The organism is Vibrio gazogenes, assembly GCF_023920225.1.
GTDB lineage: Bacteria > Pseudomonadota > Gammaproteobacteria > Enterobacterales > Vibrionaceae > Vibrio > Vibrio gazogenes.
In genome coordinates, this window is record NZ_CP092587.1 from 2249189 (window position 1) to 2306859 (window position 57671).

Sequence of the window (57671 nt, forward strand, 5' to 3'; positions counted from 1 at the left end):
AGAAGCGTATTGTTAGCTTTCATTTTCTAAACCAGATTTCGAGAAACCGCTTTTCACTTGCCTTAAACCAAAGATAAGCTGCTGACCACATAGAACCACAAAATATTGACCAAAATATAAACTGCACCCATGCTTCAAATGGCTTGACATCATTTGGATCATTAAAAATCTTTACTAACTTCTGAAAAGGTTCTGTGAGTCCAACAGCTAGGAAAAATATAATACCCGCTGAAAAAGACAGCGTGACAAAGTAAAGAAGCAAAGAAAGTGACTTTTTCGAGGGTTCGGATAGTAGAGAAGGGCACTCACCTGCAAACTCTTTATAGGAAATACGCCTTGCCTCATCCCCCCTAAAGAACCAAGGTTTGGCTTCTCTTTTTGCACGCTCCCAATCATGTTTTAACAACAACGACATTCGTTCAGTAAATTCCTTTATTTGCGCACCTTTATCATCGGAGGTTGCCAGTTTTTCAGCAGCTTCGATTAGTGAAATATCCTCTTTATCAAAAGGATTAACATTTAAAGCAAGCTGCGAGCAAAGCGCACTAATTTCGGTGGAATCACTTTTTTGAGTTGATTTAATTAAGGAGTCGGCTAAGCAGCGCATTGAATTGCGCCACTTCGCACGCTCTTGTGTAACATTTTCAATGTGGATTCTTCTTTCATTAGTACGTAAAGACACTAAGGCTGCTACGAGAGCAGCAATAACGCTAGATGATAGAAAAATAGATACAGGTTCCAAAATATCTCCTTGAAAGCTAACGCCCGCATTTGTGGCTGATTTTGAGTACAGCGGAAAATTAGTCCGACAACATGCGCTTGTTATGTGTTTTTGCCATATTTATTTGCATTCTCTGCGCAGTGTTTTTGCACTACCTTTAGCCAAGTATCATACCAATACCATGTTTTCGCGACTTGCACTCCAAAATTCTTACCTTTGTCTTTTGCCTTTTTATCTTGCCAAAGAATCGTATGGTGATGCACCTTGAAATCTACATAACCCATACTGTTAATAATTTTTACGATTTCGCCAGGCAGATATTTTTGCTTTTCTTTCTCTTTGATTAGAACATATTCCCTGTTTAACTTTTCTGCCTCCGGAGAATTCGCAGGGATAAACTCAATTACCTTATCAGCTTGCCCTTTATGATTCACCGATTTGGGAACATACAAAACCCGATATGAATATCTTAAGTCATTATATTCATTTTGCGGAAGGTCTGAATCGAAGTCATTAATAAAAGAAGAAATATTTCCTGGCAAATCAGTGAATTCTCTTAATTGATTAGCGTGCTCTTCTTTAATTGAAGAGAATTGAAGAGAAAACGAGAGATGTTTATCTATACCAAGCCCATCGTCAAAAAGAGTTTTAATGTACTCATTGTAATTTAAACAGCATGCCTGAAACCTAGCACTAAGATAGTCATCTATTCTTGTTGTCATTTGGTGCTCAACTTCGTGTCTAAGCCCTATAAGAAATTTTAAATTAGACTTAGCCACTTTATCAATGGGGCAGGATCGGTCATCTAAGCACCGCTCAAGTTCCCAATGCTTGTCAGCTCCTTTTTTTGTTTTGTGATAGCGTTTCCTATGCCCTTGTTGTTCATAGTAGCGATATTCAACATTCTTAGAACGGTAGTAAGCGTGAAGTAAATATGTCCATGCTATGTTGGACAATACAATAAAGCTTTCGGATTTAAACTGAATATTAGGGTTGTTAAAGATTTGGACTGCTGCAAGCATCGACTCTCTGGACTTTGTCAGAAGCTCCATTTTTACTGACCCAATTTTGCGATTTCGCTTAGCCATTAGGATTCCTTGCTAAATTTCCGACTACACATAACAGTTTATTATACAGAACCACTCTATAAGAATACTTCTGTATAACTTACCGCTATCTGATAAGGTGCTTTCCGTAATAACATGGAAACGCACACAAATAATTCACCTGTGCACATCTCGGATAAAAGCTATCTGTTCACAAATAAGCACCCAAACACACTAAATAACATTGAATATGTTGCAGAAAATCGCCAGAGAAAATTAACACAAACATGACATTTTTTGATATGGATAAGGTTTGTACAAAATTGCAGCGTTTTAATCATCAGGAAATTGTTTTTTTAGCACCTCGTTCCCACGCTCCGCGTGGGAATGCATACCTAACTTAGGAGTGGCACGCAAAGTTCAGCGCTTGTACCACCCCCGGTTATCATCCAGTGCATCATCCGCAATAAGCGATCAGTTTTGGCAGGAAGGCGTACACCCTGAATGAGTACAAAGTGATGAAATGATACATCAGAAGGTTGAATCGATTCACCAACACCCGGTTAAAATAGGCTAGGTCGATAAAATGACTCACTGGCGTTATTTCAGTGCTCGTCATTATGAAGGCGAAACAGGACGAATTGATATCTGCCAATCATGGTAATTTTTGGCTCGGTATGTATTCCCACGGAGGACCGTGGGAACAAGGGTAAAGAAATTGTGCGTCAAATCTGGGAGCCCAAAACTGGAAATTAAAAAAACCGAATCAGTCCTTAAAGCATGGTAACCCTTGTTCGGTATACCATCGTTTTAACTCCTGAATCACGGCTTCAGAGCTGTCATTTATCCCACACGTTGACGGATGGAAGATTAAAGCATTTCCCTTTGGATGATTTACAACTTCAGTAAAATGTTTTGCGAGCGTAGAAATATAATCATCAAACTCATCATCTGGCAGAGCATTGGTATCAGTATCCTCATAAAATTCCTGAAGAAAACGGAAAAACTCACTTTCCGTGTAATCAGTAAGTTTACTTTTCAAATTCAACATCTTTGTTATTCCTTATGAATACGGATATGGTTTTTAGGCGTATTAACTCTCATATTATCAACATCATATACAGCCCCGCCATGCTGTATTTCTTCAACATGGTGAATCTCAAAACGATCTCGCCCTCCGACAGTTTCTTCCGGTATCACAAACGGTGAACCCCCTCGTTTGATAATTCTCTGATTCGCTCTGCTGAATTGAGACATCAAATTTGTATCTTCACTTACAGCTTTCCAAAACGCTTTCCGGAACCCATCAAAACTACTGAACTCACGGCCTCTGAGCTGATCCGCAATTTGTGACGGCACTGGTACACCTAACTCTTTTCCGGCGGCTTCCAACCACAGACCGGTGACATCTTCACCGTTGCCGGTCACGACGCCCGACTCGTTGCGAGCGCTTTCTTTGTAAACCACATACAACGGTGGTAATCCGGTTTCTGCCGGAAAGGTTAGAATATAGTCTTGCAGATCCGCATCAGCAATTGGCGTGATGTAGGTGTTATCAAATTCTTAGCCTTGCTCCGCTTGCGGATGGATCCAGATATCGAACTTTTCCATCTCCGGGATGGGGTTAACCAGAATCGGTTTGCCGCCGAAATCGCCGCTAATCGGCACCCATTCAATGGTGACATCCGGCTCTAACGCAACAACAAACTTATCACCGACCTGTGTCACCTCACGCTTGGGAACCATCGTCCCATTGACGTGATAGCCGTAAATCCGCCCTGCCGTATTGAAACCCAAGCGGATATTGGTTTCAACCCTGTCTTTATTACTCATATCAGCAGCGCTGTAGAGCGTACTGTCCGCTAATTTGTTAGGCACAAATGCGGCCAACATTCCGGATCGCCCGATGATTTTCATCGCCAACCCCGGCAATTCTGCCAGCACTGCACCGCCAATGCGCGTTAAAAAGGCTTGTTCAGACGCGCTGCGTTTGGTGCGCAATCACTTTTCTCGATCTCATTAACATCTCCGACTGCGCCCCAGATACTTTTGGCGTTCCAAAAGTACCCAAAAGAACGGTTTAGTTCGTGGACGCTGGCCGGGTCGCTTTTATTCGCTCCTGCTCACGAAAAGCTTAAAATTCATCCCTGAATTTTACCCTGAGAACATCGACCAATTTGGCTTCAAAAGATTTCACCCAACGCAAATCAACCATTCAACAAAGAAAACCATTCATGGAAGAATGGTTAGGCTTTTCCGGGCAGGACGCCCGTAAAAGCTGGTTCTGGAAAACGTGTGACCAAGCTAAACAAAAAAGATCTTCTGGTTACTCTTGCATCTTGGCAAGAGTAACTGGCGCACAGAACACCGATGTCTCTGAAACCGAAAAACGAGATTGTGCGTCAAATTTCAGGGCCGAAGGCTGGGGAAGATGAACATTGTGGCGCTGTTGTTTGGTGCGCAATGAGTTTATTGATTTCTGCGGCATCTGATGCACGCGCCCCAGATACTTTTGGCGTTCCAAAAGTATCCAAAAGAACGTTTTAGTTCGTGGACACTGACCGGGCCGCTTTTATTCGCTCCTGCTCAGCTCTTTTGTTAGGGAATTGCTTAAAATTCATCCATGAATTTTACCCTGAGAACATCGATCAATTTGGCTTCGCCTTAAAGAGATCTCACCCAATTCAAATCAACCACCAAACAAAGAAAATCATTCATGGAAGAATGGTTAGGCTTTTCCGGGCAGGACGCCCGTAAAAGCGGCTTCTGGACAACATGCGACTCCGTAACAAAAAAAGATTTTCTGGTTCGTCTTTCATCTCTGAAAGATGAACTGACGCACAAGACACCAATGCCTCTGAAATCGAAAAACGAGATTGTGCGTCAAATTTACGAGCCAAAGACTATTCACATGATTTCAATTCATCGATCGACAAACTCAGAAGAAATATTCAACAACTGAACTCACAACCGACCCACAACCAAAATTCGTCATGCCATCATCCAGTCACCCTCATTCATGAGCACTGATGAAAATCGCTGAACAACCGCACAAACCATGCGATTTTCGGGTCATTATGGCGTGTTTTATGCCAGTAAAGCGTCAGCTGATAATCCGGTACATCTAACGGCATTGGTGATAAACGCAGCGACAAACTTTCAGCAATGGTGTGAGCATACCGGGACGGTGCTGCCAGCAAATAGGATGTCTGCTGCACAAAATAAGGCGCAGCCAGAACACTGGCAGTCCGAATCGCAATCTGACGCTTTTTTCTTTGCCGTGACAATGTCATATCAACAATGCCTCTGGGTTCATTCCACGGCGTTACCAAAACATGTGGATACTGAAGAAACTGAGCCAGTGAAAGATGCTCAGCCACCGGATGACTCTGACACCGCACACTGACATAGTGATCGCTCAACCAGACCAAACGATTTAGACTTTCTGATTCTTCCTGCTGATGTGCAAACCCGCACACCAAGTCGATGGCTGCGGATTTCAGTGCCGACTCCGGTAATCGTTCGGCCAACTGCATAAATTCAATCTGGATATGAGGAAACGACTCGCTCAGGTAGGTGATGAATTCTCGCAGACACCATGATGTATAATCCGTCACAGCGATCCGGAATACATGCGCATCCTCCGGTGTAAAAGGATGAGATGAGGCCAGCCCTTGCCCGAGTAATGCCAATCCTGGCAAAACCTGTTCAGCCAGCCGCTCGGAATAAGCGGTCGGCAACATGCGATTTTCAATCCGAATGAAAAGGTCATCGCCAAGCCGCTCTCGCAGACGCTGCAACGCATGACTACACGCCGACTGACTGATATTCAGTTCTTCGGCACTCAGTGTCACCGAGCCCGTATGATATAAACTGGCGAACACTTTGAGTAAGTTCAAATCGATATTAGGAAATTTACGCATGATGCCCATTCATATGAAGCCTGAATAAAGTGCATTTTATTCATAGTTCATTTGAGCATACACTGTCACTAATCTGAGTCAACGAAAGAAAGGAAATCATGACCATTCATATCAGACCTGCCACTATTTCAGATGCAGCAACTATTTTGGATTTTATCAATCAACTGGCGATTTACGAGAAAGAGCCCAATGCGGTCGCCAATACGGTCGAAGAGATTGAACGCAAATTATTCGGAGATGACGTTCATGCTCATGCCGTAATTTGTGAAGCCGATAATCAGCCCATCGGGTTTGCCGTATACTTCTTCAATTATTCGACTTGGTTGGGCCAATATGGTCTGTATCTGGAGGATTTATATGTGAGTGAAGCCCACCGCGGCCTCGGTGCAGGCAAAGCGTTGATGAAATATCTCGCTCAATTAGCCGTCAGTAAAGATTGTGGCCGCTTTGAATGGACAGTGCTCGACTGGAATCAACCATCGATCGACTTTTATCAAAGTATCGGTGCCGAGCCTCAGGATGAATGGATTATCTATCGCATGACGGGGCAGGCTCTGCTCGATTTTGCCGAACAGGCATAAAAGCCCCCGACCTTGGATTGGTGTTTGTCCTGTGTAAACGGCTGGCTAACACAGGTGTCGTTTCAAGCCCGCTTTCTCGAGAATCCGGGCTGAAATTTCCTCGACTGACAATGAGCTGGTATTGATATAAGGAATCGCTTCACGGCGAAATAACGCTTCCACATTTGCCAGCTCATGCTCACACTGATGGACGCTGGCATATTCGCTTCCTGCCAGACGGTTCTGACGAATTGCCGTCAAACGTTCTGCATTGATGGTCAGACCGAACAATTTATGCCGATGAATTTCAAACGCCGGAAGTAACTTAAGCGCGTGCATATCATCATGAATAAACGGGTAGTTGACCACCCGAAGGCCGAATTGCATCGCCATATACAAACTGGTTGGTGTTTTACCACTCCGAGAAACCCCGAGCAGTACGATATCGGCCTGTTCAATATCTTTCAGCGACATTCCATCATCATGCGCCAGCGTATATTCAATTGCGGCAATCCGATCAAAATACGTATCCGTATTTCTACTGATACTCCGTGAACGCTGCAGTTTCGGCTGCGGTTCCGTTTCGGTATCAGCTTGTACCCGTTGAACAATGCTTTCCAGCACATCGTAACAATAAGCGGGCACCTGAAGGAGCTTGGCACGAATTTCCGGCACGACTATCGAGAAAAAAACCAGCGGTAGCACACCATGCTGTTGATGAGAAAATTCAATCTGTTTGATCACATCAGTTAATTTTTCATCACTCTCGACAAATGGAAACGTTTTCTCATTCGCAGCGAAGGGAAACTGACCTAACACAGCATGTCCTATGGTCTCACATGTAATCGCTGTACCATCAGAAACGTAGAATACGTCACGACTTTGACTATCAATTTGCATATTTTATTTAAACTTTCAAATTATTTTGAGTAGCATCATTATCACACTATAAATAGAACGACCTTCGGTATTCAACGACATGAGCCACAGCTTTGAAAATATCTTCGGCTATTTTTTTAGCAGGCAAATGTAAACGATTACCACATCCAATAACACAATCATCCTTCTGGAGAAAAAAATGCCTAACAATACCCTCTGGTTCAATAGCTTATCGATGACAGATGTCGATAAGGTCGGTGGTAAAAATGCTTCACTCGGTGAAATGGTTTCAAACTTGGCCAATGCAGGGGTCTCTGTGCCGAACGGCTTTGCGACCACTTCGTATGCATTTAATCAATTCTTAGATTATGAGGGGTTAGATCATCGCATTCATCAACTGCTTGATGCGCTCAACGTTGACGATGTCGATGCATTACGTCAGACCGGTGCCACTATTCGTCAATGGATTTTACAGGCGCCCTTCCCTGCCGATTTAGAACAGGAAATTCGGGATAACTATGCTGAATTGACCGGAAACAACGCTGAAATTTCCGTTGCCGTCCGTTCATCAGCCACCGCTGAAGATTTACCTGACGCCTCTTTTGCCGGGCAGCAAGAAACCTTCCTCAATGTCAAAGGCATCGATGCCGTCCTTGAAGCGACCAAGCATGTCTACGCCTCTTTATTTAATGATCGTGCCATCTCATACCGGGTCCATCAGGGCTTTGACCACCGTGGCATTGCGTTATCAGCCGGGATTCAGCGCATGGTACGCTCAGATAAAGCCGCCTCCGGTGTCATGTTCACATTGGATACCGAATCAGGCTTTGACCAAGTGGTGTTTATTACTTCCGCTTGGGGCCTGGGTGAAATGGTTGTTCAGGGGGCGGTCAATCCTGATGAATTCTATGTGCATAAACCGTTGCTGGAAGCCGGTCAAAGCGCGATTGTGAAGAAAACCTTCGGCTCTAAAATGGTCAAGATGATCTACTCTGAGCGGCAAGAAATCGGTAAGCAGGTCGAGATTATTGACACCGATGAGCAAGAGCGTCAGCAGTTCTCTTTAGATGATGATGAAATCAGAGCGCTTGCCCAACAGGCGATGATCATCGAACAACATTATCAGCGTCCGATGGATATCGAATGGGCCAAAGATGGCATTGACGGCAAGCTTTATATTGTTCAGGCCCGTCCGGAAACGGTTTGCTCCCAGAATGAAACCAGTGTGATTGAACGCTTCCAACTCAATGCCAAGGCAGATGTTCTGCTTGAAGGCCGGGCTATCGGTCAGCGTATCGGGGCAGGCACGGTACGTCTGGTTGATTCTCTCGATCAAATGTCGCTGGTACAGCAAGGCGATATTTTAGTTACGGATATGACCGATCCCGATTGGGAACCCGTGATGAAAAAAGCGGCTGCGATTGTGACCAACCGTGGCGGTCGAACCTGCCATGCTGCAATTATCGCCCGTGAACTGGGTATTCCGGCGATTGTCGGCTGTGGCACCGCCACCAGCGATTTACAAAACGGAGCACAGGTTACCGTGTCATGTGCTGAAGGCGAAACGGGGTATGTTTACCGAGGTCAGCTCGATTTTGAAGTGCGTCGTTCTTCGGTCAATGAGCTACCCAACTTACCGACCAAGGTAATGATGAATGTCGGTAACCCTGACCGTGCTTTCGATTTTGCTCAGATTCCCAATGAAGGGGTTGGCTTGGCTCGCCTTGAATTTATCATCAATAAGATGATCGGGATTCACCCGAAAGCGCTGTTGGCGTTTGATGCGCAAGATGATGCCCTCAAAGCCGAAATTCGTCAGCGAATCAAAGGGTATCAGGATCCGATCGATTTCTACGTCAGCAAACTGACAGAAGGCATTGCAACGATTGCTGCGGCTTTCTGGCCGAAACGTGTGATTGTCCGGATGTCTGACTTCAAATCAAACGAGTACAGTAATTTGGTCGGTGGTCGAAATTATGAACCACATGAAGAGAATCCGATGCTCGGTTTCCGCGGTGCCTCTCGCTACATTTCACCGGCCTTTGAAGACTGTTTTGAACTCGAAACCCGAGCGATTAAACGGGTTCGTCAGGAGATGGGGCTGAAAAACGTCGAGATTATGATCCCATTTGTTCGCACGCCGGACGAAGCATCATCGGTCATTGACTTACTGGCGAAATTTGGGCTGAAACGCGGTGAGCAAGGCCTCAAAGTCATCATGATGTGTGAGTTGCCCTCCAATGCAGTACTGGCGAATGAGTTTTTGAAGCACTTCGACGGCTTCTCGATCGGCTCGAATGATATGACTCAGTTAACTCTGGGGCTGGATCGAGATTCCGGTGATGTTGCTCACCTGTTTGACGAGCGAAACCCTGCCGTGAAAGTGATGCTGAAAATGGCCATTGAAGCGGCAACCAATGCCGGCAAATATGTCGGCATCTGTGGTCAAGGTCCGTCTGATCACGACGATCTGGCGGCATGGCTCATGGAACAAGGAATCAGTTCTGTTTCACTCAACCCAGATACGGTGATTGATACTTGGCTAAAATTAGGGCAAGTCGCTCAGTCCAACTAATTCGACAACGTTGAGTCATTTGACTCGCTTCATCAACCACATCGGGCACCCATCTGGGTGCCCGATGTACATCCGCACGATCATTATTATTTCAAACGTCAGTATGATTCCAAACGTCAATCAAATGCTGTCGCCAACGTCACTCGCTTGCTTGATCGCCTCGATCAAACGATTTAACTCATTCTCCACATCCTGAGTGAGTTCAAAGCCGATATTGATTCGGAAACAATCATTGTAGAGCGACAGCGTACTGAAGAGCTCCCCCAACCGAATGTCAATCTGATAGGCTTCAATAAGTGCAGCAAACCGGGTGTGATTGAGATGAGGTACTTGTAGCCAGAGTACCATCCCCCCTTGAGGGTTGCTGATCTTCACTTCGTCAGGCAAGCGCGCCGATAAAAAGCTGAGATACGCTTGTTTTAAATTGAGTAACCGGTTGCGCCGGCGTTTCAGTTGTTTGGCATAGTGACCGGATTCAACAAAATCAGCCACAGCAAGCTGAATCGGCAGAGAAACACCAAAGAAAGCAGCCGTATACTGTTGCACATACGCTGCGGTGAACCGGCCGGGTAAACACCACCCCAAACGATAGCTGGGCGATAAGCTTTTCGATATCGAACCACACCACAGGATGTAACCACCTTGATCATAATACTTGGCGGGTAAAGGCGTGTGTTCAGCATAAGAGAGCTCAAGATAGACATCATCTTCGATGATCGGCACTTGGTAATGGTTTGCCAGCGCCGCCAACTGCCGCTTTTGCTGAGCAGACATCGTGATCCCTTGCGGATTCATGTGCGATGTGCAGAAAATACCGGCTTTCACACTGCCTTGCCGTAAGTGCTGTTCCAGTTGATCAAGATCGATCCCTTCGTCCAGCGATGGGATTTCAACGATCTGACGCCCCATTTGCCCAAGCAAATCTAAAATACCGCTAAAACAGGGGGAACTGATGGCAATCGCATCTCCCACTTGCGTACAAGCTTCGACTGCCAATTTGATTGCCGGCATACACCCGGATGTGATCACCAGTTCATCCGGATTGAGATGAAGTCCGAGCTTAGCAAAGTGAGCACTGAACGCATAACGGAGTGACGGCTCACCTTGCGGATGGGGATATTGATTGAGTCGCTGGCCGAGGACTCGCTTGTTGACACGACGAAAACTCTGTTCAAGCGCATTCTGCCCCATATCATCAAGAAAAGTGGTTGAAATCCCGAGTGGCCCGTTATGTTTGGCAGGGAAAGTGAACCTTGGCCTGACCTGAGAAACCCGACTCACAAACTGCGCCCACGCCGGCGTGTGATGTTGATGACGCAGAGGAGAGACATAATATCCTGCCTGAGGCCGCGCATGGATCCAACCTTGGGATTCCAGTTCTTGGTAACAACTGACCGCTGTAGACATACTGACGGCTTGTTGTTTCGCGAGCTGTCGTAGTGAAGGCAGACGACTTCCTTCAGTCAACTGCCCTGCTTCAATGTCGCGTATAAATTGACTCGCCATCATCTTATACAAACTCATAGACCACCACTGTACCGTTTTAAAGCTGAAAAATTGTATCTGTACCCTTAACTGTACCCGAGCCATACTGCTTTTCAAGCAAAAAGGAGCACAGTGATGGTAAGAAACGATTTATTGTTGGCAATTGTTGTCATGGCAATTTGGGGATTTAACTTTTCGATGATTAAGTTGGGTATTACGGATGTCCACCCATTATTGGCGACAGCTGCCCGATTTACTTTGGCGGTGATACCCGCCATATTCTTTATCCGCAGGCCGAATGTTGCCTGGCGTTATTTATTTGCTTACGGCTTCGTGTTTGGGGTCGGCATCTGGGGAATGGCGTCTTGGTCAATCACCGCGGGACTTTCTTCAGGTATGTCTTCGGTACTGCTTTCATCAAATGCGTTAATCAGTATGGCGGCCGGAGTATGGATCCAAAAAGAACGTATTTCAAAGCGCAAAATCATTGGTGCTGTGGCTGCACTCGTTGCACTTTTAGTCTTGGTTTCTGCGACGCACGGTAACATCACGCCACAAGGGTTGATGTTGATTATGATTGCTGCGACTTGTTGGACCATTATGGGCATGATTGTCAAAGCATCGAAAACCACCCAAGCCTTTGCATTTAACGTTTGGGGCATGCTCTTTGCGCCGCTTCCTCTAGTGCTGTTTGCGATGAGCATTTACGGTTCGGATATCATCTTCCATGCAATTGCAGCTTGGGATATGAAAACAACAATCGCAGTGGGCTTTCAGGCCTATCCGACCACATTATTTGGTTATTGGGTCTGGAACCGGCTACTGATCCGTTATCCACTCAGTATGACCGCTCCACTGACTTTATTCGTCCCTATCTTTGCCTTAATTTCCGGCTATTTTATGTTTGGTGAAATTTTAAGTCTCGCGCAGGTTGTCGCGTGTATTATGTTTTTAGTCGGCATTGGGTTAATCGTAAAACCGGCGACCCACAAAGATCCACAACAAATACAGCCATCTCTCAGCTAGTGCTTGAAAAAATAACCGCTTTATACTATTCGTTAAATTTGATATGTTTTTTATTAATAATAAGTAATTGATCATGTCTATGAGTCTGCAATCGGTCAGAAACAGTTGTCGTTGCAGATTTTCAGGTAAACGTTTGGCTAAGGAGAAGCGGGATGAACCTATTTTTTATGAGAACAATCAGGGCCAGATATACATTTAATTTTTCATTACTCAGTGTTGTATTTCTCATCGTGGTTGTCGCTGCTTATCAATTAGTCAATTATATTCAGCATAATACCGGACGCTATTCACAGGGTGCCAACTTAATTCAAAATGCGGACCGGGATCTCTATCAATCCCGGCTCGCACTCTCCACATTAATCTTTTCACCGGATAGTCATGAACAGACAACTCAATCGACACTCAAAGAAGAAATTACATCCAATGCAAAGCAGGCATTACAACGAATGCAAGCGTTTATGCAAATGACCAAAGATGAGCCGGAAATTGCTAATTATCTCACCCCTTTTCAACGTTATTACCAACAATGGCAGGCTGAGCATGCCGCTGTATTAAAAGCATTCGAGAATCAACAGCACGATTTAGCGGTTCAACTCTTCTTGACTCGCAATGCTGATTCATTTCAGGAATTAAGAAGCCTATATGACGGTTCTGAAGAATTAATCACTAAATATGCCACCCAAGAGAGACAACAAATTGATCACCATGCCGAACAATTCAAATTATTTGTCTCTATTCTTTCTGTCATTGTCTTATTTTTAAGCCTGATTCTTGCTTGGTTTGCCCCGAAAAAGATTTCCAATGCGATTAAAAAAGTTACATCGGATATTCATCAAGTCAGTCAGGGTGATGGTGATTTGACACGGCGGATTAACAGTCAAAAACCGGATGAAACAGGTGATCTGAGTCGCGAACTCGACGGTTTTGTTGACAAACTCGGTGATATTATCCGCCAAATCAGAAATGGGTGTGGCAGTATTCAGGACGAAATGAAAAAAATTAGTCACGCTGCTGCGGAATCATCATCTCTCAGTGATAAAGAAGATCAATCACTGGATATGGTTGTTACAGCAGTCGAGGAAATGAGCTCAGCGACAAAAGAAGTTGCCCAAAATGCAGCAGAAACAGCCACTCAAGTTGATTTACTTTCCCGGCTGGTTGATGAAGGAGAAGCGTCCATTCTCCATTCAACTGAGCGTTTACATGATTTAACCCAACAAATTGAACATGCCTCAATGGTTATTGAACGCTTGTCTCACAGCTCCGAAAAAATTTCATCCGTTTTAGATGTAATTCTCAACATTTCCGAACAGACCAACCTATTAGCCCTGAATGCTGCGATTGAAGCCGCGCGAGCCGGTGAGCAAGGACGGGGATTTGCAGTGGTCGCGGATGAAGTCAGAAATTTAGCGAGTAAGACCCAACTATCGACTGAAGATATTCGCCATATGATCAACAGCCTGCAAAACGAAGTATCAGAAGCGGTTAAATCCATCAAAACGAGTGTCGATATTGCAAGCAGTACCGAAACTCTGAATGCTCAAACAAAAGAGTTACTCGATACGGTGAAGTCATCTTCGAATCAGATTCAAGGGCTAACATTGCAAACAGCCAGTGCAACGGATGAGCAAAGTCTGGTTGCCAATGAGATTAATAGCAACTTAACAAACCTCTCAGAGATGTCGAAACAGATCAGAAATATGTCAAATACGGTAAATCAGTCGGTGCAAGATGCAGTGATGGATCTTGAATCGCTGGCAACACAAATTAAACGTTTTTCTGTGTAAGCCAATGATTTGAAAGACGCATCAATATGCTTTCATGAACCAATCACACAGATAATAAGGCCACAATGAAATAGTGACCTACTTTCCCTTACGCTGCGAGAGCGCAATGATATTGAGCTCTCGCAGAGAACAACCCACGATGGCCACCGGATCAGTCGATTATTTCATCATAATGTCTTATTTTTGGTCACTCACTTTGTTCATCCAGCTTTGCTGTCCGTGAACAAAAGTTACAAAAGCACAAGATAGTTACATTAGCCACAAAATCAATCTTTCTCCTTCTCAGTGTTGATAGACTCGCCCCATAAAATAAAAAAACCACCCCTACAGAAACAGAAAATGTGCAGGTAAACTATGTTAACCAATAACTCTATCAACCCTACAGATAAGCGCACGATTCACATTATCTTTGCGCTTTCTGCGGCAGTCATCTTACTCGCCACGCTCCAGAATAAAATGCCAACAGGAATCATTGGCGCAATCGGTGTCATGGCGGTTGTCGGATATATCTTGAATGTCATAGGAGACAAAACCCCCATTTTGAACCAATTCTTTGGTGGCGGTGCCATTGCCATTATTTTTGGTTCTTCTTATCTATTCCACAGTGATTTCATGCCGCAACAGATTGCCGGCTCAATTACCACATTTATGAAAAGCGGTGGCTTCCTCTCTTTCTTTATTGCCAGTCTGGTCACCGGTTCAATCTTAGGCATGGAGAGAGAAATCCTCAAAAAAGCCGCGCTCAAATATATCCCGGTAATTTTCGGAGGGGTTATTTTTGCGTTTCTGTTTGCCGGACTCGTCGGTTTCATGGTCGGAGACGGCTTCTTCGATTCGATCATGCTGATTGCACTGCCAATCATGGGTGGTGGTATGGGTGCCGGAGCAGTCCCTCTGGTTGAAATCATGTCCGGTAACACGTCGATGACGGCTGCTGAACTGATGTCAAAAATGGTTCCGGCACTGGCTATCGGTAATGCGATGGCGATTGTGATTGCTGGCCTGCTCAACAAACTAGGGACCATCTACCCGTCTCTGACCGGCAACGGTCAACTGATCCGTGGCTCACATCAGCCATCAGTAGAAGAAACAAACGAAAAACCATCAGTGGATACATTAGGTATCGGTGCATTACTGGCAATCACGATGTTTTTTGTCGGTACAATGCTCACCGAAGTGATTAGCATGCATACCTACGCATTGATGATTCTGTTCGTTGCATTTGTCAAAGTCATGGGGGTGATTCCCCGTGAACTCGAAAAGTCAGCACACGCTTGGTACAAATTCGTAGTCGATAACCTCACACCAGCATTGTTAGTCGGTATTGGTGTCGCCTATACCGATCTCAATCAAATTGTCGCCTCATTGAGTGTTGAATACTTCCTGATGGTGTTTGCAACGGTTATTGGCGCCGTAGTTGGTGCTGCATTGGTTGGCCGAATGATGGGATTCTATGCCATTGAAGCGGCCCTGACTGCTGGTCTATGTATGGCCAATATGGGCGGAACCGGAGACGTTGCCGTCTTGGCAGCTTCACGTCGTATGGAACTGATGCCGTTTGCACAAATTTCATCCCGAATCGGTGGGGCCTTTATGCTGATTTTAGCCACCGTGATCCTTGAATTATTGAAATAGGGAACGACGACAGTCGCTCCAAGAAAACAATGACGATGCGTCACTGGCGCATCCTGTGAAATAAAAAACTGAGATTAAACATAATAATTGATAAGTGTCCGGAACCTGCTCAGCGCCGAGTCACGTTTAATCTTCAGACAATACCAAAAAAGCAATACTGTCAGCCCAAGGAAAATAAGCATTCATTTCAGAATAACAAGAATGCATCGGTATCCGACCCTCACGGGTCGGTATACCCACTTGTTTGATATGGAAAGTACCTCGGTACTTTTGAATTGATTATTTTACACTTGGAGGATAGCTGTGAAAACGTTAACCACAGATATCGCAATTATTGGTGCTGGCGGTGCAGGACTACGTTCTGCCATCGCGGCCACCGAAGCAAATCCAGAATTGGAAATCGCTCTGATTTCTAAAGTTTATCCCATGCGTTCTCACTCCGTTGCTGCCGAAGGTGGTTCCGCTGCTGTCATCAAAGAAGAAGACAGTTTGGACAACCACTTTAATGATACGGTTGGCGGTGGCGACTGGTTATGTGAGCAAGATGTCGTTGAATATTTTGTTGCCAATGCGACTCGGGAAATGATCCAGATGGAGCAATGGGGCTGCCCCTGGAGCCGGAAAAAAAATGGTGAAGTCAACGTTCGCCGTTTCGGTGGTATGAAGGTTGAGAGAACTTGGTTTGCCGCAGATAAAACCGGTTTTCATATGCTGCATACCCTATTCCAAACATCCATGAAATATCCACAAATCAAACGCTTTGACGAATACTTCGTGGTTGATCTGTTGGTGGACGACGGTCAGGTGCAAGGTTTGATTGCCATTCATATGGCAGAAGGTGAGTTAGTCGCCATTAAGGCAAAATCCGTCATTCTGGCGACCGGTGGTGCAGGCCGCGTTTATCATTGTAATACCAATGGTGGCATTGTAACCGGTGATGGCATGGCCATGGCCTATCGTCACGGTGTGCCACTTCGCGATATGGAGTTTGTCCAGTACCATCCGACAGGTCTGCCCGGTACAGGGATCCTGATGACCGAAGGGTGTCGGGGTGAAGGCGGTATTATCGTCAATAAAAACGGCTACCGTTACCTGCAAGATTACGGTATGGGCCCGGAAACACCGGTTGGCGAGCCGAAAAACAAATATATGGAACTCGGTCCGCGTGACAAAGTTTCTCAGGCTTTCTGGCACGAACAGCAAAAAGGCAATACCATCCCACATCCACTCGGCGATGTCGTCCATTTGGATCTGCGTCATCTGGGCGAGGAATATCTGCATGAGCGTCTGCCATTTATCTGTGAGCTGGCAAAAGCTTACGTGAATGTCGACCCGGTCAAAGAGCCAATCCCAATCCGTCCGACGGTGCACTACACCATGGGTGGGATTGAAACTAATGGTCAATGTGAAACCCGGATCCAAGGCTTGTTTGCTGTCGGTGAATGTTCTTCTGTCGGTCTGCACGGTGCGAACCGTCTCGGCTCCAACTCACTGGCTGAATTCGTCGTATTCGGTCGTGTTGCCGGTGAACACGCCGCAGAACGTGCGACCACCTTCAGCGGCTGGAATGATGCTGCGATTGCCGCACAAATCAAATCCACCGAAGATCGAATTGCTGCACTAACGCAACAAGAAGGCGATGAAAACTGGGCCGATATCCGCACTGAAATGGGTCATGCCATGGAAGCCGGATGTGGGATCTATCGTCAGGAAGATCTGATGCAGCAAGCGATTGATAAGCTGACCGAGCTGAAAGCCCGCTATAAAAAAATCAGCATCAAAGACAAAGGCAAAGTCTTTAACACTGACCTACTGTATGCATTAGAAATCGGTTATGGTCTGGAAGTCGCCGAAGCAATGGTTCACTCAGCGATTCTCCGTAAAGAGTCCCGTGGTGCACACCAACGTCTCGATGACGGTTGTACCGAGCGTGACGATGTCAACTTCCTCAAACACTCTCTGGCATTCTATCAAAAAGATGCAGCGCCTCGGATTGACTACAGTGATGTCACCATCACCAAGTCACAACCGAAAGCCCGTCTTTATGGTGCCGCTGCTGAGCAAGCCGCAGCCGAAGAAGCCAAACAGCGCGCAGAGGAGAAATAATCATGGTCACCCAACGTATTCAAAAAGTGGACATTCTGCGTTATGACCCGGAAAAAGATGCTGAGCCTTACTTACAGTCTTTTAACGTCCCTTTCAATGAAACCATGTCGATCCTCGACGCCATTTCATATGTGAAAGATCATCTGGACAAGGACCTCTCCTATCGTTGGTCTTGTCGGATGGCGATCTGTGGCTCTTGTGGCGTGATGGTCAACGGCGTACCGAAACTCGCCTGTAAAAGTTTTCTGCGTGACTACCCGAACGGCGTGAAGATCGAGCCATTGGCAAACTTCCCGATTGAAAAAGATCTGATTGTCGATATGACACCGTTCATCGAACGTCTGGAAGCCATTAAACCTTATATCATCGGTAATGATCGTAAACCGGAAGACGGCACCAACCTACAAACGCCAGAGCAAATGGCAAAATATAAACAGTTTGCCGGCTGTATCAACTGTGGTTTGTGTTATGCCGCCTGTCCGCAGTTCGGCCTCAATCCGGAATTTATCGGTCCGGCCGCACTGACATTGGCACATCGTTATAACCTCGACAGCCGTGACCATGGTCAGGCCGAGCGGATGAAACTGATCAATGGTGAAAATGGGGCCTGGGGTTGTACCTTCGTCGGTTACTGCTCTGAAGTGTGTCCGAAGAATGTCGATCCGGCAGCGGCTGTCAACCAGGGTAAAGTGGCGTCGTCCATGGACTTTGTCATCGCGATGTTGAAACCTCAGGAGGCATAAAAGAGATGAGTAATCGTAAGCCCTATATAAGAGAAGTGAAACGGACGTGGTGGAAAAGCAATCCGTTCTATCGCTTCTATATGGTTCGTGAAGCGACGGTCCTGCCGTTAATCGTGTTTACCCTCTTCCTCACTGTCGGTCTGGGATGTTTGGTGAAGGGGCCGGAAGCATGGCAATCATGGCTGAACTTTATGGCGAATCCAGTAGTCATCATCATCAATGTCATTGCGCTGATCGCCAGTTTGTTTCATGCCTATACCTTCTTTGGCATGATGCCGCAAGTGGTACCGATGCGACTGAAAGGCAAGTTAATCGATAAAAAAATTATCGTACTGAGCCAATGGGTTGCTGTTGCCGTAATTTCTGCACTTGTGCTCATCATCGTTTAAGGAGACACACATGATTAACCAAAATCCAAAACGTTCAGATGAACCCGTCTGGTGGAGCCTGTTTGGTGCCGGTGGTACATGGTTTGCCATGATTACTCCAATCACAATTTTTGTATTGGGGATCATGGGGCCGATGGGCATGCTTGATGCGGACGCCCTGAGCTATGATCGTGTTCTTGGTTTTGCGACCAATATCATTGGTGCACTGTTTGTGATTGCAACCATTGCACTCCCGATATGGCACGCAATGCACCGTGTTCATCACGGGATGCATGACCTGAAAATCCATACCGGTGTGATGGGCAAAGTGCTGTGCTACAGCATTGCATTTGCGCTATCAGTCATTGCGACCATTTTTATATTTATGTTGGGATGATTCTCCCTCGTGACCTTGTCGACGTAGGCTGCGAGCACAAGGTCACGTCAAACACATGCTAAAGAGATCATGAAATGTTCTATATTCATATGCTGCTGCTGCTTACCATCATCTTTGTCGGTATCCGCCATGGTGGTATTGCATTTGGCCTGTTAGGTGGACTCGGCGTCACCATTTTGGCCTTTGTATTTAAAGTGACACCGGGGCATCCCCCTGTCAGTGTGATGTTGATTATTCTTTCCGTGGTTGCCGCATCAGCGACACTGGAAGCAACCGGTGGTTTGAAATTACTGGTCAAATATGCTGAAAAATTAATGCGTAAACATCCCGGTCAGATCGTGTTTCTGGGCCCCCTATGTACTTATACCCTGACGGTTCTGGTCGGGACCGGCCACTCTGTTTATCCGCTTCTACCGGTCATTTACGATGTCGCCTATAAAAAAGGGATTCGTCCGGAACGCCCAATGGCAATTGCTTCCGTCGCCTCACAAGTGGGGATTACTGCCAGCCCAATCGCTGCGGCTGCCGCTGTTGTCATGGCAACCGCTGTCGATAATCACTTGGATATCGGTCTGATCGACGTTCTGATTGTCACTATTCCGGCTACGCTGACCGGTTTATTGGTTGCCTGTACCTGGAGTCTGAAACGCGGTAAAGATTTGGACAAAGATCCAGAGTTTAAAGCGCGTTGCCAAGATCCTGAATTTGTTCAGGAACTTGAAGACAACACGGCACTCGAGCAAGGCAACGACATTGATAAGAGTGCGAAAAAAGGCTTGCTCATTTTCATGCTGGGAATTGCAACTGTCGTTTTTGTCGCCATGTTCGGCAAAAATCTCAACCTGCTTCCTCCGGGTGTGAAAATGTCCGTCGGTATTCAATTCTTAATGCTGGCTGTCGGGGCGATTATTTTGGTCAGCACCAAGGTGTCACCGAAGAAAATCGTTCACAGTAATGTATTTATCGCGGGGATGACCGCTGTCATTATCATCTTTGGGATTGCGTGGATGAGTGACACTATCATCAGTTTTCATAAAACCTATCTGATTGATATGGTTCGCGATATTGTACACGCACATCCGTGGGCCTTTGCCATCGCGATGTTCTCGGTGTCTATCTTCCTGAAGAGTCAGGCAGCAGTGTTAACCATCATGCTCCCCCTCGGCTTTTCTTTAGGGATCCCACCGAAAGTGCTCATTGGTGTTTTACCCGCTTGCTACGCTTATTTCTTCTTCCCATTCTATCCAAGTGATCTCGCTGCGATTACCTTTGACCGTACCGGCACCACTCGAATCGGGAAATACGTACTTAACCATAGCTTTATTCTGCCGGGATTCATCTGTGTTCTGACGTCAACCGTGGTTGGTTATTTCCTCTCAACCACCATTCACTGATTCAATTTTTCGAACTTCCCTGCTCCCGTACACCCTACGCTGTACGAGAGCAGGCTCTCACTTCCCACCGACATCTCTTCGCACTTATCTCTCTACCTCCCGACCCATGATACAATGTCACCGACTTACGGCGCGAGCCGATTGGCGAGTCATTTCTGACGTTAAATCTATGAATCTAAGCTTATGAAATTAAAGAGTTACCTGACTTTAACGACGATTGCGACCACCTCGTCGGTCGTGATCGTCATGACGATCGCAATATTGTATCTGTTACAGAATTCTTATCAGTCAGGTCTCGAGGCCCGGGGGTTGGAACTTGCCCGTGTGATTGCACATGACCCTAAAGTCATTCGGGCCCTGCGCAAGGAGGTTACACATTCGTCAACGGATACTATCCGTGATTATATTGAGTCGATTCGCTCTCGAACCGACGCCTCCTACATCGTGGTGGTTGATCAGCAAGCCATTCGTCTCAGCCATCCGGATCAAAATCGGATCGGCAAACATTTCATCGGTAAAGATATCAACCGGGTCTTGCAAACCGGTCAATCTTACAGCACCGAAGCAAAAGGCTCTCTCGGGAAAGCGATTCGTAATTTCGTGCCTATTTATGATCACGGTAAACAAGTCGGCGCGGTATGTATCGGTTACTTGTCTGAAAGAATTTCCGATATCATTTTTCACCAACATATTCATATCGGTTTATTGATCGCACTCATCTATCTGTTTGGTATTGGTACAGCCGTTGCTTTTTTACTCAAGATGAAAAAGACATTTCTGGATTACGAACCAGAATTCATCGTCAATAAATTTCGTGAACACGGGATGGTCTTTGACAGTATTCGGGATGCCATTATTGCCGTTGATCATGATATGAACATCACCATGATTAATAACAGCGCGATGAAGCTCCTCTCGATGGGAGTATTAAGTCGCTATGACTACCAACATCATCCTCTTTCCCACTATTCCATCCCACTCAGCCATTTGGTGCTGGAAAATCAGGGACGCTTCCATCAGGAAGTCTTCAGTATTGGCAAAATCAAATACCGGGCTAATCTTTATCCGATTAAGACCGCCAAAGGCTTGATTGGTCATGTCATTGTATTCTTCACCAATCTGACCCCCAATGAGCTAGAAAAAGAAATTATCTATTTGAAAAACTATGCTGAACTACTCCGTAGCAAAACCCACGAGTATTCGAATAAGCTCAATGTGCTGTCGGGAATGCTACAAATTGGTAAATATGAAGAATCCATTGACTTCATTCAGCAAGAAACCGATCGCTATCAGGCGGTTATCAACCATATCGTGTTGAGTGTGTCAGACAGTGCGGTGGCCGGCCTATTACTGGCTAAATTTAACAAAGCTTCGGAAATGGGGGTTAAATTTACCATCGACGTTGATACGACATTGGCAAGTTATGCCAAACAAGCGTCTGAAAAACTAGTGACGATTATTGGTAATCTAGTAGATAATGCGCTGCTGGCCGCTTGGCAAAACCGGGGGATGGTACAACCTGAAGTCACCGTTTATCTTAGTGATCGCGGTAAACATATCATGCTGGAAATTCAGGATAACGGGACAGGCGTCCCCGATGAAATAGCAGAACATATCCTAGAGTTTGGTGTCAGCTCAAAGCAGGAAGATGAACAAAATGGCGTTGGCCTGTACCTTGTCAAACAGTTAGTCGATTACTTTCACGGCAGCATTGACTGGGAACGCACTGAACAGCACACCACTTTGTTCAGTATCTATTTAGAAAAGAAAGAAGAGGCACATGACGATGAAGACCCGAGTAATGTTGCTTGAAGACGATATTCGAGCCAGCTATACCTTGGAATCAACAATCAACCAACACCCTCATTTTCAGGTCGTTGCTGTCAGTGAAAGTTGTGCAGATGCACAAATCCAGTTCAATGCATTTCAACCACAACTCGTGTTTGTTGATATTACGCTCCCCGATGGCAATGGTCTGGCATTGATTCAGCAACTTCGTCAACAAGCAGCCGACTGCCACTTCATTATGACGACGGCTGAGCGTGAAACCACCACCGTTGAAAAAGCCGTCCAACTCGGGGTTATCGACTATCTGGTGAAACCGATTCGCATGTCGCGCATTAATCAGGCACTTGATGACTATATTCAATATAAACAAAAGCTTATCAGTAATTCAACCGTCGACCAGGACGACATCGATCAGCTACTCCGGAAATCCCCCATTCAGCCGATTCGTCAGACCCCAAAGGGGATCGATGCAACGACACTGGAATCATTGAAAGCGTTACTTTATCAGGAGCAGTTACACGATTTTTCCGCCGATGATATCAGCGAACGCATGAGTTTCAGCCGTATCACCGCCAGACGCTATCTGGAATATCTTGAATCTGAAGGCGTGTTACGCCTAGTACTCAACTACAATACCGGTGGCCGACCAAGGCGTTTGTACCAGATGATAAAGTAATTCCCTGTTCCCCTCGGACATGCCGTATTGATGCACCGACAGCTCGATAATGTCTAACATTCACACAAAAAGTGCTCTATGCTTGTAACCAGATTGTTTCTATATGTATTCAAATAACGTCTTAAGCGGAAAAATATACTCATATGATTGAGTATGTGACATAAAATATTCACTTGAACAATCAAAGAAGTGCCGCTAGGAGATTGTCATGAAAAGAAAAACTGTGTAGCATTTCACCAAATTACGTGGTATGCCCATCGGGGCTGTTGGACGCTACATTGCTGGGGTCTATGTATGGTCATGAAATATATCGCCTTCGCGAATGTCGCTGTCGGCATTTTTCTACTGATTTACAGTATGAAACCCACCTACCAGATTGGTCGCACAGGACAAGCGTCCCGCTGGAAAATACTTATCACGTTGCTCTTTATCTTTGTTCTTGGCTATCTTTCCGTGCTTATCACACTAGTTGATAGGCCGATGAATCCCTATCTGTTGACGATTTCACTGATTCTCCTCGGTGCCAGTCTTTTTATTACCTTGCTTGTCTCACAGTCCCGAAACATACTCTATCAGCTCAATCGCTCAGCTCAGGACGAACAGTACCATTCTTTACACGACAGTCTGACTTCACTGGCAAACCGTAAATATCTATTCAGTTCGCTCCAAACCCTCGTTCAATCAAAACAGTTGTTTAGCTTATTGCTGATTGACCTGAATAATTTCAAACAGATCAATGATGGTTTGGGCCACTATTTTGGCGATAAATTTCTGATTTCAGTTGCCAATCTGTTACAGGAAAACACCAAACAATATGGTCGGTTATATCGTATGGGTGGCGATGAGTTTGCACTGATCTTGCTCGGTAATGACGATGACACAATCCTCAGTGTGGTTGATGACATTCATGATGCGCTTCACGCCCCAGTGAAAGTGATGACTTACTCGATGAAGACATCAGCAAGTGTTGGGATCACCAAATATCCACATAACGGGCATGAAGTTTCCAATCTGCTGAAACAGGCAGATTTAGCCATGTATGACTCGAAGAAAAAACATAAACTTTATACGTTTTATCATGACCAACTGGGTTCCGATTCTTATAAAAAGCTCAAACTTTCTATCAAATTAGCTGAAGCACTCAGAAATGACGTTTTTGAACTGCATTACCAGCCGATTATTCGCAGTCAGACACAAAGTATTGCCAGTCTCGAAGCCCTGCTGCGTTGGCCTCAGGAGGATGGTAGTTTTATCGAGCCGGGGGACTTTATTCCCATTGCTGAAAAAAGTGCGCTGATTTCCGTACTCACACAATGGGTGATCCATCGAGCCACTCAGGATTTAAATGTCTTAAGGGCACACGGTTTCCATGGCAGTCTCCATATTAACCTTTCAGCCAAAGACTTTCAGGATGATGAGGTCGTCAATCAACTGCGTGCTCTGCGTCAGGCAGGACAAGTACAAACGGATGATTTAGTGTTTGAGATTACCGAAACTGCGGTGTTTGAAAATATTGAAAAAGCGAAGTGTGTCATTCACAAAATACATGCACTGGGTTTTCGATTCAGTATGGATGATTTCGGCATCGGTTATTCTTCTCTGGTGATTTTACGTGAATTACCAATTTCTCAGATTAAGATTGATCGCTCGTTCGTTTCCGAATACCACCAGAAAGAATCTAACCGGACCATCATCTACGCGTTGATCCGGTTAGCACAAGATTTGAATTTAAGTGTTGTTGCCGAAGGTGTAGAAGTTTGCAGTGTCGAACAAGCATTAGGGGAAATCGGATGCCACTATACACAAGGGTTTCTTCGTTTCCCACCGGAGCCGTTACATCACTTATTGTACAACGAACAGTTCCGGAACCATCTTGAACCCATGCTTCTGGAACCATCTCAACAATGACATTCCCAGACGACACCCTACCCAGCTTTAAACTGGTCAGTGACTGATGTGTCAGTACATCGGGTTGTAATATATTGTGCTATGGCCTGCTGCTCTCCCTGATTGAGATACAATCCCAGTTTCGTTCTGCGCCATAAGAAGTCATCACTGGTTCTCACAAATTCACAGTCAATCATATAGTCGATTTCCCGTTGATAGACACCTTCGGCAAAACAACGTCCCATGTCTTCTAAGCGATTGACATCAGATAACATTTTCCGAGTGTAGGTACCAAATTGAACCGCATAGCGAAATGCCTGTTTCTGGCTCAGCCATGGATAACTGGCGCGTAATGATTCACCCAACTGTTCCCGGGTACAGCTAAAGTAACCGCCTGGAAGTGGCACATTCGCGGTCCACGATTTTCCCATCTGTTCAAAGTACGGCTCAAGCTTATTCATCGCCGCTTCGCCCAGTTTACGATAAGTCGTCAGCTTACCGCCAAACACTGACAATAACGGTGCCTGATCACCGGTCTGTTCCAGTTCAATGGTATAATCTCGGGTCACCGCCTGAGGTGAACTTGACTCGTCATCACATAATGGGCGTACGCCACTGTATGACCAAATCACATCCTCACGAGATAGCTGCCGCACAAAGTGCTGATTGACAATATCGATTAAGTAGTTCTGCTCTTCATCGTCAATTTCAACCTGGCGGGGATCTCCATGATATTCTACATCAGTGGTGCCAATGATTGAGAAATCATCCATGTAAGGAATGACAAACACAATTCGATTATCTTTATTCTGTAATATATACGCCTGTTCTTCATGATGAATCCGGGGGACAACAATATGCGACCCTTTCACCAAACGAATGTTTCGCGGTGATGCCGTCGATAAACCATCATCAAAGAACTGCTTCACCCAAGGTCCGGCGGCATTGACAAGCGCTTTCGCATAACGTTCGAAGCGTGTATCCGATTGCTGATCATAAATCGTAACACGCCAGATGTCGTTCTCGCGCACAGCGCGTTCAACCCGACAGTAATTACTCACTTCTGCACCATTTTCTTGCGCAGCTAAAATATTCAGAACCACTAAACGAGCATCATCGACCCAGCAGTCCGAATACTCAAATCCGGTTTTCATTTCGGGTTTTAATAATCCACTTTTAGCCAGATTCACTTTATGGCTGGCTGGCAGTGTGGTCCGTTTCCCGAGATGATCATATAAAAATAGTCCGCAGCGAATCATCCATGCTGGCCGCAAATAAGGCCGGTGCGGCAATCGAAAACGCATCGGGCGAGCCACATGAGGCGCTTTTTTGAGCAGCACTTCCCGTTCGGCAAGGGCTTCTGCGACTAAACGAAATTCATAATGTTCCAAATAACGCAATCCTCCATGAATCAGTTTAGAACTGGATGAAGAGGTTGCAGAGGCAAAGTCTTGCGCTTCATAAAGTCCGACGGACAGACCACGTCCGGCAGCATCAGCAGCGATTCCGGCACCATTGATGCCGCCACCGACAATAATTAAGTCCAGCAGACGATTTTCTTGATTGGGTGTTATTACATCCATAAAGTAACCTCAAAATGAGCAAACGAACATTTACAAACATTATTGAGCGTAACTTAACTGCCGTTTAAATGCATCATTTATTTTCGAATATGTTCGTTTTGTCGATAAATCTAAAAAAACCTTCTCAAAAGAAGGTTTTTATGAGGTCGTCTGTATTGGTATTGAACCCGATTTAAGCCAACGGAGATGAATCTGGAACGGCTTGCTCGGTTTGTTGAGATGACGTCCCCGCGACCTCTAAAGACACTTGGCTAGATTCCAGAATAGAAAGGATTTCCGGTGGCGGCTGTTTATCAGTAAACAGGGTATTAATTTGGGAGATATTACCGAGCTTGACCATTGCATTGCGACCAAATTTAGAGTGATCGACCGCGAGAAATACACTTCGGCTGTTTTCAATAATCGCCTGTTTGACACGAACTTCATGGTAGTCAAAGTCCAGTAAAGACCCATCAAAATCAATCCCACTAATCCCGAGAATACCGAAATCAAGCCGAAACTGCTGAATAAAGTCCAACGTTGCTTCCCCGATAATCCCACCATCGCGGTTACGCACTTCACCACCAGCCAGAATGACATTAAAGTCCGGCTTTGAAAGCAGAAGACTTGCCACGTTTAAGTTATTTGTCACGATGCGCAACTGTTGATGACTTCGGCTCAATGCGCGCGCAACCGCTTCTGGGGTTGTCCCGATATCAATAAACAGTGTGGCGTGATTCGGTATATGCTTCACCAATGCTTCGGCAATATGATCTTTTTCAGAATAGTTATGTGACTTGCGGGTCGTATAAGAATCATTTTCCGAGCTGATAGGTACCGTCGCGCCCCCATGATAACGACGGATTTTATTTTCATCAGCCAACTCATTCAAATCACGACGAATCGTTTGTGGGCTAACGTGAAAGCGTGCCACCAATTCATCGGTACTGATGTAACCATGTTTTTTGACCAGTTCTATTATTTTCTGATGTCTCGGAATTTGCTTCACATCCGGCTCCATGTCTCATTAACCCATCACTCACAGAGACAGCAACGCAACACACGACAACTGCTTTTGAGGATGACTTCATCTATTCGAAAAATTCACTCAAACTATTCACTTAAACTATTGTGCGGTAAATCGGGGAGAGAAAGAACCCTCTTCTATATAAAAAGTACCGTCCCATCACCGAAAAGCATCGCCTGATTCGTTTTCTTGTCATCTATCAGGTTTAGACTTTGCTGGCTCAAGTGAAAATGGCTTGACCACAATAAGCATCATATTGAATATACATAACGACCCAATCAATGAAAGGAAGCACAATATGCCGAAATACAAACGTCATTATGGTTTGACTCTTTCCATATCACTGTTACTTTGCAGCACAGCTAATGCCGATGATTTTTCTAAACTGGATCAAGCGCTGCCGGCATCTACCGATGCCTATTCAATCGCCCCAGTGTTTGACTTCGATACCGATGGCTGTCTGCCAAGTGCCGGCATCAGCCGTACCGGTCAACAAAATGGCGGGTTGAAACCCTCCGGCGGCTTAACCTCTGGCTGTCGGGATTCCAACTTTCTCAATTTATCCAATACTTATCATCGTTATGCCTGCAAAATCAATGGCTCAGATCAGTATTGCGCTCATTTCTACGCTCTCTATTTTCTTAAAGACCAAATTCTCAATGGTATCCAAAGCGGTCACCGTCATGATTGGGAAAATGTGGTGATCTGGACTAAAAATGGCACCGTGACACACGGAAGTTACAGCGCCCACGGTAATCTGACCACTCGATCGGTTTCTGAGTTAGATACCAATGGCAAACACATCAAATTCGTTTATCACAAAGATGGCCTCCTGACGCATGCATTCCGGTTCAGCAAAACCGGTGAAGTCGCTGAAAACCCGTACGGCTACTTTGTCACACCTGATATTGTCAGTTGGTATACCATGTATGGTGACCAAGTCAGTAACGACACTTTGAGAAACCAACTCAATCGTTATGACTACGGATCAGCCAATGTGCCCGTCAAGGACGGGAGTTTCCTGAGTAACTTGAATCGCGGCAAACCCGATAGTTATCCGCAATTTTCCGCTGCAGATGTTGTTCGTTCCCGTTAAATCAAACCTCGTTAGAACAATTCAGATGACATCGAGCCAACTGACGTAAAACCGATGCAACCCGGCAAACAATCACACCGGGTTGCATCCGCACTGTCAAATTCAACCAGTCGGTAGACTAGACCAATGCCTGCACTTGCTTGTCTCGGTGCACTTTTCTCTCACCGATAAAGGCATAAATCAGGCAGATTATCGCGGCGATACATGCGCCAACCAGGATGATAAATCCGCCATTCCAGCCAAAGTGATCAACGGTATACCCTAAAACGGCATTTGCAGCGACAGCTCCCCCCAAATAACCGAACAGTCCGGTCAGTCCGGCAGCGGTTCCCGCGGCTTTCTTGGGAGCCAGTTCCAGTGCATAAAGCCCAATTAACATGACGGGGCCATAAATGAGAAAGCCAATGGCAATCAGCGCCAACATATCGATACTCGGATACCCAGCAGGATTCAACCAATATACCAGTACTGCGAGCAACACCAATACCATAAACAAAATGCCGGCAGGAGCGCGACGGCCATGAAAAACTTTATCGGAAATCCATCCGCACAATAAGGTCCCCGGAATTCCGGCCCACTCATACAAAAAATAAGCCCACGATGATTTATCAACCGTAAAGTCTTTTGCTTCTTTCAGATAAACCGGAGCCCAGTCGAGTACGCCGTAACGGATCAGATAGACAAAAGCATTTGCCACCGCGATTGACCATAATAGTTTGTTATTAAAGATATATTTGAAGAAAATATCTTTCGCACTCATCTCTTTCTCATACGATTGATCATAATCCTCGGGATAATCATCTTTATACGCTTCAATGGGGGGTAAACCACACGACTGGGGTGTATCTCTGAGCGTCACCCAGATCAGAATCGCCACCAATATCGCGAAAAGTGCCGGGACATAAAATGCCGTATGCCAGTCGTCATTAAATAGCCATAATCCCAGCAGAAAGATCGGGCCAATCAGTCCGCCACCGACATTATGTGCAACATTCCATACCGAAACGAGTTCACCACGCTCTTTGCGTGACCACCAGTGCACCATCGTTCTGCCACAGGCTGGCCACCCCATCCCCTGAAACCAGCCATTCAAAAACAACAAAATGAACATGGCGGTAATGCTACCGGTCGCCCACGGCATGAAACCGAAACACAACATGACGCAAGCTGAAAGCACTAAACCAGCACTGAGGAAATAGCGAGGATTTGAGCGATCAGAAACACTCCCCATGAGAAACTTAGACAAGCCATAGGCAATAGAAACCGCAGCCAGTGCAACCCCCAAATCACCGCGACTGAATCCTTGTTCAATCAGAAATGGCATGGCCAGACTAAAATTTTTTCGCACCAGATAATAACCCGCGTAACCCACGAAAATGCCGATAAAAAGTTGCCAGCGTAATCGTGTGTAAACCCCGTCAATTTGCTCACGGGGAAGTGGCTCAATATGAGCCTTTGGTTTGAAAACTCCAAACATGATGACCTCAGCGATGGTGATAATATCAATATCCTGATGAATCGTTCCTCACAACAGGACAATAAAGCACGAACAAAAATGTTCGTTCGAGCTCATCGTATTTTCATATGCTCAATATTACATTTTTGTGACACTCTCAGCACTGTCATTAATTTGCATATGAAAACAAGTCATTCATGTCGGTTGCCCCACATTCTACGCTACCGAAAGCACTGCGTGGGCGTTTAGAGAGGGGGTCAGACACAACCGGATTGATCATATGAAGTTGATAGCACGAGTTTAATCACACAAAGGGGAGCGGTTGACGCTCCCCTTTTTGACATTGCATGTTTTGCTGGGTCAATTAATTTTTGTAAACTTCAAATTCAGCAATGGCAGGCGTGCTGCTGGCTGAGTGGATCACAAAACTGATTTTATCCAGATTCGTATTTGGGAATGAGATAACACTGGGAATGGAACTTCCCGATGCCAGTGTGGCACCATCGTCATGATTCACCACAGACCAAGAAGTTACCGTGCCCTGAGTCCCGGACAGCTCAATGATTCGAACTGCATTAATGGTTTGATTGAGACGTTTGACACTAATTGTGCCGGTTGTGCCTCTTGGTGACCAGTAGGTGCTGCTATCTCCGTCTGTCACGTTACCATAGCTGGTTCCGTTACCTTTGGAACTACCGTCAGCACCTGCATTTAAGGCAAGGTTTGAACCTGAAGTTGAACCACCGCCGTTATCCTGACCGCCACCATTGCCCTGATCACCGCCATTATCGTTGCCATTGCCAGAATGATCATCTCCCGGTGTGACATGACAACGACCATCAGAAACAGCCAGGCCTTTATTCGCACCCGCGGTTGCCATCACAATCGCTGGAACACAGCTTGCCTGATCGGGTTGATATTGATAAGGAATATGAATAGAAGTCGTCGAAACGGGATTTGGCCCAGCCGGATGAACTTTATTGCCATCATTGGACCAACGCACATTATGCCAAATATTGCCACTTACATCCCAGAATCCCATATCATTGGTATAGAAAGTACCGAGCGGGTCTTTAGAATCTTTGACATAGTTATTTTCTGCTTTGATCTTCCCGCCGATTCTTGGGTTCATCCCTGAAGAAATTAAGCCATCATAATAATTATTATAAGAATGTGCTGTCGCATGGCGTAACAGTGGTGTCCGTGAATTAATGTTCTCATAGTAGTTATGGTGGAAAGTGACCGGCCCGTTGTTATCATCACTGTCACTTGAACCAACCAGACCACCTCGGCCAGAATTTTTCAGAATGCTATAAGAGACGGTGACGTATTTGGTGTCATTTTTCATATCAACCAACGCGTCATAGCCATCACTTTCACCACCACTCGCTTCTAATGTGACATGATCAACCCAGACGTTTGAGACATCTTTCTCCATACCGATAGCATCACCACCATTCGATGTCGGAAAACCAGATTTCTTCACATTTCTGACATGCACATTACGAATGATGATGTTGGATGAAGAACGGATGTGAATCCCAAGCTCATCAAATAGCGCTCCCTGACCGACCCCGATCAAGGTGACATTGCTGATGTTTTTCAGCTCAATTTTATCCGCAGCGGTGTTACAACTCGGGCCGGAAACCTTTGACGTATTGCTGTGGTTAATCGTGCCTTCGACCTGAATAATAATCGGTGTATCGCTAGAAGCACGGTTACATAACGCGGCATGAATTTGCGTACCCGTTGTGGCACGAACGATTTGTCCTCCGTCTCCGCCTGTTGTTCCGCCATTTTCAGTGTGGAAGCCATTCGCAAGTGAAGGTAACGCGACCCATGCCAGCGATGATATCACCGAAGCGACTATCGTATGCTTAAATTGTTTGTCGATCATCATGCTCTTCCTTATCTATATCTATGTCATTAAAAGTATTGATTATTCCCCGCCGATGATTCACGGCAGCAACAGACCTTATCGCAAATAAATTGATTACTTTTCAATTACTTTTATGCCTGAAGTTTGTTTTTTGGGTTAGTATCATGCTTTATGCAATCAGGTCTCTATCAATATCTTATTTTTGATAAGCTTCAGCCAAATCAAAACAACCAATATATATCAAAACAATATTCTCATTAAAATGAAACATTGTTTCTTTTTTGATCTACGTTGAAAAACAGACATATTTTAGTAGGAATTATTTTTTGTTGAATGAGTTCACAATACCCTATTTTTTCTCTGTTAGACTTAGGATAATCTCGATTGCTAATTACGCCTTTTTAAATGATTGGTAATCAAGATTTATATCAGAGTATTCATTTGATAAATCAGTCATTTCTATAATGTTTAGAAAATTACTGTATCTATATATTTACTCCAAAATAGAATCAGAATAACAGCACCAAGAATAGGTTCAACCTATTTACTGACCAATCAACAACGTCACTAGGAAATAATATGAAAAAAATCAGATATCTATATATTATAATGTGGACATTGACCTCCTGCATTGCAAGCTTCAGTGCACAGGCGACCTTCCGATTAATCACTTCTCAGGATTTTTATACCGTTGATACCAATGCTGGCGTGGTATTCAGCATACGCCGGGTCGATCACGGTGTCAGTACACAATCACCCGGTGATCTTGCTTCACTGAAGATTAACGGTGTCGAATATCAGAATCAACGGAGAGGATCCCAAATTAATTCGGGATTTGACTGGTTATATAACAATACATCGAATGTACAGGTTTATGCTCAAAATTATCAAAACCAGTATATAAAAATTACGGTGCAGGCTGGTAACCTTACCCATTATTATATGGCGAGAAATGGTTATCCATATATCTACATGGCAACCTATTTCTCAACCGAACCTAATATTCATGGTCATGTTCGATATATTTTAAGACTCCAACGTAATCGCCTCCCTTATGGCCCAGAACCCTCTGATATTTCCCAAACCGTATCCACTGTTGAATCCGGTGATATTTTTGCACTTTCCAACGGAGAAACCCGCTCTAAACATTACTCGAATATGCGCCTGAAAGATTGGAATGCGATTGGCGCAAGAGGGCCGAATGTCGGTGTCTGGATAGTCAGAGATAATCAAGAAGGCGGTTCTGGTGGTCCGTTCTATCGCAGCCTCCTGAATCAGGGCACAGCCACGGATCAAGAGATTACTTATATTGTCAATTATGCCGAAGCCCAGACAGAAGCATTCCGTACCGGTGTGCTCAACCATTACACGTTGGTCGTGAATAGTGGCCAACAACCACCTGTGGATGATGATATTAACCTCTCTTGGTTCTCACAAATGGGATTAAGAGGTTATGTTGCTGAATCAAACCGAGGTCGGGTTGCCGGCGTTGGCATTTCCGGACGAGACACCAACTACGAATACACGGTTGGTTTTGCTAACAATCGCGCACAGTATTGGACAGCGGCAAACCCGGCAAGTGGTTACTTCAGCCGAGACAACATGTTACCGGGCACCTATACGATGACCACTTACAAAAACGAGTTGGCCGTCAATACGCAAACCGTGACCGTTCGCCCCGGTCAAACGACTGTTCTGAATTCCTATCAAATCACCAATGATCCCAGCCGTGACAGAGCCATCTGGCGCATCGGTGACTGGGATGGCAGCCCACAAGAATTTCTCAATGGCGATAAGTTAACCATTATGCATCCTTCGGATGTGAGAATGGCAAATTGGAATCCATCAAACTTCATTGTCGGTAACACTCCTGCCAATGCCTTTCCTGCTTACATGTGGAAGGATATCAACAATGACCACATCATTTACTTCCGCCTGAACGATGCACAACGTGCGAAATCACACCGAGTCCGGATTGGAATTACTGTCGCCTACGCCGGAGGGCGTCCTAAAATCTCGGTGAATAATTGGACATCTGCCAACCCACCACCGCCATCTCAACCCAAGACTCGAACGCTAACGGTTGGAACATATCGGGGCAACAATCTTACCTATACATTTGATGTTCCCACTAGTGCCTGGGCCAGTGGGAGTAACTGGAATCGTTTGACTGTAACAGCAATCAGCGGCTCAGGTCTGAGTGGCTATCTGTCTGCCGGTTATAGTATCGATAGTATTGACTTACTTGATTAAGACAAAATATTGATTTGATAAATATTAAATCAATGAAACATTAACTATAAATATCGGTTTCTTTACCAAAAGGGGCCGATATTGAGCGCTAACCTGCATCCCCCACATCACGCCATAATTTACATTTTTTCCTAGCTTAGTCGCTGATTTATTTTATATTGATCATATTTCATAGAGATTTATTTACATTTTGTTTAGATTTTAAACACCATATAATTTGAACCACATCACAAAAATAAAAATTCAACATACATTTTCAACAGAAAAAAATCACATAAGTTTATAAAACTACCTTAAAGCCATAAAATCAGAATAAACAACTGCACATACATTAGATTAACAAATTTATATCAATATGTTATTCAAAAATACAACATAAATATTTTTGTTATCACGACGTCATTACCTTGTAAAAATTCTTATATATCTCACACGATAATAATTTAATTATTTGTTTTTAAACAAAAAAATAAGAATAAGAAATCATATACTATCCCACTTGACACATATCATTACCTCTTGCAATCTGATTCCCGCAATTATTGACTGATATCACTAATCATAGATACACATAATAAGTAGAAATACAGGGAGCCAGGAAAGGGCTTCTAGTTTTTAAATAAAAAAGGTAACGGACTATTATGAAAAAAACGCTTATAGCGCTCGCAGTGCTTTCAGCTGCAAATGTGGTTAATGCTGCTGAAATTCTCAAAACAGACTCCGCATCGGTAGACTTTTACGGCCAACTCCGCGAAGAATTGAAACAACGGGGTTCGGACATAAAGAAAGGCGATGATACAAGTACCACACTCTCTTCAGGCTCATCCCGGGCCGGAGTCAATTCTATCTACACCATCAATGATGATCTTGACGTGCTGGCAACCGTTGAATTTGGCATCGGTCAAAGCAACAGTGGTGACAGCCGTAAACATTATATCGGTTTTGCTTCCAAGGAATGGGGCACAGTAACCGTCGGTAAACAGAGTATTCTGACTGATGATGTCTGGGGGGCTGAAAACGACTGGATTGGCTTAGGTTATAGTGTACTTCCTGAGGCAGGTGTCTATGACATGGCCTGGCTTCAGGATGCAATGATCAAGTATACACTTGAAGGTTCAGCAGGTTGGTTTAAAGCAGCTTATTCATACAACAACGGTAATGATGACCCAACGACAGCGGAAATGTTTGCCGGAACCACATTCGGTAATATCGAGCTATACGGTGGTGTCGGTTATCAGGAAGATAAAACCACATCCACAAAAAATGAAGATATTACAATCACCTCTGGTGGCGCAAGCCACACGGTTGAGGAAAAAATCACCACCGTCCATAACACAGAGCTGAAACATGGCATGCTGACCGTCAATTATGTCGGTGATGGCTGGAATTTGGGAACCACTTACTGGCATGCAGAAGTGGATGATAATACGAAAAACACCAAGCTCACTTCAGATTCCGTTGCACTGGCCGGGTCTTATAGCTTCACAGAAAAGCTATCACTATACGGTGGTTATGAATATATTAAGGATTTTCAACAAGAGAATAATGATTTCAACGGCGTATATTCCGGCTTACTGTATAAGTATGCCAGTTGGACTAAAGTCTATGCTGAAACCGGATTTAATGACTCTGATAAGCTAGGCAATGACAGCTATTGGGGCGTCGGTGTCCGTATCTACTGGTAATTCATAATACTCATGGTCACAGTCGTCTGCCTTCGGCTGTGACCTGATTGATTTACATCTTCTTTTTGTATAAACCTGCCTTTATCCCTACAATCGATATCGTCCGTTCATGACTTGTTTGACTCAAGGAATAAAAATGAAAATCGCATTGCCATTACTCTTCACGCTGTCACTGGGTATCGTTCCATGTACCGTCGCAGCCAAAACCATTTTACAGATTCCAGATAACATTGATGTATTTGCTATCAATGCGCAGCCGCCCGAGAAGGCAAGCGGCTTGTTCCCTTCAAATAAAGAAGAGTTAGATAACGGGATCAACCAAATCGTATTCAAATACTCCCCTGCGTTTGAAATTGGTAAAGATATTCAACATGCTTATAGTCAGGTGATTATTGCCAAATTTAAAGCGTCAGATACTCAGCTACATTTCAAACTGCCGTCTTATCGCAGCCTGACCCAAGCCCGGCAAAAAATCGACCATATGCAATGGGCACTCGTTGATGCACAGGGCAATAATGTGGTCATCGCAGAAGATACCTTACAGAAAAATGGTATTCAGGTTGGCCGTGATTATGTACAAGAAGTACAACATTACAACACTGGTGCAGGAATTGCCGCTATTCATGTCAGTGCAGTCTCTGACATTCAGGATACGGCCGCTCCATCGCCACAGCCGACGAAGTCCGCCAAACAAAATGTACCGGCGACTCAAATCGTGACCACCTCACAACCGCTGACATCGGCAAACTCCCCTAACCTCTCTCAGCTCAAACACTGGTATCAAAAATCGACCGACCAAGAACGAAAAGCGTTCCGTAAATGGATTATCGATCAGGAATGATATACTCAATTTCTTGTCATAACATCGCGCGTCAGAGCGCATCATCACAACCAAACAGATAAAATTTTAAAAAATACTTGACCCTGTACCCCGCTACAGGGTTTAAACTCGTTCTATGTTATCCGAATGAAGAGAGCATAGAGATGAGAACACTCAAACGGGGTGAGCTGGCAAAAGCGGTCGGTGTCTCTCCGGAAACGATTCGCTATTACGAACAACAAGGTCTGTTGCAGGCTAGCAGAGATGACAACGGATACCGACGTTTTGATCCCATCTGTATTGCTCGACTTAAATTCATTCAACGTGCCCAGCGTGTTGGTTTAAGCTTGAAAGAAATCAGTGAATTGTTGGCGCTGGAAATAGCCCGGGGCGAACACACCTGTGAGGAAGTCAAAGCGATCACGCAGGCAAAACAGCAAGAAATCCAGCAAAAAATCAATGAACTACAGCATATGTATAATGCACTAACGGTGCTCAATAATCGCTGTTGTGGCGGCTCTCATTCTGCGGAGCATTGCACCATTCTGACCGCATTAGCGGATACCGAATCATCACCAGAGGAGCTCTCTCATGAACACCATAGCACGCATTAGTCAGGCCTTTGTTGATTTATGGCTGGATGCGGCCTTCTGGCTTCTGTTAGGGCTGACGATCGCCGGACTGCTGCATACATTTGTCAAAAGTGACAAGTTGGGTCATCATTTAAAAGGGCACGGATTCTGGCCAGTCATTAAAGCTGCTATTTTAGGTATTCCCCTCCCCTTATGTTCATGTGGGGTGATTCCCGCAGCAGTCGGACTCCGTCGTGCCGGAGCTTCCAAAGGGGCGACCACTGCTTTTCTAATCTCAACACCGGAGACTGGTGTTGATTCAATCGCAATCTCTTACGCGTTACTTGGCCCGTTTATGACGATTATTCGCCCCATTGCGGCGGTCTGTTCATCGATTGCTGCCGCAATGTTGGTTTTATCAGGCGAAAAATCCACGTCCCAGCCGGAAACGCTTCCCGAACAACAACCAACCGCCTGCGGTTCTCAAGGCGCTGGTCACTGTTGCTGTCATAGCCAGCAAAAACGCGCTCCCGATTCTCAAACACACCCGGACTCCCTCTGGCGCAGAATCTGGCAAGGTCAGGTTTATGCGTTTACTGAATTGTTAGGCGATCTCTCCCTCTGGCTGTTAGTCGGCCTCATGGTTTCTGCCTGTGTCGTTGCTCTGGTCCCTTACGATGCATTGGCCGAAGTCAGCCGAGGAGGCTGGGCGATGGTCATCATGGCTTTGATTGGTGTGCCCATGTACATCTGCGCTTCCGCCTCTACTCCCTTAGCTGCGGGTCTGTTAATGGCTGGTGTTTCACCCGGTGCGGTGTTGGTCTTTTTGCTGGCGGGCCCGGCAACGAACGTGGCGACATTAGGCATTGTACGTCGTGAAATGGGCTGGCACGCCCTAGGAAGTTACTTGCTTGGGGTGATTGGGGTTGCCATCGGATTCGGCTATCTGACGAATACATTAGTCGATCTCTGGCATATCGATATCCAAGGTGAATTAGGGAGTAGTAATAGTCTCATGCCGTTTTGGTTAGCCGGACTATCAGCTCTGTTCCTGATGCTATTGGTTGGCAACGACCTCCTGACGCGAATCTACCAAGGCCTATTCAAAAAAACACCGATCCATAGCCACAGTCACCACTAAAGACATGCATGATTCATTGTGCCGCTGGGTCTGAATCACCCAGCGGTTTTCGATCTAAGTACGCAAATGTGATCATGACATGGCGTATTTTCAACGGTTTTTTCCTTACAGACATTCAATAATGATGATATGACCATCGTATTGGGCGATTTGGCAAAGGAGTTTGCATCTTGACTTTTACCCGCTCTCAACTTCAGCTCATGATTGTGGCTGGCCTTTGGATCTCAAACGGTCCCGCGACGGTTCTGAACGTACTGTTGACGACAAGTGTGAAGAAACATGACTGGGTAATTAATATGGTGATGTTATCGGAATGAACGAGCCCCATACAAACGATGGGGCACGATAGGGTTAAACGATAGGACGTTGTCCCCGACTTATTAATTTGAGTAAAACACGGTCAGCGGCTTCGCCAGCCATTCCCGGTATTTTTTCGGTCAATTTTTTCTTTTGCACATAATGGACAGATAGTACCTTTTTCTGCTGACAAGCTTCCGTCACCAAATCATCCGATGTGCGAATATCATCAATCAATCCTAAATCTTTCGCTTGCGTACCAAACCAGTGCTCACCTGTTGAAACTTTATCGACATCAAGTGATGCACGGTGCTCGCGGATAAAATGCTTAAACAGCACATGCGTTTCTTCCAGTTCCTGTTTGAATTTATCGCGCGCCTTGTCGGTATTCTCACCAAACATCGTTAAGGTGCGTTTAAATTCACCGGCAGTCAGTTGCTCAAATTCAATATTATTCTTTTTCAATAGTTTATTAAAATTCGGTAACTGAGCGATAACACCAATTGATCCCACAATCGCGAAAGGCGCGGCAACCAGTTTGTCCGCAATACAGGCCATCATGTATCCGCCACTCGCTGCCACTTTATCGACAGCAATGGTGAGGGGTAATCCAGCCGATTTCAGACGATCAAGCTGTGAAGCGGCCAGTCCATATCCATGAACCATGCCACCACCGGATTCAAGTCGTAGCAAAACTTCATCACCGGATTGCGCCACCGCCAGAATGGCTGAGACTTCTTCACGAAGCGAGGTCACTTCTTTTGCATCAATACTACCGTGGAAATCAAGCACAAACAGGTGCGGTTCTCGATGAGCTTCAAGCCCCCCTTCTTTTGCTGCTTTTTTGATCTCTTTCTCAGCAGATTTATGCGCGGCTTTCTCTTTTTTCTTCTCTGCCTTATCACGCGCTTTCAGATAAGCCTCATCATGCAGGTAAGATTCTAAATGATGTGTTGTCTGTTTATATTTTTCTGTCAGATCGATAACTTCCAACTCACCTTTAGCACCGTGGCTCTTCGCATTGACTGATTTGACAATCACAAGTATGACGACAAGCGCGACAACTAGCGTCGCAATCTTGGCCAGAAACAGGCCGTAATCCAATAAAAAATCCAATGTTCTCATCCTCTCCTTTACGAATTGGTGTATTGTAACCATCTTAAACAACAAAGCATAACAAAAGGAGGCTAGATGAATTATTCTGTTTCACCAAACACACTAAAAAACCGTGTAATTTTGGTTACTGGTGCCGGAGACGGCATTGGCAAACAGGCTGCAATCAGTTTTGCTCAACATGGCGCAACGGTTGTTTTACTTGGCCGTACGGTAAAAAAACTGGAACAGACCTATGATGAGATTGTTGCGCTCGAGCTACCGGAGCCAACAATCGTGTCTATAGATTTACAAGAGGCAACACAGCAGGACTATGATGAATTGATGCAAACGATTGAGCACCAATTCGGTCGTCTGGACGGGGTTTTGCATAACGCGGGATTGCTGGGAGATCGTTGCCCGATTGAACAAATCGAACTGGCGACTTATGACGCAGTCATGCAAGTGAATGTCCGAGCTCAGCTCATGATGACTCAGGCGCTATTACCGCTATTACGTCAATCTGATGATGCGAGACTTGTCTTTACGAGTTCAACGGTCGGACATCAAGGGCGCGCTCATTGGGGCACCTATTCAATCTCAAAATTTGCCACGGAAGGTATGATGCAGATTCTGGCGGATGAACTCCGTGAGACCAATATTCGTGTCAATGCAATCAATCCGGGCGGTACACGCACCGGCATGCGTGCGCAAGCATTTCCATCTGAAAATCCGGATACCTTGAAAACACCACAAGATATTATGCCGCTGTATCTTTATCTGATGGCGCCCGAAGGCCGGGAAGTTCATGGCGAATGCCTCGCCGCGCAGTCGAAAGACTAACGGCTCATTCAGGTGTGCCATTGTGTTTTAACATCGGCACAAATTCGAGATGTTCAATACGAAACCGGGTTATCTCATCGATAACCCGGTACATTAAAAACGCTTAACCGACAACTCAGGATAAAATTTCACGTAATCGGTCTTGTGCAACCTGAACTAACATGTCCGGCTGAAACTTTGATATAAAGCGGTCACATCCAACTTTTTTCACCATTGCTTCGTTAAAACTACCGCTTAATGATGTGTTTAAGGTGATATGCAGATCTTTCATCCGCTCATCGTTACGAATTTCATAGGTGAGTTTGTAACCATCCATTTCCGGCATCTCAGCATCCGTGATCATGAACAGAATCTCTTGGCTGACATTCTTGCCGTCATCGCACCATTTTCGTAACAAGTTATATGCTTCTAATCCATCCCGACATTCGATGATATCTAACCCCAGCTGAGACAAAGTACCTTTGATTTGATTTCTGGCTGTTGCCGAGTCATCGACAATCAACACCTTACGTCCCACCATTTCTGGCATTAGGTTCTCATCCAGAACTTCGGCAGAAATCGACACATCATAATGTACGATTTCGGCCAGTACCTTCTCGACATCGATAATTTCAACGATGTGCGCTTGGTCCTGTTCTTTCACCTGTGTGATTGCCGTCAGGTAATTTGCTCTTCCCGCAGTCCGTGGCGGAGGCTGAATCTCTGTCCAAGCGGTATTGATGATATTGCGAACTTGTCCGACTAAAAAGCCCTGAACTGACCGATTATATTCCGTAATAATCAAGTTCTGTTCTTCTGATTCTATTTGAGAGGCAGGAAAGCCAATCGCCCTTCTCAAGTCGATAACAGGAACAGGTTCTCCGCGCAAAGAAGCGACACCCGTAATATGTGGATGTGCTCCGGGCATTTTAGTCAAAACCGGGACTTTGATCACTTCTTTGACTTTAAACACATTAATCGCAAAAATCTGTCGACTGTTCAATCTAAAAAGGAGCAGTTCAAGGCGATTTTCTCCGACGAGATTCGTGCGCTGGTCAACCGTATTTAAAACACCTGACATACGAGATTCCACCAATTAAAAACTGTTAATAGTATATACCTAAACGTTTTCGGGTGCTGTGTAATACACTTCAGTACCCAGTACTTTGTATTTATCGACACGAAACATCTGACTTTCCGTATCTGCAAACCATTGCTAATTCACAGAGTGACTTGACAGGCCGAGAAAGTCATCAAAATGCCTGATTATAACTGTGAAACATATTAAGCGATAAAGCTAGGAGAATACATCAGAAAATAGACAACGGTGGGGAAACTTGCAGTGATCTTACCTCTGACCTGTCACTTCACTTAACGATCAACAATGGTCATCAATAATGAACCATCGTATAAAGCTTGCTTGATAAGCGCAGCACCGGGCATCGTTGACTGTTTATAAAACCGGGATTCCATTATTTTGACCTGTTTCCGGTAAGCGGGGTTACATTGACTTTCGATATATTTGAGCATCGGAGGATAGACAATCGCTTTGGCCTGATTAATGACGCCACCGATAAGCACTTTCTCCGGATTAAACATATTGATGACGATCGCAATGGCCTGACCGAGGTGTCTGCCCAGTCGATCCATAATATCACACGATAATGGGTCCCCTTGAGCGGCTGCGATACAGATATCCTCAATTGAGATTTCCGTCAGACGACTCAACGACGATTGTTCGCCATTCGCAATTCGTAACATCGCTTGATCGCGTAAAGCCTTCGAACTCGTCACCGTTTCCAGACAACCACGATTCCCACAATGGCAAGGTAAACCTTGCGGATCAATCTGGATATGTCCCAAATCACCGATGTTGCCATGTTTGCCCTGTAATACGCGTCCATTCACAATCACACCTGCATTCAACCCATTGTGAATGGAAATTAATACCGAGTTGTCGTCACCCTGAGAGTGGCCAAACAGCTTTTCGGCCAGTGCCCATGCCCGGGTATCATTAGCAATGAAGACCGGTAGCCCAGTCACCTGATAAATCTCAGCCCCCAGCGCAAGGTTATTCACATGATAATGGGGCATTTGCAGAACAACCCCATTCTCTGCATCGACCAATCCCGGGAGTGTCACTGCAATCGCGGTCACTCGCTCAAGTTGCTGGGTGTAGGTCAGAAAAAATTCTTCGATCTCATGAAACAATCGGGCCAGTAAATCATCCTGATCCACTTCATGAATATCAATTTTGGTATCGATCAGCACATCACCACTTAATTCATGTAGTGCAATTGTCAGATAGCCCCGTCCCAGACGAATCGAGAGAAATTGCCATCCTTCATTTCTGGTTTGCAGGCCAACCGCAGGACGGCCACGGCTAATCGCTTCTTGAACAGTTGTTTCATGGATAAGATGAGCATCAATGAGCTCACGCGTGATCTTGGTGATACTTGCCGGAGCAAGTTCACTCTCTTTAGACAGATCAATACGTGAAATAGGGCCTTTTTGATCAATCAACTTATAAACACGACCAGCATTAATTTGCTTGATGTGGTCAATATGGCCGGGCTGAGCCGTATACATGATGTGCTCCAGAAATCAACAACCTGCTAATTTTTTTACTTTGCAAAGTAATTGTGAAGCGATTTGGTATGTGAGCGTGACAGGCATCACGTACGATCAATCAAGTTTGTGTTGAGAGTCAAATGTTCACTCATTCGAAGCATTCTGAATTCACGATGATTTTTACAAAAATGTTAAATTTTTATCCATTCTGCCAGCGCTTTGAACGTTCTCAAGTATACTTACATGGCTCACTTTATGATTCTCAGTCAGGAGCAAATCATGTCAAAAAAGATCCAACGAAGAACTAAAATCGTAACAACTCTCGGCCCTTCAACTGATCGGGATAATAACCTTGAAGCCCTGATCGATGCAGGCGCCAATGTTGTTCGCCTGAATTTTTCACACGGAACAGCAGACGATCATCGCCTTCGAGCAAGAAAAGTCCGTGAGATTGCCGCCAGACTTGGGCATCACGTGGCGATACTGGGGGACCTCCAAGGGCCAAAAATTCGTGTATCTACTTTTACTCAAGGTAAGATCATACTGAATGTCGGTGATCGATTTACACTGGATGCGGATATGCCCCCTGGCGCGGGTCATCAAGACGCTGTCGGAATTGATTACAAAAACCTCCCCAATGATGTTCAACGCAACGATATTCTATTGCTGGATGACGGACGGGTTCAGCTACAAGTCATCATGGTTGAAGGGCAAAAAATTCATACGACCGTGACAGTCGGCGGGCCACTCTCCAACAATAAAGGCATTAACCGTCAGGGCGGTGGTCTTTCCGCTCAGGCGCTCACCGAAAAAGACAAACAAGATATTCTGCTGGCAGCCGAGCTTGATGTGGAGTATCTGGCCGTTTCGTTTCCCAGAAATGGTCAAGATATACAGTATGCACGAAGTCTGGCTCGGGATGCCGGGTTAGAAGCCAAGATTGTCGCCAAAGTGGAGCGTGCAGAAACAGTCTCAAACCAAGCCAATATTGACGATATCATCATGGCATCAGACGTGATTATGGTCGCCCGAGGGGACTTAGGCGTTGAAATTGGTGATCCGGCATTAGTCGGAGTGCAGAAGAAACTGATCTACCGAGCAAAAGCGCTGAATCGCGTTGTAATTACTGCCACCCAAATGATGGAGTCGATGATTGAGAACCCGATGCCAACCCGGGCAGAAGTAATGGATGTCGCCAATGCAGTCATCGATGGCACCGATGCGGTGATGTTATCCGGAGAAACGGCAGCAGGGAAATACCCTGTCGAGACGGTAAAAGCGATGGCCGAGGTCTGTATTGGTGCAGAAAGTGTGATGGAAGTGAAAACTCAGAGCTATCGCCTAGAAAGCACATTTGTCACAGCAGAAGAAACAGTCGCCATGTCGACGATTTATGCTGCCAACCATATGGACGGAATCCAAGCGATTGTGACCATGACCGAGTCAGGTCGAACAGCATTGATGACTTCGCGCCTGAATTCTGAACTTCCCATCTTTGCCCTGTCGAAGAATGAAAAAGCGTTAAACCGTTGTGCGCTGTATCGTGGAGTAATTCCTTGGTATTTCGATAGTCACCAAGAATCAGCTTATGAAATCGCACTCGAAGCCCTTTCGGTTCTCAAAGAGAAAAAGCAACTGGCATTCGGTGATATTGTGATTATCACTCAGGGGGATGTGATGGGCGTCGAAGGAACAACAAACTGTATGCGAGTTCTGCCTGTCTTTTAGTTTGATATTTTAGTTGAGATCCTTGAGCGTAAGATAAATGCCCGTTGGGCTGCTATGATTCCAGCAGCCCTGATTTTGACGCTTTCAGTGATTGACCGCTCAACGCTCTGGCATTCTCCCAACTACGGATAAAGTTATAACCCGCTTGTAATCCTTGCTCATAATCCCATAACAAATCGCTTTTCCTACTCAGCAACGTGTTGGAACGAAGTGGCTGTTCCGGGGCAATCTGAATCACGAACACATCATCTGGCGGACGTTTTAAAAACTCAAGGGTTAAAGCATATGTCTGGTAATGAACCATCAACATATCCGTCAGACGTGTATCCATAGAACCACCGATTAAATGACTCATTCGATACAGTTGTTCCGAACCAAATAACCAGCGTCCACCATTCAACATTTCTTCCTGAGGAACCAGCGACATTTTCTGACGCAAATAATTACGCCAGTCTTGACGCCACTGTGTGACTTTTTGCTGCCATTGATTTTGCAGGTAGCTAAACGATTGGTGCAACCATGCCTCACTCGGTTTCGGGGGTAACTCCGCAGACTGTAATCCTGCTTTGTTATTGGTGACAGATTCAGTCCGAATCACAGCGATAAAACGGGCTCCCTGCCGCCATGCTTCCTGAACGGGAATCGATGCTGAAATTCCTCCGTCAACGTAGGATTCACCATTGATATTGATGGGATGATGGCATAGTGTCGGGATGGCACAGGAAGCCAACAGTACCTCTTTCCAGTTCGGCTGAACCATGGGTAAGTAATGATCGATTAACGTCTCTGAACTGGTGACTGCCGCATATGCCTTTCTTTCTCCTAAGACCTGACGCCCCATATCCAAATCGAGCCGATACGGATACTCAACGATACGCTCAAGTGCCCATGACAAATCGACGTACTGCTTTTTCCTGATGTAAGCAAACAGATTAAAAAATGAAGAGTCTGTGGTTAAGTCGGTAATAAACGCTTTACCAAGCCCATGCTGACGACAAAGAAATGCACAAAGGTTTAACGCGCCGGCAGACGTGCCGTAATAGACATCAAACGGATCAAAATTAGACAGATTAAATGCATCCAGAACACCGGCAGTAAAAATGCCCCGCTGACCGCCACCTTGAGCAACCAAAGCATTTTTCCCACCAATGAACCGAGACAGACGGTCACAATCATCAATGACCTGTTGTTCAGAAATTACACCAACGTTTTTTCCCATAGGCGGCTGTTGTAATTTAGTTAGCAATAGCAATCAAACCAGAACCAATCAATACCGCAAAGATAATGCTTGTAATGACGACAGCATATTTCAGATCTACGTCCATACACACCTCCAGTATTTCGGGTCATCAGACCCTATTCATAAAAAGAAGAGATATCATGCTAGTTATGACACTAGCATCTATATCTATCCAATAAGAAGGTCATTACTGTCAATTCTTTAATCATACTTATGAAAAGGATATCACAAATATAACTCGAATAAATGTATCCCCTTGACACCAAGCAATCTCATAATCTGACTTGGACATGGTTACATGACAATCAACACGACTAAGAATTAGCGACTTCAACGAGTAATACACTAGTTCTTGAATAGAAAGCAGACAGAGCGACAATGATATTAATAAGGATTAAAAAACCATATAAATCACTAAAAACAGGCGAATTTATCAATTGAATACAAAAATAACAACACCATCATCTGAATATAATAAAAACAACAAAATATATTCCTGAAACAGAAAATATCCATTATGTTTACAATCTATTGCCTTTCTATTTATAAATCTGTAATCTCGATAGCGTTGTACAGGTGAACATCTCACATGTCGCACACACACATCACAATACACAGAATAATATTCTGAGATATCACTTAGAAATAAAAATATAATTCTAAATATTAGCGATTATAAGTAACAAAGATAAGTTAAGGGAATCATTCGCCCTTCCTATATTGTAACTAACTATAATCTAATAATTAACGATCGATGAGAATTCATCACTCAGAAAAGCATTACCAAAGGAGTATCAAATGAAGCGAGAACAATGGGGATCTCGTGCTGGTTTTATCTTAGCTGCGGTCGGATCCGCTATTGGTTTAGGTAATATCTGGCGCTTTCCGTATATGGCTTATGAAAATGGAGGTGGCGCATTTTTTATCCCTTACCTTTTCGCCATGCTCACAGCCGGCATCCCCTTCATGATTCTAGAATTCAGCATGGGGCAGAAACACCGCGGTTCCGCACCAAAGACAATTTCCCAGATTCATTCAAAATTTGAGTGGCTCGGTTGGTTCCAGGTCGGAGTCGCTGCCGTCATCGGTGTTTATTATGTTGCCGTCATCGGTTGGGCTATCTCCTATTTTGGCCTTTCGTTCACCCAAGGTTGGGGAACAGAAACCAATACTTTCTTCTTCAGCAATTATCTAGGACTTGGTGAAAATACGCCAACAAACCTAGGTGGTATCCGCTGGAACATTGCATTGACCGTTGCACTTGCTTGGGGGATTACCTACATAGCGATTATTAACGGTGTGAAATCAGGGATTGAGCGCGCATCTAAAATTATGATGCCGATTCTATTCATTATGGTACTGGTCTTGATCGGGCGTATGTCCATGCTTCCCGGAGCATTAGATGGTATCAATTACATGTTCAAACCAGACTTCAGTAAGATATGGGATGTTAAAGTTTGGGCAGCCGCATACGGTCAAATATTCTTTACCCTGAGTATTGGCTTTGCAATCATGCTGGCTTACTCAAGTTACTTACCGGAAAAATCAGATATCACAAACAATGCATTTATGACGGTATTGATTAACTGCGGTTTTTCGATTCTTGCAGGTATCATGATTTTTTCAGTGTTAGGCTATATGGCCCAAGAACAAGGGAAAGAGCTCACGGATGTCGTTTCATCTGGGGTCGGACTTGCGTTCGTCACCCTCCCTGCCGCAATCAATTTATTACCAGCACCCTATATTTTCGGCCCATTACTGTTCTTTGCACTTGTTGTTGCCGGTTTAAGCTCTCATATATCGATTATGGAAGCCGTTACATCAGCAATCATTGATAAAACCAAATGGCGTCGTAACAAGGCTGCAAGTATTGTCATCGGGACAGGCTTTGTTGTGTCAATGGCTTTCGTTACTAATGGCGGTATCTTACTGCTCGATCTGGTCGATCACTTTGCAAACAATATCGGTATCATGACTGGCTGCTTTGTCGAAATTGTGATGATGACATGGTTATTCAAAGTGTCTGATATCCGTAAGTATGCGAATTCCAAATCTGACTTTTCTATTGGTGTCTGGTTTGATATTTGTCTGCGCTTTATCACACCGGTCATATTGGCGACGATTCTGGCCACGAAACTTCACACATTATTGACGGAAGGTTATGGCGGCTACGACCTCACTATCGGTTGGGTTCTGATGCTTGCTCTGCTCGTTATCGGTATTTTAATTAACCTGAAAAGTCGTCCTCAGGAGGGATAACATGGATATCAGTGCAATCATTATGATGGTTATTGGTCTCGGTATTACATGGGGCGGTGCATTCATCTGTATGAAGAAAGCAATGCGTCAATCTGACTAAATTTCAATAACTAAGTTTCAATAACAACGCACAAATGATTAAGGCCGATAGACGAATATCTATCGGCCTTTTTGATGATTCACGCTGAGAACACAGTGGCACTCACCCAGCAGATTTCGATGCTCTAGAATTGATAACTTACACCGGCTGCGGCACCAAGCTGAAGCTCGACATCATCATGTAAATCAAGCTCTGGATGAACCTGTCCATAAACATGAATGCGATTTTTATATGTCCAGTCCACTCCGAGAGGTAGCCTGACACCAAAATCGTTATCGTCATCCCCCCACTCAGTCCATCCACCAGCACCTACATACCAGTCAACAGGAATATTTGGCTGTTCAAATTGTCCTTTTTTAAACAAATAATCAGCACTCATACCATCATTGCCAGCGGAGATACGATATTGATCATTCAGCTCCAATACGGCACTTAATCCCTGATCGACACCAATCCCGACTGCGACTTGGGGAGATGATGTTACTGATGATGCAGCATAAGCAAATGATGACAACGTCAGGGCACCGATAGCAATAGTCATTATTCTCATCGCACGACTCTCTTATAAATATGTATAAACAAGAGTCACTTTACTCACTGAAGAGTCATTAGTGTCATGAATGAGTCAATGCAAAACAAAGATATTCAAAAAATTAGATTCACTGTTCGTGGGAATATGCCTAGTATTTGAGAGATGATATCACCGAGTATACGAGAATGTCGTAGGCTTTAGTCTTCAGATTCTGAATAGAAATCGGTTATCACACGCTTACAACTCGGTAATGTTAACCATTAAAAAAGGGAGCCGTAGCTCCCTTTAGTAACGAAATGAAATACATCAAACCATTAATTATGGCCGCGCATCCACTCGTCCATTTCAGTTTTCAATACATCAGAGCGAGTACCGAAGATAGCCTGAACACCGCCTTTCACAACGACAACACCAGCAGCACCCAGTGATTTCAGTTTATCTTGATCAACAGCATCAGTGTTATCAACTGAAACACGTAAACGAGTGATACATGCATCCAAGTTTGTGATATTCGCTTTGCCGCCAAATGCAGCAACAAGAGCAGACGCCATTTCCGAATCACCAGTCACCACGTCATCTACCATATCGTCTTCACGACCAGGTGTTTTGATATCCAGAGTGCGGATAACAACAGTGAATACAACATAGTAAATCACTGCATAAACAAGGCCTACGCCGACAAGCAGAAGCATTTTCTGTGCATGTGCAGATTGTACGACAAAGTCAATGAAACCATTGGAGAATGTATGGCCGTGAACTATACCCAAATAGTTAGTGATGACATATGCCAGACCAGCCAGAAGCGCATGAATACCATACAGCAGTGGTGAAACGAACAGGAATGAGAACTCGATTGGTTCAGTAATACCTGTCAGGAATGAAGTCAATGCAGCTGACGCCATGATACCCATGATTTTTGCACGGTTTTCAGGTTTAGCACAACGCGCAATTGCAAAAGCAGCAGCAGGCAGACCAAACATTTTAAACAGATAACCACCAGCAAGCTGACCAAAACCATGACCTGCAGCACGAGAAGCATCATCAGCAGTCAAGAAGCAAGTCATAATACCGTGAACAACCTGACCCGCGTTGTTTGTACATGTACCTGCCTCATAGAAGAATGGTACGTTCCAAATGTGGTGCAAACCAAAAGGAATAAGAGAACGTTCAACTACGCCGTAAATACCGAATGCCAACACTGGGTTCTGTTGCGCTGCCCAGTCTGAGAATAGAGCAATTGCAGAACCAATCGGTGGCCAGATAATCGACAGCAGCACACCAAGGATAATCGATAAGAAACCGGTGATGATTGGCACAGCACGTTTACCAGCAAAGAAACCTAGATAGTCTGGTAATTGAATTTTGAAGAAACGGTTAAATGCCCATGCGGCAAGACCACCCGACAGGATACCGCCAAGAACCCCAGTATCGATGGATTCAACACCCATCACAGTCGCCATGACCTTCAATGTCGCAACCATGATACCGTAACCCACAATCGCGGAAAGTCCGGAAACCCCATCATTGTTTGTAAAACCTAATGAAACACCGACAGCAAATAACAACGCCATCTGTCCGAATACCGAACCACCTGCTTGTTCCATCAGATGAGAAATGACTTCTGGTAACCAGCTAAAATTAGCGGCACCAACACCAAGTAATATACCTGCAACCGGTAACACTGATACGGGTAGCATCAGTGATTTACCAACTTTTTGCAGTTCCGCAAAAAGGTTCTTAGACATATTTTATGCTCCTGAGTAAGTTATTAGAATTTAATTTAACGAGAACTTCATGGCCACCCCCGTCGCCATTCCCCAAGTTCTCGTGGAAAGTTAATCACATAGGCATTATATTTTCCGGCTCTAAATATATATTGACGTCTCTCAAACTTTCCAGAAAGTTAGCAACTTTAGTTTCAAAGTAATATATAGATCACAGTCTAGCATGTGCTATGAAATGGATTACATTGTATATAACTTATTAATAAATATGAAATATTTTACCAAGCGATCTAATTTTTCATCGAAAATAAATACCCCTCTCATGTTAATTATTGTTACAAATTAACTTTTTTCTGATTTGTGTCGATTAAATCAGCGAAACAACCAACTAAAAATCTATTTTTTTGAGTATCAAATTAATTTAATGCTCCATAATGGTGCATATTAATATTTTTAACAACAAACTTTATTTCTATAGAAAAAAAAGATCCAAGAAATTATTGGTTGTTTGATGCGCAACTTCACTGACAGGTATATCTTTTAACTGCGCGATACACTTCGCCACTTCAGTCACAAAAGCGGGTTGGTTCTCTTGCCCCCGATGTGGGACAGGCGCCAAATAAGGAGAATCCGTTTCAATCAGCAAACGATCTAAAGGAAGGTCTTTCACGACAGATTTCAATTCCATCGCCTGACGGAAGGTCACTATCCCTGAAATTGAAATATAAAAGCCAAGATCCATCGCAGCCTGAGCAAATGCCATATCTTCTGTAAAACAGTGAATCACCCCACGACATTGCTCCGCTTTTCCTTGACGCAATAATGCCAGCGTATCTTCTCTTGCGTTACGAGTATGAATAATCAGAGGCTTATTCAGCGCGACAGCAACTTCAATCTGCTGCATGAATCTCAGTTTCTGTAATTCAGCCGTCTCCGGACGATAATGATAGTCAAGACCCGTTTCGCCGATGGCAATGACTTTGGCATGATTGGCATATTCATAAAAAGTATCTAGCGCAAAATCACTTTCAACATCCAGAGGGTGAACACCACAGGAGGCATGAACCCAGTCGAATGGTTCGATCATTTTTAGCATTTGGGGAAAGGATGCTAGCGTCACACCCACAGATAGGATTTGTTCAACCTGAACATGACGCGCTTTATTTAAAACATCTTGGATATCCAGATGTAACTCATCGTAATTGAGTTTATCTAAATGGCAGTGGGAGTCGACAAACATGGAGCTCCTTTAAATTTTGATAACCAGTCAAAAACCAGTAGTTCTGAATTTAAACCACGGTGTACTTCCAAACGATGCCGTAGCGTGATCAATTCTCGGTATTGTTGGTAAAGCATACTATAAGAAAGGTATTGCGCAACTTCTTCACTCTTCGGTAGCACAATTTCATCTTGGGTCTGAAAATGAAATTTCTGCGCATCAGTCAGTAAATACCATAGCCAAGTCAAGCGTACCAACGGGGACATCTGAATCTCATCAACCAATGCATGTATAGATTGCAAAGGTGAATGCAGAAAGTGACAGAACAATTCGACCAACCGTAAATAATTTTTGTGCTCCTGTGACTGAATAAAATGAAGCGCTCGAATCGGTGCATAATCATTCAGTTTAACCATATACGGTGCAATATCTTGCCCTGTTTCTCTTGCGAGCCATTCTGCGACAACGGTATGAGCAGGCTCAGACACATGTAACTGACGGCACCGGCTTAAAATGGTTGGTAGTACACGATCAATACAATCCGTAACCAGTATAAAGCAACAGTGGCTTGGTGGCTCTTCCAGGGTCTTCAGTAAGGCATTTGCCGCAGATTCATTCATGAGGTGGGCAGGTTGAATTACAATCACTCGATAACCACCAAACTGAGAAGACTCCTGAGCAATCTGATTAATCTGCCGCACCATATCAACGGTAATTGATTTCCCCTCTTGTTCCGGCTTCACCCAGTGAAAGTCAGGATGACTTTGAGAATCCATCAATTGACAACCATGACAATAACCACATAGCTCTGACCCATGAACACATAAAAGTGAACGAGCAGCAGCTTCGATAAACGTCGCTTCTCCCATCCCCTCTTTGACGACCAACAGTGTCGCGGGTGAAACTGAGTTATGAGCAAGTGTCTGACACCATTGTTGCCAGATTTGTTGAAACCAAGGATATAGTGACATTTGTATGCGTCCCTATTGTGCAGATAACCAATTCATTAACACGTGTCGTATATCTTTCTGCACCAGCGCTAACGGTTGCTCTGCAGAAATCACCTGAATTCGTTCATCATGATTTGCTAACTGTAAATATCGAGCCCGAGTCCGCTCAAAAAAACTCATATCCATTTTTTCAATACGATCAAGTTCTCCGCGGCCTCTGGCTCGCTCCAGCCCAATTTCAGGATTGATATCAAGATAGAGCGTGAAATCTGGTTCAAACTGCGCCAGAACCGATTCTTTTAACGTTTGAATCATTGCAGGGTCAATCTGCCGTCCGCCCCCCTGATAAGCCTGAGAAGACAAATCATGCCGATCACCAATCACCCACTGTCCAGCGTTGAGAGCGGGTTTGATAACGCCTTCAACGAGCTGTACTCTGGCGGCATAAATCAGCAATAATTCAGTCATATCATAGATGACCTCTCCCTCATGCTCTTCCTTGACGAGACGACGTAATTTTTCAGCAATCGGCGTTCCTCCCGGCTCTCGTGTTTTTACGACAGAAGAGACACCAAAATCTTTCAGCGTATCAACCACGGTTTGGATCGCTGTGCTTTTCCCGGCACCTTCTAACCCTTCCACTACAATAAATTTCGCTTTCATTTCTTCGTTCTTAATTGTTTTAAATAACGTTTTACCGCAGCATTGTGTTCCGCCAATGATTTAGAAAAAACATGGCCGCCATTCCCACTTGCGACAAAATAAAGATAATCACTGACTTCAGGGTTCAACGCGGCATGAATTGCTCCCCTCCCCACTATTGCAATCGGGGTCGGTGGTAAACCGCGAATCACATAAGTATTGTAAGGTGTGGGTGTGAGTAAATCTTTTTTCCGGATATTCCCATCATATCGTGAACCCATTCCATAAATGACCGTCGGGTCGGTCTGTAACCTCATTCTCTTATTGAGTCGATTAATGAAGACAGAGGCAATCCGTTGTCTCTCATCTTTAATCGCTGTTTCTTTCTCAATAATAGAAGCTAATGTTAATGCTTCGTAGGGGGAACGCAAAGGTAAACCATTTTGTCGGTTCTCCCATGTATGCTGAAGTACCGAGTTCAGCTTTTGATTTGCACGTTTCAAAATGTCTATATCACTGGTACCAGCCGTATAGTGATATGTCTCTGCAAGGAATAAACCTTCTAATTTTGGTTTATCTATCGACAATCGCTTTGCAATTTCGGCTTCAGACATTGACTGGATTTCATGTTTCAGATGAGACTCAGTTGCCAACTTCTTCAAGACATCATGAAAACGGCTGCCTTCAATCAGAGTAATCGTGAATTGATATTCATCTCCGGCGGTAAACCGTTGTAGTACATTGTGCAATGTCTCTCCTGACTGCACTTGGTAAGTCCCAACTTTAATTTTAGCCAGTGCGGGATAGAATCGATGCATCAAATGAGCAGCAATAGAAGGGTGTAACCAAGATTTGTCTTCAAAAGATCTCAGAACAGAGCGCAATGACTCACCCTGATGAATCGTCACAAATTGCTGCTCCGTTGGCAATTGAAGTGACTGAGTGAGGTAACTATCTACTTTCTGATAAAAAATGATAACACTACCAACCACGACCAACGCAACGAGACAGCATCCAAATAATATTTTTTTTAACACCAGTTCACTCTCTTTTGTAAATCTCGCACCCGCTCTCCCAGCACAAAGCACGCTGATTGAATCTGAACAACAGGTGCAACCCCCAAAATTGAATTCGTCATAAAAATTTCATCAGCACCAAGCAGATCATCCAGAGAAAAGTGACTGATATTGAGCGCGATCCCCTGCTGAGTCGCAATATCGAGTACCACTCGTCTCATCACTCCGGCAACACCAGCCAATGTTAAATCCGGTGTATGGAGCACATTATCCCGAAACCAGAATAGATTTGCCATTGTTGTCTCAATCACTTGATCGTACAAATCCAGCGCAACCGCATCCATATAACCGGATGTCTCAGCTTCAGCTTTGAGTAAAATTTGTTCTAACCGATTATTATGTTTATGCCCAGCCAACAATGGATTATGCCCGAGACGTCGCTGGCAGACACCTAACTGAATGCCATCTGAAATCAATGCATCATAATGTTTCGGATAATCAAATGACTGGACCGTGACCCGCGGTGAGGGAATTGTGCTAGGGCTATATCCTCGCCCCCCACTCCCACGGCTGATATGAATTTTGATGCCGGCTTTGGGAGTCATCACCACAACCTGATTGATCCAGCGCGCGACTTCATCCCAATCCGGATATGGGATTTGTAATATATTCAGGCAATCTTCCATTCTTTGCTGATGATACAGCCAGTGCTGCATCTGGCCGTCGATAGTTAGAATCGTTGAAAAACAACCATCACCATATTGAAAAGATCGGTCATCCGCAGGTATCGATGAAACTGGCATCCCGTCAATCAAAATCATATCTGCATCCTACAAAAAGAAAACGGCTTAATGCTATGCATCAAGCCGTATCAATACAAGTGGATAAGTGACAACTTACACTTTTTTAAAGATTAAAGTGCCATTGGTTCCACCAAACCCGAAAGAGTTACAAATCGCATATTCCATATTGACTACCTGACGCGCAGTGTTCGGTACTAAGTCAATATCCAAATCATCTTCCGGATCATCGAGGTTAATGGTCGGCGGAACGATTTGATCGACAAGCGACATGATAGTGATGATGGTTTCAACGGAACCGGCCGCACCGAGAAGATGCCCTGTCATCGATTTTGTCGATGATACAAGTACCTGCTTGGCACCTTCCTCACCTAACGCACGTTTCACACCTTTTAATTCAGCAAGATCACCCGCTTGTGTCGACGTTCCGTGGGCGTTGATATAACCGACTTGAGTACCGGTAATTCCTGCATCACGAAGTGCCGCTTCCATCGCCAGTGCACCACCAGAACCATCTGCACTTGGTGAAGTCATGTGGTAAGCATCACCAGACATGCCAAAACCGACTAATTCTGCATAAATTTTTGCACCGCGAGCTTTCGCGTGTTCATATTCTTCAAGCACGATAACACCGGCACCATCACCAAGAACAAACCCATCGCGCCCTTTATCCCATGGACGAGAGGCTTTCTCAGGTTCATCATTGCGAGTTGATAATGCTTTTGCTGCGCCAAATCCAGCGATACCGAGCGGTGTTGATGCTTTTTCTGCACCACCAGCAACCATTGCATCAGCATCACCATACGCGATCATTCGAGCAGCATGTCCGATATTGTGCAACCCTGTTGTACAGGCAGTGGAGATAGCAATATTTGGTCCGCGTAATCCACGCATGATTGATAAATTTCCGGCAACCATATTCACAATTGTCGAAGGCACAAAGAAAGGACTGACCCTACGTGGCCCTTTATCAACCAAAACCTGATGACCAGCCTCAATCAGATCTAAACCACCAATACCAGAACCGATCGCAACACCAACTCGTGCTGCATTTTCTTCGTTTATCACAAGACCTGAATCGTCTAATGCTTGTATACCCGCGGCTATACCATATTGGATAAATAAATCCATTTTTCGGGCATCTTTTTTAGACATATAGTCTTCACAGTTAAAGTTCTTCACTAATCCTGCAAAACGAGTTGAAAAGCCTTCAGTATCAAAGTGCTCAATGTTAACAATGCCACTTTTTCCTGCAAGCAAGGCTTTCCAAGAAGATTCTACTGTGTTGCCTACTGGCGATAACATCCCCATACCAGTAACAACGACACGACGCTTGGACACAATCATATTCTCCGGAATTGAAAAGTTCTATAGAAGAGATGAGACGAGTTAATTAAAACTCAGGCGGCCAGATAGCCGCCTGGAGAGATAGATTACTGAGCGCTATTAACGTAATCGATCGCAGCTTGAACAGTTGTGATCTTCTCAGCTTCTTCATCAGGAATCTCAGTGTCGAATTCCTCTTCAAGAGCCATAACCAACTCAACTGTATCCAGGGAATCAGCACCTAGATCTTCAACGAAAGAAGCTTCGTTTTTAACTTCTGCTTCGTCTACACCTAGCTGTTCAACAATGATTTTCTTTACGCGTTCTTCGATGTTGCTCATTTTTCTTTTCCTTTACAGATTTCGCTTAATGCGATGTCCCGTAGTTTATTAGAACTAGGGAAAGTTGCAAGAGGGTCATCGCTGGTCAAACCACAATTTTTACGATTTTAACCGAAGTTCAGACCATTTTTGATATAAATCATGCATAAATACTAAACACTCATGATGATAATGCTTATAAACATCGATAATTGCATTTTATCCACTTTTACAAACACTTTCATCATCGGCTTAGATCATATACATGCCACCATTGACATGTAACGTTTCTCCACTGATATACGCTGCTTCCTCAGAAGCTAAAAACGCAACAGCCGTTGCAATTTCACGAGGAGAACCTAATCTTCCTGCGGGAACTTGAGCGAGTGTAGCAGCTCTTTGCTCATCATTCATAGCGTTTGTCATATCAGTTTCGATAAAACCAGGTGCAACAGTATTGACTGTAATACCACGAGAAGCAACTTCTCTAGCCATCGATTTACTAAAACCAATTACACCTGCTTTCGCAGCAGAATAGTTTGCTTG

The 57671-nt window shown here is 44.7% G+C and carries 52 protein-coding genes and 1 pseudogene (1 of these 53 cut by a window edge); 25 read left to right on the top strand and 28 right to left on the bottom strand.

Translation table 11 applies throughout. The annotated features are described in order from the left end of the window. Positions 1–19 precede the first annotated feature (19 nt). From MKS89_RS09945 to MKS89_RS09965, 6 genes and pseudogenes are all read right to left on the bottom strand, one after another. Entirely contained in the window at positions 20–742 is a 723-nt protein-coding gene (locus MKS89_RS09945) for a hypothetical protein (protein WP_072963700.1), read from the bottom strand. Positions 743–822: 80 nt separating this feature from the next. Next, positions 823–1809 (bottom strand): DUF3644 domain-containing protein, encoded by a 987-nt coding sequence (locus MKS89_RS09950; protein ID WP_072963698.1) that lies wholly within the window; start codon positions 1807–1809, stop codon positions 823–825. 724 nt (positions 1810–2533) lie between these two features. After that, the gene (locus MKS89_RS09955; protein ID WP_235862504.1) at positions 2534–2818 is read right to left on the bottom strand and encodes a bacteriocin immunity protein; all 285 of its coding nucleotides are present in this window, start codon (positions 2816–2818) and stop codon (positions 2534–2536) included. A gap of 5 nt (positions 2819–2823) precedes the next feature. Beyond that, a complete protein-coding gene (locus tag MKS89_RS09960) occupies positions 2824–3234 on the bottom strand; it encodes an HNH endonuclease signature motif containing protein (protein WP_205409158.1) in 411 nt (136 codons plus the stop codon). A gap of 33 nt (positions 3235–3267) precedes the next feature. Continuing rightward, positions 3268–3312 (bottom strand): annotated as a pseudogene (locus MKS89_RS21065) (hypothetical protein); the annotation flags it as partial. An 18-nt stretch (positions 3313–3330) separates the two neighbouring features. After that, positions 3331–3768 (bottom strand): S-type pyocin domain-containing protein, encoded by a 438-nt coding sequence (locus MKS89_RS09965; RefSeq protein WP_072963692.1) that lies wholly within the window; start codon positions 3766–3768, stop codon positions 3331–3333. A 233-nt stretch (positions 3769–4001) separates the two neighbouring features. On the opposite strand from MKS89_RS09965, the gene MKS89_RS09970 reads away from it, so the two are divergent. Together MKS89_RS09970 and MKS89_RS09975 are read left to right on the top strand one after the other, a co-directional pair. Further along, positions 4002–4202 carry a hypothetical protein gene (locus tag MKS89_RS09970; RefSeq protein WP_131814971.1) on the top strand — a complete coding sequence of 67 codons (201 nt, stop codon included), beginning with the start codon at positions 4002–4004 and terminating at the stop codon, positions 4200–4202. A gap of 281 nt (positions 4203–4483) precedes the next feature. Then, positions 4484–4729, top strand: coding sequence for a hypothetical protein (locus tag MKS89_RS09975; RefSeq protein WP_072963689.1), 246 nt, complete (start codon positions 4484–4486; stop codon positions 4727–4729). A 55-nt stretch (positions 4730–4784) separates the two neighbouring features. On the opposite strand, the gene MKS89_RS09980 is transcribed toward MKS89_RS09975, so the two are convergent. Beyond that, positions 4785–5690: a LysR family transcriptional regulator gene (locus MKS89_RS09980; RefSeq protein ID WP_072963686.1), complete on the bottom strand. Its 906-nt coding sequence runs from the start codon at positions 5688–5690 to the stop codon at positions 4785–4787. A gap of 98 nt (positions 5691–5788) precedes the next feature. Here MKS89_RS09980 and MKS89_RS09985 point away from each other — a divergent pair, with 98 nt between their 5' ends. Then, positions 5789–6271, top strand: a complete 483-nt coding sequence (locus tag MKS89_RS09985) for a GNAT family N-acetyltransferase (protein ID WP_072963683.1) — start codon at positions 5789–5791, stop codon at positions 6269–6271. 45 nt (positions 6272–6316) lie between these two features. Here MKS89_RS09985 and ppsR read toward each other — a convergent pair whose 3' ends face one another. Next, on the bottom strand, positions 6317–7150 hold the full coding sequence (gene ppsR / locus MKS89_RS09990; RefSeq protein ID WP_072963680.1) for a posphoenolpyruvate synthetase regulatory kinase/phosphorylase PpsR: 834 nt from the start codon (positions 7148–7150) through the stop codon (positions 6317–6319). 178 nt (positions 7151–7328) lie between these two features. On the opposite strand from ppsR, the gene ppsA reads away from it, so the two are divergent. Next, positions 7329–9704: a phosphoenolpyruvate synthase gene (gene ppsA, locus MKS89_RS09995; RefSeq protein ID WP_072963677.1), complete on the top strand. Its 2376-nt coding sequence runs from the start codon at positions 7329–7331 to the stop codon at positions 9702–9704. Positions 9705–9824: 120 nt separating this feature from the next. Here ppsA and MKS89_RS10000 read toward each other — a convergent pair whose 3' ends face one another. Next, the gene (locus MKS89_RS10000; protein WP_205409142.1) at positions 9825–11228 is read right to left on the bottom strand and encodes an aminotransferase-like domain-containing protein; all 1404 of its coding nucleotides are present in this window, start codon (positions 11226–11228) and stop codon (positions 9825–9827) included. Between the two features lie 96 nt (positions 11229–11324). On the opposite strand from MKS89_RS10000, the gene MKS89_RS10005 reads away from it, so the two are divergent. From MKS89_RS10005 to MKS89_RS10055, 11 genes are all read left to right on the top strand, one after another. Next, positions 11325–12215, top strand: a complete 891-nt coding sequence (locus tag MKS89_RS10005; RefSeq protein ID WP_072963672.1) for an EamA family transporter — start codon at positions 11325–11327, stop codon at positions 12213–12215. 152 nt (positions 12216–12367) lie between these two features. After that, positions 12368–14002: a methyl-accepting chemotaxis protein gene (locus MKS89_RS10010; protein ID WP_072963669.1), complete on the top strand. Its 1635-nt coding sequence runs from the start codon at positions 12368–12370 to the stop codon at positions 14000–14002. 354 nt (positions 14003–14356) lie between these two features. Further along, positions 14357–15637: a 2-hydroxycarboxylate transporter family protein gene (locus tag MKS89_RS10015; protein WP_072963667.1), complete on the top strand. Its 1281-nt coding sequence runs from the start codon at positions 14357–14359 to the stop codon at positions 15635–15637. Between the two features lie 303 nt (positions 15638–15940). Further along, positions 15941–17743, top strand: coding sequence for a fumarate reductase (quinol) flavoprotein subunit (gene frdA, locus MKS89_RS10020; RefSeq protein WP_077316308.1), 1803 nt, complete (start codon positions 15941–15943; stop codon positions 17741–17743). Positions 17744–17745: 2 nt separating this feature from the next. After that, positions 17746–18486 (top strand): succinate dehydrogenase/fumarate reductase iron-sulfur subunit, encoded by a 741-nt coding sequence (locus MKS89_RS10025; protein ID WP_077316309.1) that lies wholly within the window; start codon positions 17746–17748, stop codon positions 18484–18486. Positions 18487–18491: 5 nt separating this feature from the next. Beyond that, the gene (gene frdC, locus MKS89_RS10030; protein WP_072956969.1) at positions 18492–18875 is read left to right on the top strand and encodes a fumarate reductase subunit FrdC; all 384 of its coding nucleotides are present in this window, start codon (positions 18492–18494) and stop codon (positions 18873–18875) included. A 10-nt stretch (positions 18876–18885) separates the two neighbouring features. After that, positions 18886–19251: a fumarate reductase subunit FrdD gene (gene frdD, locus MKS89_RS10035; RefSeq protein WP_072956966.1), complete on the top strand. Its 366-nt coding sequence runs from the start codon at positions 18886–18888 to the stop codon at positions 19249–19251. 74 nt (positions 19252–19325) lie between these two features. After that, positions 19326–20645: an anaerobic C4-dicarboxylate transporter gene (locus MKS89_RS10040; RefSeq protein WP_072956963.1), complete on the top strand. Its 1320-nt coding sequence runs from the start codon at positions 19326–19328 to the stop codon at positions 20643–20645. Positions 20646–20828: 183 nt separating this feature from the next. Continuing rightward, positions 20829–22457 (top strand): ATP-binding protein, encoded by a 1629-nt coding sequence (locus MKS89_RS10045; protein WP_072956960.1) that lies wholly within the window; start codon positions 20829–20831, stop codon positions 22455–22457. Beyond that, complete coding sequence (locus MKS89_RS10050) at positions 22432–23109, top strand: response regulator (protein WP_235862487.1); 678 nt, start codon at positions 22432–22434, stop codon at positions 23107–23109. Before MKS89_RS10045 ends, MKS89_RS10050 begins: the two co-directional genes overlap by 26 nt. Positions 23110–23403: 294 nt before the next feature. Next, positions 23404–25017: a putative bifunctional diguanylate cyclase/phosphodiesterase gene (locus MKS89_RS10055; protein WP_077316310.1), complete on the top strand. Its 1614-nt coding sequence runs from the start codon at positions 23404–23406 to the stop codon at positions 25015–25017. 17 nt (positions 25018–25034) lie between these two features. Here MKS89_RS10055 and glpD read toward each other — a convergent pair whose 3' ends face one another. Both glpD and MKS89_RS10065 read right to left on the bottom strand, forming a co-directional pair. Beyond that, positions 25035–26579: a glycerol-3-phosphate dehydrogenase gene (gene glpD, locus MKS89_RS10060; RefSeq protein WP_072956954.1), complete on the bottom strand. Its 1545-nt coding sequence runs from the start codon at positions 26577–26579 to the stop codon at positions 25035–25037. Positions 26580–26751: 172 nt separating this feature from the next. Then, positions 26752–27567: a DeoR/GlpR family transcriptional regulator gene (locus MKS89_RS10065; RefSeq protein WP_072957003.1), complete on the bottom strand. Its 816-nt coding sequence runs from the start codon at positions 27565–27567 to the stop codon at positions 26752–26754. Positions 27568–27883: 316 nt separating this feature from the next. Between MKS89_RS10065 and MKS89_RS10070 the strand changes: the two genes are divergently transcribed. Next, positions 27884–28681 (top strand): NPP1 family protein, encoded by a 798-nt coding sequence (locus MKS89_RS10070; RefSeq protein WP_072956951.1) that lies wholly within the window; start codon positions 27884–27886, stop codon positions 28679–28681. A gap of 118 nt (positions 28682–28799) precedes the next feature. Here the strand turns inward: MKS89_RS10070 and glpT are convergent, their stop codons facing one another. Both glpT and MKS89_RS10080 read right to left on the bottom strand, forming a co-directional pair. Then, positions 28800–30158, bottom strand: a complete 1359-nt coding sequence (gene glpT / locus MKS89_RS10075; protein ID WP_072956949.1) for a glycerol-3-phosphate transporter — start codon at positions 30156–30158, stop codon at positions 28800–28802. A gap of 343 nt (positions 30159–30501) precedes the next feature. Next, the gene (locus MKS89_RS10080) at positions 30502–32037 is read right to left on the bottom strand and encodes a pectate lyase family protein (RefSeq protein WP_077316311.1); all 1536 of its coding nucleotides are present in this window, start codon (positions 32035–32037) and stop codon (positions 30502–30504) included. Positions 32038–32595: 558 nt separating this feature from the next. Between MKS89_RS10080 and MKS89_RS10085 the strand changes: the two genes are divergently transcribed. From MKS89_RS10085 to MKS89_RS10105, 5 genes are all read left to right on the top strand, one after another. After that, positions 32596–34269 carry a rhamnogalacturonan lyase B N-terminal domain-containing protein gene (locus tag MKS89_RS10085; RefSeq protein ID WP_205409144.1) on the top strand — a complete coding sequence of 558 codons (1674 nt, stop codon included), beginning with the start codon at positions 32596–32598 and terminating at the stop codon, positions 34267–34269. 641 nt (positions 34270–34910) lie between these two features. Beyond that, on the top strand, positions 34911–35954 hold the full coding sequence (locus MKS89_RS10090; protein WP_072956946.1) for a porin: 1044 nt from the start codon (positions 34911–34913) through the stop codon (positions 35952–35954). 136 nt (positions 35955–36090) lie between these two features. Then, the gene (locus tag MKS89_RS10095; protein WP_072956944.1) at positions 36091–36795 is read left to right on the top strand and encodes a DUF2057 family protein; all 705 of its coding nucleotides are present in this window, start codon (positions 36091–36093) and stop codon (positions 36793–36795) included. 143 nt (positions 36796–36938) lie between these two features. Further along, a complete protein-coding gene (gene zntR, locus MKS89_RS10100) occupies positions 36939–37388 on the top strand; it encodes a Zn(2+)-responsive transcriptional regulator (protein WP_072956941.1) in 450 nt (149 codons plus the stop codon). Continuing rightward, the gene (locus MKS89_RS10105) at positions 37366–38487 is read left to right on the top strand and encodes an SO_0444 family Cu/Zn efflux transporter (RefSeq protein ID WP_072956938.1); all 1122 of its coding nucleotides are present in this window, start codon (positions 37366–37368) and stop codon (positions 38485–38487) included. The genes zntR and MKS89_RS10105 overlap by 23 nt, the downstream gene beginning before the upstream one ends. 351 nt (positions 38488–38838) lie before the next feature. Here the strand turns inward: MKS89_RS10105 and sohB are convergent, their stop codons facing one another. Continuing rightward, a complete protein-coding gene (sohB, locus tag MKS89_RS10110) occupies positions 38839–39900 on the bottom strand; it encodes a protease SohB (protein WP_077316588.1) in 1062 nt (353 codons plus the stop codon). A gap of 75 nt (positions 39901–39975) precedes the next feature. Between sohB and MKS89_RS10115 the strand changes: the two genes are divergently transcribed. After that, positions 39976–40719 carry a YciK family oxidoreductase gene (locus tag MKS89_RS10115; protein ID WP_072956932.1) on the top strand — a complete coding sequence of 248 codons (744 nt, stop codon included), beginning with the start codon at positions 39976–39978 and terminating at the stop codon, positions 40717–40719. A 115-nt stretch (positions 40720–40834) separates the two neighbouring features. On the opposite strand, the gene MKS89_RS10120 is transcribed toward MKS89_RS10115, so the two are convergent. Continuing rightward, positions 40835–41779, bottom strand: a complete 945-nt coding sequence (locus MKS89_RS10120; RefSeq protein ID WP_072956929.1) for a chemotaxis protein CheV — start codon at positions 41777–41779, stop codon at positions 40835–40837. A 290-nt stretch (positions 41780–42069) separates the two neighbouring features. Beyond that, entirely contained in the window at positions 42070–43287 is a 1218-nt protein-coding gene (gene mlc, locus MKS89_RS10125; protein ID WP_072956927.1) for a sugar metabolism global transcriptional regulator Mlc, read from the bottom strand. A gap of 261 nt (positions 43288–43548) precedes the next feature. Between mlc and pyk the strand changes: the two genes are divergently transcribed. Further along, positions 43549–44997 (top strand): pyruvate kinase, encoded by a 1449-nt coding sequence (pyk, locus tag MKS89_RS10130; RefSeq protein ID WP_072956925.1) that lies wholly within the window; start codon positions 43549–43551, stop codon positions 44995–44997. A gap of 52 nt (positions 44998–45049) precedes the next feature. On the opposite strand, the gene MKS89_RS10135 is transcribed toward pyk, so the two are convergent. Both MKS89_RS10135 and cydH read right to left on the bottom strand, forming a co-directional pair. Further along, positions 45050–46216, bottom strand: a complete 1167-nt coding sequence (locus MKS89_RS10135; protein WP_072956922.1) for a patatin-like phospholipase family protein — start codon at positions 46214–46216, stop codon at positions 45050–45052. A 16-nt stretch (positions 46217–46232) separates the two neighbouring features. After that, the gene (cydH, locus tag MKS89_RS10140; RefSeq protein ID WP_106406933.1) at positions 46233–46322 is read right to left on the bottom strand and encodes a cytochrome bd-I oxidase subunit CydH; all 90 of its coding nucleotides are present in this window, start codon (positions 46320–46322) and stop codon (positions 46233–46235) included. 713 nt (positions 46323–47035) lie between these two features. Between cydH and MKS89_RS10145 the strand changes: the two genes are divergently transcribed. Continuing rightward, positions 47036–48496: a sodium-dependent transporter gene (locus MKS89_RS10145; protein WP_072956920.1), complete on the top strand. Its 1461-nt coding sequence runs from the start codon at positions 47036–47038 to the stop codon at positions 48494–48496. Between the two features lies 1 nt (position 48497). Beyond that, complete coding sequence (locus MKS89_RS10150; protein ID WP_021019547.1) at positions 48498–48596, top strand: MetS family NSS transporter small subunit; 99 nt, start codon at positions 48498–48500, stop codon at positions 48594–48596. A gap of 124 nt (positions 48597–48720) precedes the next feature. Here MKS89_RS10150 and MKS89_RS10155 read toward each other — a convergent pair whose 3' ends face one another. The 10 genes from MKS89_RS10155 to fabG form a co-directional block, all read right to left on the bottom strand. After that, the gene (locus MKS89_RS10155) at positions 48721–49146 is read right to left on the bottom strand and encodes a hypothetical protein (protein WP_072956918.1); all 426 of its coding nucleotides are present in this window, start codon (positions 49144–49146) and stop codon (positions 48721–48723) included. A gap of 296 nt (positions 49147–49442) precedes the next feature. After that, complete coding sequence (gene ptsG, locus MKS89_RS10160) at positions 49443–50873, bottom strand: PTS glucose transporter subunit IIBC (protein ID WP_072956915.1); 1431 nt, start codon at positions 50871–50873, stop codon at positions 49443–49445. Positions 50874–51324: 451 nt separating this feature from the next. Next, positions 51325–52092 carry a TatD family hydrolase gene (locus tag MKS89_RS10165; protein ID WP_072956912.1) on the bottom strand — a complete coding sequence of 256 codons (768 nt, stop codon included), beginning with the start codon at positions 52090–52092 and terminating at the stop codon, positions 51325–51327. After that, complete coding sequence (gene holB / locus MKS89_RS10170; protein ID WP_072956910.1) at positions 52065–53042, bottom strand: DNA polymerase III subunit delta'; 978 nt, start codon at positions 53040–53042, stop codon at positions 52065–52067. The genes MKS89_RS10165 and holB overlap by 28 nt, the downstream gene beginning before the upstream one ends. 12 nt (positions 53043–53054) lie before the next feature. Further along, on the bottom strand, positions 53055–53684 hold the full coding sequence (gene tmk / locus MKS89_RS10175; RefSeq protein ID WP_072956907.1) for a dTMP kinase: 630 nt from the start codon (positions 53682–53684) through the stop codon (positions 53055–53057). Then, positions 53681–54703, bottom strand: a complete 1023-nt coding sequence (gene mltG / locus MKS89_RS10180; protein ID WP_106406934.1) for an endolytic transglycosylase MltG — start codon at positions 54701–54703, stop codon at positions 53681–53683. Before mltG ends, tmk begins: the two co-directional genes overlap by 4 nt. Continuing rightward, the gene (gene pabC, locus MKS89_RS10185) at positions 54694–55500 is read right to left on the bottom strand and encodes an aminodeoxychorismate lyase (RefSeq protein WP_072956902.1); all 807 of its coding nucleotides are present in this window, start codon (positions 55498–55500) and stop codon (positions 54694–54696) included. The genes mltG and pabC overlap by 10 nt, the downstream gene beginning before the upstream one ends. Positions 55501–55575: 75 nt before the next feature. Beyond that, positions 55576–56820: a beta-ketoacyl-ACP synthase II gene (gene fabF / locus MKS89_RS10190; RefSeq protein WP_072956996.1), complete on the bottom strand. Its 1245-nt coding sequence runs from the start codon at positions 56818–56820 to the stop codon at positions 55576–55578. Positions 56821–56912: 92 nt separating this feature from the next. Then, the gene (gene acpP / locus MKS89_RS10195) at positions 56913–57146 is read right to left on the bottom strand and encodes an acyl carrier protein (protein WP_014204679.1); all 234 of its coding nucleotides are present in this window, start codon (positions 57144–57146) and stop codon (positions 56913–56915) included. 231 nt (positions 57147–57377) lie between these two features. Beyond that, positions 57378–57671, bottom strand: partial view of a 3-oxoacyl-ACP reductase FabG gene (gene fabG, locus MKS89_RS10200; RefSeq protein ID WP_072956901.1) — the end only. It continues 441 nt past the right edge of the window; 294 of the gene's 735 nt are visible here — the last part of the coding sequence; its start codon lies beyond the right edge, outside the window — the gene reads right to left on this strand; it ends in the stop codon at positions 57378–57380.

Bases quoted from the DNA above. Each gene is read 5' to 3' on its own strand.
- MKS89_RS09950 (WP_072963698.1), bottom strand. From the start codon at position 1,809: ATGGCTAAGCGAAATCGCAAAATTGGGTCAGTAAAAATGGAGCTTCTG.
- MKS89_RS09955 (WP_235862504.1), bottom strand. From the start codon at position 2,818: ATGTTGAATTTGAAAAGTAAACTTACTGATTACACGGAAAGTGAGTTT.
- MKS89_RS09970 (WP_131814971.1), top strand. From the start codon at position 4,002: ATGGAAGAATGGTTAGGCTTTTCCGGGCAGGACGCCCGTAAAAGCTGG.
- MKS89_RS09975 (WP_072963689.1), top strand. From the start codon at position 4,484: ATGGAAGAATGGTTAGGCTTTTCCGGGCAGGACGCCCGTAAAAGCGGC.
- MKS89_RS09980 (WP_072963686.1), bottom strand. From the start codon at position 5,690: ATGCGTAAATTTCCTAATATCGATTTGAACTTACTCAAAGTGTTCGCC.
- MKS89_RS09985 (WP_072963683.1), top strand. From the start codon at position 5,789: ATGACCATTCATATCAGACCTGCCACTATTTCAGATGCAGCAACTATT.
- ppsR (WP_072963680.1), bottom strand. From the start codon at position 7,150: ATGCAAATTGATAGTCAAAGTCGTGACGTATTCTACGTTTCTGATGGT.
- ppsA (WP_072963677.1), top strand. From the start codon at position 7,329: ATGCCTAACAATACCCTCTGGTTCAATAGCTTATCGATGACAGATGTC.
- MKS89_RS10000 (WP_205409142.1), bottom strand. From the start codon at position 11,228: ATGAGTTTGTATAAGATGATGGCGAGTCAATTTATACGCGACATTGAA.
- MKS89_RS10005 (WP_072963672.1), top strand. From the start codon at position 11,325: ATGGTAAGAAACGATTTATTGTTGGCAATTGTTGTCATGGCAATTTGG.
- MKS89_RS10010 (WP_072963669.1), top strand. From the start codon at position 12,368: ATGAACCTATTTTTTATGAGAACAATCAGGGCCAGATATACATTTAAT.
- MKS89_RS10015 (WP_072963667.1), top strand. From the start codon at position 14,357: ATGTTAACCAATAACTCTATCAACCCTACAGATAAGCGCACGATTCAC.
- MKS89_RS10025 (WP_077316309.1), top strand. From the start codon at position 17,746: ATGGTCACCCAACGTATTCAAAAAGTGGACATTCTGCGTTATGACCCG.
- frdC (WP_072956969.1), top strand. From the start codon at position 18,492: ATGAGTAATCGTAAGCCCTATATAAGAGAAGTGAAACGGACGTGGTGG.
- frdD (WP_072956966.1), top strand. From the start codon at position 18,886: ATGATTAACCAAAATCCAAAACGTTCAGATGAACCCGTCTGGTGGAGC.
- MKS89_RS10040 (WP_072956963.1), top strand. From the start codon at position 19,326: ATGTTCTATATTCATATGCTGCTGCTGCTTACCATCATCTTTGTCGGT.
- MKS89_RS10045 (WP_072956960.1), top strand. From the start codon at position 20,829: ATGAAATTAAAGAGTTACCTGACTTTAACGACGATTGCGACCACCTCG.
- MKS89_RS10050 (WP_235862487.1), top strand. From the start codon at position 22,432: ATGAAGACCCGAGTAATGTTGCTTGAAGACGATATTCGAGCCAGCTAT.
- MKS89_RS10055 (WP_077316310.1), top strand. From the start codon at position 23,404: ATGGTCATGAAATATATCGCCTTCGCGAATGTCGCTGTCGGCATTTTT.
- glpD (WP_072956954.1), bottom strand. From the start codon at position 26,579: ATGGATGTAATAACACCCAATCAAGAAAATCGTCTGCTGGACTTAATT.
- MKS89_RS10070 (WP_072956951.1), top strand. From the start codon at position 27,884: ATGCCGAAATACAAACGTCATTATGGTTTGACTCTTTCCATATCACTG.
- glpT (WP_072956949.1), bottom strand. From the start codon at position 30,158: ATGTTTGGAGTTTTCAAACCAAAGGCTCATATTGAGCCACTTCCCCGT.
- MKS89_RS10080 (WP_077316311.1), bottom strand. From the start codon at position 32,037: ATGATGATCGACAAACAATTTAAGCATACGATAGTCGCTTCGGTGATA.
- MKS89_RS10085 (WP_205409144.1), top strand. From the start codon at position 32,596: ATGAAAAAAATCAGATATCTATATATTATAATGTGGACATTGACCTCC.
- MKS89_RS10090 (WP_072956946.1), top strand. From the start codon at position 34,911: ATGAAAAAAACGCTTATAGCGCTCGCAGTGCTTTCAGCTGCAAATGTG.
- MKS89_RS10095 (WP_072956944.1), top strand. From the start codon at position 36,091: ATGAAAATCGCATTGCCATTACTCTTCACGCTGTCACTGGGTATCGTT.
- zntR (WP_072956941.1), top strand. From the start codon at position 36,939: ATGAGAACACTCAAACGGGGTGAGCTGGCAAAAGCGGTCGGTGTCTCT.
- MKS89_RS10105 (WP_072956938.1), top strand. From the start codon at position 37,366: ATGAACACCATAGCACGCATTAGTCAGGCCTTTGTTGATTTATGGCTG.
- MKS89_RS10115 (WP_072956932.1), top strand. From the start codon at position 39,976: ATGAATTATTCTGTTTCACCAAACACACTAAAAAACCGTGTAATTTTG.
- MKS89_RS10120 (WP_072956929.1), bottom strand. From the start codon at position 41,779: ATGTCAGGTGTTTTAAATACGGTTGACCAGCGCACGAATCTCGTCGGA.
- mlc (WP_072956927.1), bottom strand. From the start codon at position 43,287: ATGTATACGGCTCAGCCCGGCCATATTGACCACATCAAGCAAATTAAT.
- pyk (WP_072956925.1), top strand. From the start codon at position 43,549: ATGTCAAAAAAGATCCAACGAAGAACTAAAATCGTAACAACTCTCGGC.
- MKS89_RS10135 (WP_072956922.1), bottom strand. From the start codon at position 46,216: ATGGGAAAAAACGTTGGTGTAATTTCTGAACAACAGGTCATTGATGAT.
- cydH (WP_106406933.1), bottom strand. From the start codon at position 46,322: ATGGACGTAGATCTGAAATATGCTGTCGTCATTACAAGCATTATCTTT.
- MKS89_RS10145 (WP_072956920.1), top strand. From the start codon at position 47,036: ATGAAGCGAGAACAATGGGGATCTCGTGCTGGTTTTATCTTAGCTGCG.
- MKS89_RS10150 (WP_021019547.1), top strand. From the start codon at position 48,498: ATGGATATCAGTGCAATCATTATGATGGTTATTGGTCTCGGTATTACA.
- MKS89_RS10155 (WP_072956918.1), bottom strand. From the start codon at position 49,146: ATGAGAATAATGACTATTGCTATCGGTGCCCTGACGTTGTCATCATTT.
- ptsG (WP_072956915.1), bottom strand. From the start codon at position 50,873: ATGTCTAAGAACCTTTTTGCGGAACTGCAAAAAGTTGGTAAATCACTG.
- MKS89_RS10165 (WP_072956912.1), bottom strand. From the start codon at position 52,092: ATGTTTGTCGACTCCCACTGCCATTTAGATAAACTCAATTACGATGAG.
- holB (WP_072956910.1), bottom strand. From the start codon at position 53,042: ATGTCACTATATCCTTGGTTTCAACAAATCTGGCAACAATGGTGTCAG.
- tmk (WP_072956907.1), bottom strand. From the start codon at position 53,684: ATGAAAGCGAAATTTATTGTAGTGGAAGGGTTAGAAGGTGCCGGGAAA.
- pabC (WP_072956902.1), bottom strand. From the start codon at position 55,500: ATGATTTTGATTGACGGGATGCCAGTTTCATCGATACCTGCGGATGAC.
- acpP (WP_014204679.1), bottom strand. From the start codon at position 57,146: ATGAGCAACATCGAAGAACGCGTAAAGAAAATCATTGTTGAACAGCTA.